Genomic DNA, 56595 nt, shown 5'->3' on the forward strand with positions numbered 1-56595 from the left:
CAGTTCATCAATTATCCGGCGATGACGGTCTACGAGAATATCGCATCGCCGCTGCGCGTCGCCGGCGCCAGCCAGGCGACGATCGACAGCGAGGTGAAGCGCGCGGCCTCTCTTCTGAAGCTCACACCCTATCTCGACCGCACTCCGCTCAGCCTGTCCGGCGGACAGCAGCAGCGCACCGCGCTCGCCCGCGCCATCGTCAAGAACGCCGGCCTGGTGCTGCTCGACGAGCCGCTCGCCAATCTCGACTACAAGCTGCGCGAGGAATTGCGCGCCGAGCTGCCAAAGATTTTTGCCGAAACCGGCGCGATCTTCGTCTACGCCACCACCGAGCCGCACGAAGCGCTGCTGCTCGGCGGCAATACGGCGACGCTGTCTGAAGGCCGCATCACGCAGTTCGGGCCGACGATCGATGTGTTCCGCAAGCCCGACGATCTCCTGACCGCGAAGACCTTCGCCGACCCGCCGCTGAACACGATCGTGCTCAGGAAAAGCGGGTCGCATTTCCTGCTAGACGGCGGCATCAATCTTCCGGTTCCGGCCGAGATGGCGCAGGCTGAAGACGGCGCATACACGATCGGCTTCCACCCCCATCACCTTGCGCCACATGCCAAAACGATGTCGGCGGTGCCGATAACGGCAAAAGTCTCGATCACCGAAATCACCGGCTCGGAGAGCTTTGTGCATCTCGATTTCGCGGATGCGCGCTGGGTAATGCTGGCGCACGGCATCCGCGTGTTCGAGCCCGATGAAACCATCGAGGTGTTCATCGACCCGCGTCACATCATGGTCTTCGACGCGAGCGGCCGCGCTGTCGCGGCGCCTCAGAAAATGGCGGCGTAAGAACATGGCGCGCATCGACCTGAACCACATCCGCCACGCATACATGCCCGATCCGAAGTCGGACGCGGATTATGCTCTCAAGGAAGTGCACCACACATTCGAGGATGGCGGCGCCTATGCGCTGCTCGGCCCGTCGGGTTGCGGCAAGACCACGCTGTTGAACATCATTTCGGGCCTGCTGCATGCCTCGCACGGCGAACTGCTGTTCGACGGCAAGGATATCACGCGGCTGTCGACGCAGGAGCGCAACATCGCCCAGGTCTTCCAGTTCCCGGTGATCTACGACACCATGACCGTCTACGACAATCTGGCCTTCCCGCTGCGCAACCGCGGCGTGGCGGAGGCCGATGTCGACCGCAAGGTGCGCGAGACGCTGGAGATGATCGGCCTCGCCGACTGGGCGAAGCGGCGGGCGAGGGGGCTGACGGCCGACCAGAAGCAGAAGATATCGCTGGGCCGCGGCCTGGTGCGCTCCGACGTCAACGCCATCCTGTTCGACGAGCCGCTGACCGTTATCGACCCGCATATGAAATGGGTGCTGCGCTCGCAGTTGAAGCAGCTTCACCGGCGCTTCGGCTACACCATGGTTTACGTCACGCACGACCAGACCGAGGCGCTGACCTTCGCCGAGAAAGTCGTCGTCATGTATGACGGGGAGATCGTGCAGATCGGCACGCCGGCGGAACTGTTCGAGCGGCCGAAGCACACATTCGTCGGCTATTTCATCGGCTCGCCGGGCATGAACGTCATGCCCGTCGAGATCGACGGCCGCAACGCCCGGCTCGGCGGCCAGGTGATTGCGCTGCCCGGTGCACTGAAGGCGAAGGCCGGCGGCTCGACCGAACTCGGCATAAGGCCCGAATATGTCCGGCTCGGCAGCGAAGGCATGCCGGTCTCGGTCAGCAAGGTCGAGGACATCGGCCGCCACAAGGTCGTGCGCGCCAGCCTGGAGGGTCGCGAAATCGCGGCCATTCTCGGCGAGGACGAAAGCATCCCGGCCGACCCGAAGATCACCTTCGACCCGGCCGGCATCAACATCTACGCCGATTCCTGGCGCGTCGAGACGGGAGGCTGATGATGGACAAGACCTGGAACAACAAGGCCTGGTTCATGGTGCTGCCGGTGCTGCTGCTGGTGGCGTTTTCGGCCCTGATCCCATTGATGACCGTCGTCAACTATTCGGTGCAGGACACGTTCGGCAATAACGAGTTCTTCTGGGCCGGCACCGCCTGGTATGAGGAAGTGCTGGAATCCGACCGCTTCTGGAATTCGATGGGACGCAATCTGCTGTTTTCGGCCATCATCCTCGGTATCGAGATCCCGCTCGGCATCTTCATCGCGCTCAACATGCCGCGCAAGGGTTGGGGCGTTCCCGTCTGCCTCGTGCTGATGGCGCTGCCGCTGCTCATCCCATGGAACGTCGTCGGCACGATCTGGCAGGTGTTCGGCCGCATCGATATCGGGCTTCTCGGCTACACGCTTTCGGCGCTGGGTCTCGACTACAATTACGTCAGCGATCCGTTCGACGCCTGGGTCACGGTCATCGTCATGGATGTCTGGCACTGGACCAGCCTCGTCGTGCTGCTCTGCTATGCCGGGCTGGTCTCGATCCCCGACGCCTATTACCAGGCGGCCAAGATAGACGGCGCCTCGCGCTGGGCGATCTTCCGCTACATCCAGTTGCCGAAGATGAACCGCGTGCTGCTGATCGCCGTGCTGTTGCGCTTCATGGACAGCTTCATGATCTACACCGAGCCCTTCGTGGTGACCGGCGGCGGGCCGGGCAACACCACGACCTTTCTGTCGATCGATCTGGTCAAGCTGGCTATCGGCGAGTTCAACCTCGGCGAGGCGGCGGCGATGTCGATCGTCTACTTCCTGATCGTGCTCCTGCTGTCATGGGTCTTCTATACGGTCATGACCAGCCACGATGCGGAGCGTTGAGATGACGGTGCGCGAACAGACGACAGCGAGCGCGGACGCACTGATGCGGCAAAGCCAGTCCGGAGCGGAGGCGCATTCGCTCAACGTGGCGCTGGCGCGCAAGATGCGCCGGCGCGGCGAGGAATCACGTTTCTGGTGGCTGGTGCCGACGATCTACATCATCTTCCTGATGCTGCCGATCTATTGGCTCATCAATATGAGCTTCAAGACCAATCAGGAGATTCTGGGCGCCTTCTCGCTTTGGCCGCAGAACCCGACGCTGCGCAACTACACGGTGATCTTCACCGACCCGTCCTGGTACAAGGGTTACATCAACTCAATCATCTATGTGGTCATGAACACGGTGATTTCGGTCACCGTCGCGCTGCCGGCGGCCTACGCTTTCTCGCGCTACCGCTTCCTCGGCGACAAGCATCTGTTCTTCTGGCTGCTCACCAACCGCATGGCTCCGCCCGCGGTGTTCGCGCTGCCCTTCTTCCAGCTCTATTCGGCCTTCGGCCTGATAGACACGCATATCGCCGTGGCGCTGGCGCACTGTCTGTTCAACGTGCCGCTGGCCGTGTGGATACTCGAAGGCTTCATGTCGGGCGTGCCGAAGGAGATCGACGAGACCGCCTATATTGACGGCTATTCGTTCCCGCGCTTCTTCGTGAAGATATTTACGCCGCTGATCGCGAGCGGCATCGGCGTCGCAGCCTTCTTCTGTTTCATGTTCTCCTGGGTCGAACTTCTGATTGCGCGTACCTTGACCACCACGGACGCCAAGCCGATCGCCGCGATCATGACCCGCACCGTCTCGGCCTCCGGCCTGGACTGGGGCGTGCTGGCGGCGGCCGGCGTGCTCACCATCATCCCGGGCGCGCTCGTCATCTGGTTCGTCCGCAACTACATCGCCAAGGGCTTTGCCCTGGGGAGGGTATGATGGAGAACCAAAATTCCATTCAGCTCGGTGAGATGAAGGGATTTACGGATCGACTGTTCGACACCCTTCGGCGTTCTGGCGTTGAAAGCCTTTCGGTTCCGCAGAATTTCTATTGGACAGTACATTCTTCCGACGCGTTCGCGTTAGCCGAAGCACCGGCTCCGACGATGGGAGATATTTGGGACGACCTGGCCGACCTCAGATGGGAACTCGTGGACACGCCGGACGAAGCGGTAACCCTCTGGCATGCGTGCGACCATCTTGCCGGCCTTTTCAAAGCTATCGCATCCGCCGACATCGATGGTCGGCTAAAGAACAGCAAGGCAGGGAGCCGTAAATGAACTTCTCCTGGATGGCCTGGACCTGGCCGACCGCCGCCTTCTTTGCCACCATCTTCCTGCTGCTTTGCGGCATGGCGGTCTGGGAATACGCTTCGCCCGGCGGCAATCCGCGCGTCGGCCTGTTGCGCTTCGAGACGACGCGCGGCGACCGTCTGTTTATCTCGCTGCTCGGCAGCGCCTACATCCATCTCGCTTGGCTGGGTCTCATCGGACCCAACCTGTGGTGGGCTCTCGCCCTTTCCGTGGTCTACGCGATCGGCGTATTCCGCTTTGTCTAGGGCGGGCATTGATCGGAGCGCCGCGTAACGCGAACGCTCCGGTGGAACTTGTAACTGTAACGGGAGGAAACCCATGCGAAGGCAATTTCTAACGTCAACGACCGCCCTGGTCCTGCTCCTCGGAGCCGGCCAGGCCTATGCCGGAATGGACGAAGCCAAGGCGTTTCTCGACGCCGAGATCAAGGACATGTCGACGCTCGACCGCGCCGCACAGGAAGCCGAGATGCAGTGGTTCATCGATGCCGCGAAGCCATTCGCCGGCATGGACATCAAGGTCGTCTCGGAAACTATCACCACCCACGAGTACGAATCCAAGACGCTGGCCAAGGCGTTTACGGACATCACCGGCATCAAGGTCACGCACGACCTGATCGGTGAAGGCGACGTGGTCGAGAAGCTGCAGACGCAGATGCAGTCGGGCGAGAACATCTACGACGCCTACATCAACGATTCGGATCTGATCGGCACCCACTGGCGCTACCAGCAGGCGCGCAATCTGACCGACTGGATGGCCAATGCCGGCAAGGACGTCACCAATCCGAATCTCGACGTCGACGACTTCATCGGCAAGTCGTTCACCACGGCGCCGGACGGCAATCTCTACCAACTGCCCGACCAGCAGTTCGCGAACCTCTACTGGTTCCGCTACGACTGGTTCAACGACGAGAAGAACAAGGCCGACTTCAAGGCGAAGTACGGCTATGACCTCGGCGTACCAGTCAACTGGTCGGCCTATGAGGACATTGCCGAGTTCTTCACCGGCCGCGAGATCGACGGCAAGAAGGTCTATGGCCACATGGACTACGGCAAGAAGGACCCGTCGCTGGGCTGGCGCTTTACCGACGCCTGGCTGTCGATGGCCGGCAATGGCGACAAGGGCATCCCGAACGGCCTTCCGGTCGACGAATGGGGCATCAAGGTCAACGAGAAGTCGCAGCCGGTCGGCTCCTGCGTGGCGCGCGGCGGCGACACCAACGGCCCGGCAGCGGTCTATGCCATCCAGAAATACCTCGACTGGATGAAGGCCTATGCGCCGGCCTCGGCCCAGGGCATGACCTTCGGCGAATCCGGTCCCATCCCGTCGCAGGGCGAGATCGCACAGCAGATGTTCACGTACACGGCGTTTACCGCCGACTTCGTGAAGGAAGGCCTGCCTGTCGTGAACGAGGACGGCACGCCGAAGTGGCGCTTCGCCCCGTCGCCGCACGGCGTCTATTGGAAGGACGGCATGAAGCTCGGCTACCAGGACGCGGGTTCCTGGACGCTGATGAAGTCGACGCCGGACGACCGCGCCAAGGCTGCCTGGCTCTATGCGCAGTTCGTTACCTCAAAGACCGTGGACGTGAAGAAGAGCCATGTCGGCTTGACCTTTATCCGCCAGTCCACGCTCGACCACCAGAGCTTCACCGACCGCGCGCCCAAGCTCGGCGGCCTGGTTGAGTTCTACCGCTCGCCGGCCCGCCTGCAGTGGTCGCCGACGGGCACGAATGTTCCCGACTATCCGAAGCTGGCTCAGCTCTGGTGGCAGGCGATCGGCGACGCATCGTCGGGCGCCAAGACCGCGCAGGAAGCGATGGACTCGCTCTGCGCCGAGCAGGAGAAGGTGCTGGAACGCCTCGAGCGCGCCGGCGTGCAGGGCGACATCGGCCCGAAGCTCGCCGAGGAGACTTCGCTTGAGGAGCAGAACGCAGCCGCGGTCGCGGCCGGCAATCTCGCTCCGCAGCTGAAGATCGAGAACGAGAAGGAACAGCCGCAGACCGTCAACTACGACGAGTTGGTCAAGAGCTGGAGCAAGTAGTAGCGGCGTCTGCTGCGATCGACATGAGGGGAGGCGGCGTGAATGCCGGCTCCCTTCTTCTATAGTGTAGAGGAGGGATCATGACCGGCTTCATTCTCGCCATAGACCAGGGAACGACGTCCAGCCGCGCCATCGTGTTCGACGGCTCGATGAAACCCGTAGGCTCCGGCCAGAAGGAATTCACGCAGCATTTTCCGGCCTCCGGATGGGTCGAGCACGACCCCGAGGAAATCTGGTCGACGGTTCTATGGTCGGTGAAAGAAGCCTTGACCAAGGCTGGCCTTTCGGCAAGCGACATTTCCGCTATCGGCATCACCAACCAGCGCGAGACCGTCGTGATCTGGGACAGAGCGACAGGCGAGCCGATCCACAATGCCATCGTCTGGCAGGATCGCCGCACGGCGAAGCTCTGCGAGAAACTCAAGGAGCAGGGGCTCGAGGAAAAGTTCTCGGAGAAGACCGGGCTGCTGCTCGATCCGTATTTCTCGGGCACCAAGATCGCCTGGCTGCTCGACGAGATGAAGGGAGCGCGCGAACGTGCCGAGAAGGGCGAACTGCTCGCCGGCACCATCGACAGCTTTTTGATCTGGCGGCTGACCGGCGGCAAGGTGCACGCGACCGACGCGACCAACGCCTCGCGCACGCTGGTCTACAACATAGCGAAGAACGAGTGGGACGCCGAGCTTCTCGACATTCTACGCATTCCGGCCTCACTCCTGCCCGAGGTGAAGGATTGCGCCGATGATTATGGATTCACGGAGAAATCCCTGTTCGGCGCCGAAATCCCGATCATGGGGGTGGCCGGCGATCAGCAGGCGGCGACGATCGGCCAGGCCTGCTTCGAGCCGGGCATGATGAAATCGACCTACGGCACCGGCTGCTTCGCGCTGCTCAACACCGGCGGCGACCTTTGCCGTTCGAAGAACCGGCTGCTGACCACGATCGCCTACCGGCTGAACGGCCGGACCACCTACGCTCTGGAAGGCTCCATCTTCGTCGCCGGGGCCGCGGTCCAGTGGCTGCGCGACGGCATCAAGGTGATCGGCAAGGCCGAGCACAGCGGCGAACTGGCGGCAAAAGCCGACGAGACGCAAAGCGTCTACCTGGTGCCGGCCTTTGTCGGGCTCGGCGCGCCGCACTGGGATGCCGATGCGCGCGGCGCGATCTTCGGGCTGACCCGCAACACCGGGCCGGCGGAATTTGCCCGCGCGGCACTGGAATCCGTGGCATTTCAGACCCGTGACCTGCTCGACGCGATGAAGAAGGACTGGACGGGCGGCGGCGGCAGGACCGTGCTGCGCGTCGACGGCGGCATGGTGGCGTCCGACTGGACGATGCAACGGCTGGCTGATCTGCTCGACGCGCCGGTTGACAGGCCGACCATACTGGAAACCACTGCGCTGGGCGCAGCCTGGCTCGCCGGCTCCGGCGCTGGCGTCTGGCCGAATGCAAAGAAGTTTGCCGAGACCTGGGCGCTCGACCGTCGCTTCGAGCCGCAAATGGATGAGGGTCTGCGTTCGACGAAGCTGAAGGGCTGGCGCGATGCGGTCAGGCGCACGCTGAGCCACTGACCGAGTGCAAGGCAGGAAAAAAACCCGCGCCGGGAAGGCACGGGTTTTCGGGTCAGCACGAGGCCAAACGATCAGCTATAGGGCGAGTTGCACTGCCGGCGCGGACCGTTGTAGGGCTGGAAGGTGTTGTCCGACGCGCGGTACGAGCGGTAGCGGTCGTAGCACCACTGGACATGTGCATTGCCGCCGCGCACGACCACTCTCGGGCGGTCGTTAATTGCGCTGCCGATGATCGCGCCGGTGATGAAGGCCGCTGCCGGGAACCAGAAGTCGCCGTGGCGGCGATAGCCCGGACGATAGGAGCGGTAGCCGCGGTGGCCTCTGTACCAGCCATACCTGTCACGATCCCGACGGACAGACCGCCGGAAGTCGCGGCGGTCACGGATGCCGCGGCGGAATTCGCGACGATCACCGCGGAACTGGCGGCGAAGCCATCTTTCTTCCATCACCTCGCGGCCGCGCGACTGAACCTTGATGATATCAGACTGAGCAACCGGAGCTTGGGGAGCAACCAGCGGAACTGCATTTACCGGCACGGCCGACGCAATCGCGAAGGACGCGGCCAGCGTGGTGGCGCAAAGGCCGGATAGGATTTTTCTCATGAGCTTTCTCCTCATAGGGCTGTGCCTGTCCCTTATGGCCGTTGAACGACCGAGCCATGCCATGGTTCCGGCAAAAATGCCAAGTTACTGATAAGTAATACTTCTTGCCGCCGCAGGGGAACAAGCGGCAAGGCCCCGCGCGAGCGTTCAAAGCCGGCGCTTTTTCCGGTTGACCGGCCCAAACACTCTCCCTATGTTCCGCCGCACTTTCAAAGGGCGTCTGAACGCCCCTGAAAAGCCGGCAGTTGCAGGGCGCCTGACCTCGGTGATTCGCCGATGAACCGGACGGCTCGGTCGAGCATATTTGCGCAACAGCTGCGGCGCGTTGGTGAGGGCGGGTAGCTCAGTGGTAGAGCATTCGACTTTTAATCGAATGGCCGTGGGTTCGATCCCCACCCCGCCTACCAGTCCACCAGATCACGACAAACCTGCGACACGGCGTCCAGCCACGCAATGGTGATTGGAGACGCGCCGGCCGAGCGTCTATAGGCGGACAAACAGTCACGCGGCAGGCAACATGGCGATCGACATAGGTTTTCTGAGCGCAATAGGGGCGGGCGCGATCTCGTTCCTTTCGCCCTGCGTCCTGCCGCTGGTGCCGCCCTATCTCTGCTATATGGCGGGCGTCTCGGTCGAGGATTTTCGCGCCGATGGGGGCGGCGCGGCGGTCAAGTCCGGCACGCGGAGCGCTCTGCTCGTGACATCCTTCGCCTTCGTGCTCGGCTTCACCACGGTTTTCGTGGCGCTGGGGGCCGGCGCTTCGACCATCGGCCGGCTGCTGCGTGTGTGGCAGGATCCGCTGGCTATGGCGGCGGGCGTCCTCATCATCCTGATGGGCCTCAATTTCCTCGGGGTCCTGCGCATTCCGTTCCTGTCGCGCGAGGCGCGTTTCCAGTCACAGGGCAAGCCGGCCAGTACGCTGGCTGCCTATGTTATGGGCCTCGCCTTCGCCTTTGGTTGGACTCCCTGCATCGGGCCGGTTCTCGGGCCAATCCTGACACTGGCGGGCGGACGCGAGACGGTCGGCGAGGGCGCTGCCCTGCTTGCCGCCTATTCGCTCGGCCTCGGCATTCCCTTCCTCGTCGCCGCGCTGTTTTCCGGCGCCTTCATGCGCTTTCTCGGGCGTTTTAAGGTACACCTCGGCCGTGTCGAAAAGGCGATTGGAGCAATGCTGGTCGTGGCCGGCGTGTTCTTCCTCACCGGCGGCATGCAGGCGGCTTCCTACTGGCTGCTGGAGACCTTTCCGGCGCTGGGGCGGCTTGGGTAGGGTTTGCTGATCAAGAGTCAGCTGCCGGGCATCGAAATTCAGCCGCATTTGGAAGGCGGTGCGAGGGGTGCTAGAAATATGCACGCGAATCCTGCACTTGCTCCGGATATTCCATGACAAAAAGAACCTGCCTGTCGATCATTCTCGCCGCCGGCGAAGGCACGAGGATGAAGAGCGCGCTGCCCAAGGTGCTGCACAAGATTGCGGGTCTGCCGATGGTGGCTCACGTCGCAAATGCAGCTGAATCGGCCGGCGGCGAGATCGCGCTGGTTATCGGCCATGGCGCCGAACAGTTGCGTGCGGCCGCGCGGTCGTTTGCGCCGGGCGCCGAAATCTTCGTCCAGGAAAAAAGGCTCGGCACGGCGCACGCAGTGCTGGCCGCTCGCGAGGCGATCGCGAAAGGCTATGACGACATTCTGGTGATGTTCGGAGATACTCCGCTGCTGGAGCCGGATGCGCTGCTGCAGGCCAGAGCCGAATTGGCCAAGGGCGCCGCAGTGGTCGTCGTTGGCTTCCGCACCATCGATCCGACCGGCTATGGCAGGCTGATCGAGGAGAATGGCGCGCTCGTCGCCATACGCGAGGAGAAGGATTGCACCGAAGCGGAGAAGAAGATCGGCTTTTGCAATGGCGGTCTGATGGCGATCGCCGGAGAGCATGCGCTGGCCCTGCTCGACACCGTCGGAAACGCCAATGCCAAGGGTGAGTATTATCTCACCGATATTGTCGAGATTGCCCGAAAACGCGGCCTGCAGGTCGTGGCCACCGAAGCGAGTTTCGAGAATGCGCTGGGCATCAACAACCGCGCCGAACTGGCCGAGGCCGAGGCGATCTGGCAGCGCCGCCGCCGCCGCGCAATGATGCTTTCGGGTGTGACGCTGATTGCGCCCGAGACTGTTTTCTTTTCACACGACACCGAGATCGGCGCGGAAACCATCGTCGAGCCCAACGTGTTCTTCGGCCCGGGCGTGAAGATAGCGGCGGGGGCGAATATCCACGCTTTCTGCCATATCGAAGGCGCGGAGATCGGGGCGGGCTGCGATGTCGGCCCGTTCGCCCGGCTGCGTCCGGGCGCGGATCTCCGAGAGAAGGCCAAGGTAGGCAATTTCTGCGAGGTCAAGAAGGCCACCATCGAGCCCGGCGCGAAGGTCAACCATCTGACCTATATCGGCGATGCGCGCGTCGGTGCGGGGGCCAATATCGGGGCCGGCACCATCACCTGCAATTACGACGGCTACTCCAAATTCTTCACCGACATCGGCGCCGGCGCGTTCGTCGGTTCGAACTCCTCGCTGGTCGCGCCGATTTCCATCGGGGCCAGGGCCTATGTGGCGTCCGGCAGCGTGATCACCGAAAGCGTGCCGGACGACGCGCTGGCTTTCGGTCGCGCGCGGCAGAAGAACTTGCCGGAAAAGGCTCGCGAATTGCGCGAACGGCGCGCCGGCGCAGCGAAGAAGTAGGCGTGAAAGGCGGTTCGGGTACTGTTTTCGTCATTATTGGCTGACATGAAAAGTCACCGAAAGTGACTTTCGCCGGATCGCCGGACTTTCTAAACAGCGACCTGGGTTTAGGCGTAAATGGGGATTGGGCATGTGCGGTATCGTCGGAATTGTAGGCCGCGCTCAGGTGGCGCCGCTGATCGTCGACGCGCTGAAGCGGCTGGAATATCGCGGCTATGACTCGGCGGGCGTGGCTACGGTCGCTGCCGGCGAACTCGGGCGCAGGCGCGCGGAAGGCAAGCTGGTCAATCTCGAACGCCGCCTGAAGGACGAGCCGCTCGACGGCACAATCGGCATCGGCCACACGCGCTGGGCCACGCACGGCGTTCCCAACGAAACCAACGCGCACCCGCATTTTTCTCACGGCGTGGCGATCGTCCATAATGGCATCATCGAGAATTTCGCGGAGTTGCGCGCCCAACTGAAAGCGGACGGTTTCGAGTTCGCCTCGCAGACCGACACCGAGGTTGTAGCCCATCTCGTGGCGCGCGAACTCGCCCGCGGGGTAGAGCCGGTCAAGGCCGCGCACCTGGCGCTGAAGCATCTGGAAGGCGCGTTCGCGCTGGCGATCATGTTTCAGGGCGACGACAATTTGATCATCGGCGCCCGCAATGGGCCGCCGCTGGCCATCGGCTATGGCGAGGGTGAGATGTTCCTCGGCTCCGACGCGATCGCGCTGGCGCCCTTCACCGATTCCATCACCTATCTCGAGGATGGCGACTGGACGGTGATCCGGCGCGACGAGGTCGGCATCTTCGACATGGACGGCAATCCCGTCGACCGCAAGCGCCAGCAATCGCTGGGTACCGCCTACATGGTCGACAAGGGCAACCACCGCCATTTCATGGAAAAGGAGATCCATGAGCAGCCGGAGGTGATCTCGCACACTCTGGCGCACTATCTGGATTTTGCCGGCGGCGTCTCGCGAAAGCTCGACCTGCCGTTCGATTTCGCAAAGCTCGACCGGCTCGCCATCTCGGCTTGCGGCACGGCTTTCCTGAGCGGTCTCATCGGCAAATACTGGTTCGAGCGCTTGGCGCGCCTGCCGGTCGACATCGATATCGCCTCCGAATTCCGTTACCGCGAAATGCCGATTTCGCCTGACAGCGCCGCGCTCTTCGTCTCGCAATCGGGCGAGACCGCCGACACGCTGGCCTCGCTTCGTTATTGCCGCAAGGCCGACATCCCCATCGGCGCGATCGTCAATGTCCGCGAATCGACCATCGCGCGCGAATCCGATGTCACTTTGCCGACGCTGGCCGGCCCGGAGATCGGCGTCGCCTCCACCAAGGCGTTCACCTGCCAGCTTTCGGTATTGGCCTCGCTCGCCATCCGCGCCGGTGTCGCCCGCGGCACGATCTCGCCGGAAAAGGAAAGAAAGCTGGTGCGCGAGCTTTCCGAAGCTCCGCGCTATGCCGGCCAAGTGCTGCGGCTCGACAGGCAAATCGAGAAGGTTGCGCGCGAACTCGCGCATTACAAGCACGTGCTCTATCTCGGGCGAGATACCAACTACCCGCTCGCCATGGAAGGTGCGCTGAAGCTCAAGGAAATCTCCTATATCCACGCCGAAGGCTACGCCGCGGGCGAGTTGAAGCACGGGCCGATCGCGCTGATCGACGAACACATGCCGGTCATCGTGATCGCGCCGCATGACCGCATCTTTGAAAAGACAGTGTCGAACATGCAGGAAGTGGCGGCGCGGGGCGGCAAGATCATCCTGATCACCGACAAGAAGGGCGCATCGCTTTCCTCCGTTGAAACGATGGAGACGATCGTGCTGCCCGATGTGCCCGAGATCATCGCGCCGATCATCTACGCCTTGCCGGTGCAGATGCTCGCCTATTTCACAGCCGTGTTCATGGGCACCGATGTCGACCAGCCGCGCAATCTGGCCAAGTCGGTGACAGTCGAATAGGAGGCGCTGCCCCGCTCCTTGCAATTCGGTTGTCCTTCGCTGGCAATCCCGTCTAGATAGGTGCGGTGCACAAATCTTGCGGCGGGGCAGATGTCGGATCACACAGGCTCACATCCAGGGATAACCAGGCTCAGGAATTATTTCCTGACCGGCTTCGTCGTCTGCGCGCCCCTGGCGATCACGATCTACATTGCCTGGTCCCTGGTCGGCTGGGTGGATTCGTGGGTAAAGCCCTATGTGCCGGCAAGGTACAATCCGGACAATTATCTGCCCTTTGTCATCCCGGGCTTCGGGCTGATCGTGGCCCTGGTGCTGATCACGCTGATCGGCTTTCTGACTGCCAACATCATCGGCCGCACCATCGTGAACTACGGCGAGTATTTTCTTGACCGAATGCCGCTGGTGCGCTCGATCTATCGCGGGCTGAAGCAGATTTTCGAGACGGTGCTTTCCAACAAGGCCGACAGCTTCCAGAAAGTCGGCCTGATCGAGTATCCGCGTCGCGGAACCTGGGCCGTCGTTTTCATTTCGAGCGAAAAGGAAAACGAGGTCAACGACAAGCTCGCGGGACACGACGACAACCTGATCGCCGTCTTCCTGCCCTCGACGCCGAACCCGACCACCGGGTTCCTGTTGTATGTGCCGCGCTCGGACGTAGTCGAACTCTCGATGTCGGTTGAGGAGGCCGCCAAGCTGGTCATCTCGGCGGGCCTGGTGGCGCCGGAATACCGCAAGAAGACCAAGGCGCTGGTTGAAGATGCTCATGCGGTCCGGCCTGCGGCGAATTCTTCCATGCCGGAGGCAGATCAGCCGGCGCGCAAGAGCCGCACCGCCTCGTCGCGCCCGAAAAGATAAAGCAGCATCCTGATCGCCTCGCCACGCTCCGATTGCAGGTCCGGATCGCGCGACAGGATGAGCCGGGCATCGTCGCGGGCGATCTCCAGCAAATCGGCATGGGTGTCGATGCGCGCCACCTGGAAGCCCGGCGTGCCGGACTGGCGGGTGCCGAGCAGTTCGCCTTCGCCGCGCAGCTTCAGATCCTCCTCCGAGATCAGGAAGCCGTCCTCGGTTTCGCGCATCACCGACAGCCGCCGCGCGGCGGTTTCACCGAGCGGCGCCTGGTAGAGCAGCACGCAGGTCGACGCCTTCGAACCCCGGCCGACGCGGCCGCGCAATTGATGGAGTTGCGCGAGGCCGAAACGCTCGGCATGCTCGATGACGATGATCGTCGCGTCCGGCACATCGACGCCGACCTCGATGACGGTGGTGGCGATCAGTATACGCGTCTCCCCATCCTTGAAGGCGCGCATCGCCGCATCCTTGTCTGCGCCCTTCATGCGGCCATGCACCAGCCCGACGGCGTCGCCGAACATGGGCTGCAGCGAAGCGAAGCGCTCCTCCGCCGCCATCAGTTCGACCTCTTCGGACTCCTCGACCAGCGGGCAGATCCAGTAAACCTTCTGGCCGTCTGCGACCGCATCGCTGATGCGGCCGACAAGTTCGTCGAGACGTTCCAACGGCAGCGTGACGGTGCGGATCGGCTGGCGGCCGGCCGGCTTCTCCGTGAGCTTCGACACTTCCATGTCGCCGAAGGCGGTCAGCACCAGCGTACGCGGGATCGGCGTCGCGGTCATGACCAGCATGTCGGGCGCGTCGCCCTTGGCAGTGATGGCGAGGCGCTGATGCACGCCGAAGCGGTGCTGCTCGTCGACGATGGCGAGCCCCAGGTCGCGGAACCGCACGCTTTCCTGGAACAGCGCATGCGTGCCGAGGACAAGGTCGATCTCGCCGCTTTCGAGTCCGGCGAGGATATCGGCGCGCTCGCGCCCCTTTTCGCGACCGGTCAGCACCGCGCTCTTCAGGCCTGCCGCTTCCGCCAGTGGCGCTATGGTCGCAAAATGCTGGCGCGCCAGGATTTCGGTCGGCGCCATCAGCGCCGCCTGCCGGCCTGCCTCGGCGGCGCGGCCCATCGCCATCAGCGCCACCACCGTCTTGCCTGAGCCGACATCGCCCTGCAAAAGCCGCAGCATGCGCTCCGGCTCGGCCAGATCGGCGTTGATCTCGGCCAGCGCCTGTTCCTGCGAATTGGTGAGCTTGTAGGGCAGGGCGTTGCGCAGCGCCGCCACGATGCGCCCGTCGCCGGTGAGCGGCCTGCCCGAAAGCCTGCGAACCTTTGCCCGCACCAGCGCCAGCGAAACTTGCCCCGCCAGGAACTCGTCATAGGCAAGGCGCCGCCATGATGCGCTGTCGGGCGAGATATCGATCGGGTCGGAAGGGTTGTGCAGCCGGTTAAGCGCCTCGGCGAAACTCGGAAAGCTCTGGCGGCGCGCCACATCCGCGTCCAGCCATTCGGGCATTTCGGGCACGCGCGCGAGCGCCTGGCCGATGGCGCGGCGCAGTACTTTTGCCGAAAGCCCGGCGGTCATCGGATAGACCGGCTCGACCACCGGCAGGTTTTCAGCCTCGTCGGCACGAGCGATATGGTCCGGATGCACCATCGACGGGCGGCCGTTGAACCATTCCATCTTGCCGCTGACGACCATCCTTTCGCCGACCGGCATGGATTTTTCCAACCAGGCATTGTTGGCGTGGAAGAAGGTCAACGCGATCTCGCCTGTGTCGTCATGCGCGAAGACCCGGTACGGGACCGACTTGTTGCCGCGCGGCGGGGGCTGGTGGCGGTCGATGCGCACGTCCAGCGTCACGATCGCGCCTTCCGCGCCATAGGCGATGCCCGGCCGATTGCGCCGGTCGATGACCGAATGCGGCAGCGTGAACAGAAGGTCGCCGGCGCGCGCCTCCCGGTCGGAGACGTCCGCCGGAACGATCTTGGCGATCAGCTCGCCGACTTTCGGGCCGACGCCGGCAAGCGAGGTGACCGGCGCGAACAGGGGATCGAGAAGCGAAGGGCGCATGATGTCAGCTTATGCGGCAGTGAGGCATGCGCAAGGCTGACAGGGCGGTCCATCCACGCTATATGCGCGCCAGACCAAATGGATACGAGAATTATGAGCGGCACGACGCGGTCAGGCGCGGAACTCGATGCGCGGCGGCGCAAGCTTCTGTTCCGCTCGTGGCATCGCGGCATCCGCGAGATGGACCTGATTCTGGGCGGGTTCGCGGACCGCGCTATCTCTGATCTCTCCGACCATGAACTCGACGAATACGAAACCCTCCTCGAATTGCAGGACGCCGATATTCTTTCATGGATCACCGGCGAGCATCCTGTCCCGACCACCCACGACACCCCACTTTTCCGGAAAATCGCGGCATCGCGCCCGGCAATGAGCATCTGAGCATCTGAAATGAGCCTTATCGATCCCATTGGCCTGCCGAAAGGCCGGCCCGGCCTGTTCGTGGTCGACGGCGTTGCCGATGGCTACGAAGCCTTCGCAATTGCCGCCGCGGCCGGCGAAATAGCCGGCGACCGGCCGATCCTTTTCGTCGCGCGCGACGGTCAGCGCCTGCCGGCAATCGTCGAGGCGCTGGCCTTTGCCGCGCCGGACCTGCCGGTGCTCGAATTCCCGGCCTGGGACTGCCTGCCCTACGACCGCGTCTCGCCCGGTTCGGACGCCGCGGCGCGGCGTCTCGATGCGCTTGCCGCGATGATCTCGCTGGCAAAAAACCCGCATCGCGCCGTAGTGCTCACCACGGCGAATGCGCTGCTGCAGCGCATTCCGCCTTCCGATGTGATCGAGGCGCAAACCTTTTATGCCCGGCCGGGCAACCAGATCGAAATGAAGGAACTGATCGCGCGGCTGGAAAATTCCGGCTTCGACCGCGTTCCAACCGTGCGCGAAGTCGGCGAGTTTGCCGTGCGCGGCGGCATTCTCGACCTTTACGCGCCGGGTTCGCCGGAAGCGCTGCGGCTCGATTTCTTCGGCGACACGCTGGAATCGATCCGGTCCTTCGACGTCGCCACGCAGCGTACTACCGGCCAGCGCAAGTCGATGACGCTCCAGGCGATGAGCGAAGTGGCGCTGACGCCGGACACGATCAGTCGCTTCCGCCGTTCTTATATCGACGCGTTCGGCGCGCCGTCTCCCGACGACGGGCTCTACGCCGCCCTCAGCGAAGGCCGCCGCTTCGCCGGGATGGAGCACTGGCTGCCGCTGTTCTACGAGCGGCTGGATACGGTGTTCGACTATCTGCCGGATGCGCCGGTTGTGTTCGACCATCTGGCGCGCGAGGCGCTGGGCGAACGCCATGCGCTGATCGAGGATTATTACGAGGCGCGCAAGAGCCAGGCCGAGGGCGCGCTGAGGGACGCGGTGCCGTACAAGCCCGTACCGCCGTCGGAGATGTACCTGTCCCCGGACGAGGTGAACGCCATGCTATCCGATCGCGCGGCGATCGAGTTCACGCCGTTTGCCGCGCCGGATGCAGGCACTGCGAAAATCTATCATGCCGGGGCCAAGGACGGCCGCGGCTTCGGGCTCGAACGCGCCGATCCCTCGGCGAATGTGTTCGAGGAGGTTGTGAAATATATCGGCGACATTCGCACGGCGCGCCGCCGGGTGGTCGTTGCCGGTTGGACGGAAGGTTCGCTCGACAGGCTGAGCCAGATACTTGCCGAGCATCACCTCGGCAACATGAAGGCTGTCGCGACACTCGCGGACGTGGAAAAGCTCGGGCTGGGCAAGGCAGGCCTCGCGGTGCTGCCGCTGGAAACCGGCTTCGAAACGGAAAAGCTCGTCGTCGTCGCCGAGCAGGACATTCTGGGCGACCGGCTGGTGCGCCGCTCCAAGAAGCGCAAGCGCGCCTCCGATTTCATCGCCGAAGCCTCAGCACTGTCGGCTGGCGACATCGTCGTCCATGCCGACCACGGCATCGGCCGCTTCATCGGCCTGCGCACCATCGAAGCGCTGGGCGCGCCGCATGACTGCGTCGAAATCCATTATGCCGGCGACGACCGGCTGTTCCTGCCGGTCGAAAACATCGAGCTCCTGTCACGCTACGGCTCGGATTCGGCTGAAGCCACGCTCGACAAGCTCGGCGGCGGCGCATGGCAGTCGCGCAAGGCAAAACTGAAGCGCCGGCTGCTCGAAATGGCGGGGCAACTGATAAGGCTCGCCGCCGAGCGCCAGATGCGCGCCGCGCCCGCTTTCAACCCTCCCGAAGGCCTCTACGGCGAGTTCTCGGCGCGTTTCCCCTACGAGGAAACCGACGACCAGCAGCGCGCCATCGATTCGGTGATGGACGACCTTTCCGCCGGCAAGCCGATGGACCGGCTGATCTGCGGCGACGTTGGCTTCGGCAAGACCGAGGTGGCGCTGCGCGCGGCCTTCATCGCCGCCATGGAAGGTTTCCAGGTCGCGGTGGTGGTGCCGACCACGCTGCTTTCGCGCCAGCACTTCAAGACGTTCACGCAACGTTTCGCCGGCCTGCCTCTGGTCGTGCGCCAAGCCTCGCGGCTGGTCGGCTCCAAGGAGCTGGCCGAGACCAAGAAAGGCATTGCCGAGGGCACTGTCGACATCGTCATCGGCACCCATGCGCTGCTTGGCAGCTCGATTTCGTTCAAGAATCTCGGCCTCCTGATCATTGACGAGGAGCAGCATTTCGGCGTCAAGCACAAGGAGCGGCTGAAGGATCTGAAGACCGACGTGCACGTGCTGACGCTGTCGGCGACGCCGATCCCGCGGACGCTGCAGCTGGCGCTGACCGGCGTGCGCGAACTCTCGCTGATCGCCACGCCGCCGGTCGACCGCATGGCGGTGCGCACCTTTATCTCGCCCTTCGATCCGCTGGTCATCCGCGAAACGCTGCTGCGCGAGCGCTATCGCGGCGGCCACAGCTTTTACGTGGTGCCGCGCATTGCGGACCTGTCAGAAATCCATCAGTTCCTCAGCGAGCAAGTGCCCGAACTTAAAGTCGCCGTCGCGCACGGCCAGATGCCCGCTGGCGAACTCGACGACATCATGAACGCCTTCTATGACGGCCAGTACGATGTGCTGCTCTCGACCACGATCGTCGAATCCGGCCTCGACATCCCGACCGCCAACACTCTGATCGTGCACCGTGCCGACATGTTCGGCCTGGCGCAGCTCTACCAGCTTCGCGGCCGCGTCGGCCGTTCCAAACTCCGCGCCTATGCGCTGTTTACGCTGCCGGCCAACAAGAAGCTGACCGATACCGCCGACCGCCGCCTGAGGGTGCTGCAGTCGCTCGATACGCTCGGCGCCGGCTTCCAGCTTGCCAGCCACGACCTCGACATTCGCGGCGCCGGCAACCTGCTGGGCGAGGAGCAGTCCGGGCACATCAAGGAGGTCGGCTTCGAGCTCTACCAGCAGATGCTTGAGGAGGCGGTCGCCGAGATCCGCGGCACCGGCGAGGTCGTCGATGGCGGCTGGTCGCCGCAGATCGCGGTCGGCACGGCGGTGATGATCCCGGAAAGCTATGTGCCCGACCTGCAGCTCAGACTGGCGCTCTACCGGCGGCTCGGCGACCTGCAATCGACGGAAGAGATCGATGGCTTCGCCGCCGAGCTGATCGACCGTTTCGGCCCGCTGCCGGAGGAGGTGCAACACTTGCTGAAGATCGTTTTCATCAAGGCGTTGTGCCGCCAGGCCAATGTGGAAAAGCTCGACGCCGGGCCAAAGGGCGTCGTCATCCATTTCCGCAAGCGCGAATTCCCCGATCCGACGGCTCTTGTTCGCTATATCGGCGAGCAGGGCTCGCTGGCGAAGATCAGGCCGGACCAGAGCGTTGTGTTCATCCGCGACTGGCCGAACGCCGACAAGAGGCTGGCCGGCGCGGCGGTTGTGATGACGCAACTGGCGCGGCTGGCCACGAAAGCCGCGGCCTAGCGAGAATCTCTAGGCGCGCTTGGGGTCTGGAAAGAACAGCCCCCGCGCTCCGTTGCGGTCGAAAGGCTTCCACTGGCCTTCGGGCTGGGCCAGTCGATCGGCAACCGCGAACACCGCGGCCGGATGATGGCCAAGCCCGCAATGGCTGGCCTTGACCTCTATGTTCTCGGCGATTGGACCATCCTTTTCCACGCAGTTCTGCCAGGCGCAGATCCCGTCGCTGCGGCTGAAGATCGCCGTGGTCGGCACCGGTGGCGGGATGTCGATCGGGCCGCCGATATGGCGTTGGCGATCGTCGATCCTATGGCCCGATTTGCGTTCGTAGAGCCTCCAGGCATTGGTGTGGCGCGGGTCGCCGTTGAACGGGCTGCCGAGCGTGATCACGCAGCGCACCTCGTCCGGCAGCACCTTCGCCAGCTGCCGCGCATAGATGCCGCCGAGGCTCCAGCCGACGAGACTGACCTTGCGGCCGTGCACATCGGCAAGCTGCTTTACCCGGTCGAGCATCTTTTCCTCGACGCCCGGCCGCGGGCCGAAATTGCGGCCTTGCTCCCAGCCAAATGTGGAATACCCCTTGGACCTCAGGAACATGCGAAGCGGCAGGGTTACGCTGTCTCCTGTGATGAGGCCCGGCAGCACCATCACCGGGTGGCCGTCGCCGCTCGGCGCAAGCGCCGTCAGGAGCGGCAGCGCGGCAATAAAGCCGCCAAGCTCGGGCAGTGTGCGAAGTTCGAGCGCGAAGAGCAGCCTGGAAGGCGCCTTCAGCGTCTGTGCGGTTATCGTCATTCCAGTTCCGGTCGAATGTCCTTGGGTCGAAAATGGCGTTCTTCAACTCACAATTTACGAGATTGTTTCGTCAATTGCGCGGTTTGATGCAGGGCTGCCTGGGTCGAAATGGTGCTGCATCGTGCTCCTTGCAATAGTTTGCCGGGAAATCGAAACAAGTGCGAGACTGTTGTTGGATGCCGGCGTCGGATGAGGCACTTCCGTCCGCCCAGCCACTTCGTCAAGCCGCCGGACCGCTGCGGACCCTGCAGATCGCCCTCGAAGACATGAAAAACGCGCCGGGGCTCTCGCGCCGCTTGCGGATCTGCAATGGCGCTGGGGCATCGCCCTGACCGACAATCGCTGCCGGTGCGGGGAAGGCGGATTGGTCTGCGGTGTCGAAGGGAGGCGCGGCGGCCCAAACTATCACATCGGCGCAATGTGAGGATTCTCACAGACGATCCGGCGCCGGGATGAGAAACCCTAGACCGCGAGCAGGCTTTTCGGGCGGGGAGCTGTCAACTGCAAGTAACCCCACACGGTGCCGCTCCATCCGCCAGGAGCAGGATCCGGCATGGGCCAAGTTCTCTTATTCGAGCCGCAGCGTTTTGGGCGCCGACATGTGTCGACCCAAGAGCGAGATGCGCTGTCGACTGCGGTAATCGTCATCTTTCCCGGTGTTCGTTACGAGCGTCTGGACGACGCTGCCTCGCGCCCTTGCGCCAGGGTTGAAGCGCGAATGCCGAAGAGACCTAAACCGCGCCCCTCCCGCTCTTGAACTCGATCGGCGGCGTTTTTCCGGGGACCGTGGCTCGGGTATCCTGTTGCGAGGCCCTCCGGGCGGCGGCGCATACTGCGCTTCCCTGGCCTTTTCGACACGCGCGTCCATGCAGATGGAGCTTTTCTTATTGTTCAGCTGCATCTAATGTCTTGAACGAGGAGTAGGGAAGGGGCGAGAGCGTCATCCAGGCGCGGGCCCTCCTATTTGCAAACGGGAATTAAGCTTGAAGCCGGGGGCGACGCTCGGCCTTGAAGATCCCGGAAGGGGTGAACCGATGGCTGATTGGCACTATACCCGTCAGCTGGCTACTATCATTTCGATCGACGCGGTTGGATTTTCGCGCCTGATGGGCCTTGATGACGTGTCCGCCGTGGCCGCGTTCGAGGAGCGACGGAACATCATAATCGAAAGCTGCGGCGTGTTTGGCGGCCGGACGTTCGGCGCGGCCGGCGACAGCATCATGGCGGAATTCGGCAACCCGATCGAAGCGTTGCGCGCCGCGTTCGATTTCCAGGACAGGATCGCCACCCTCAACGCCTCGGCGGATGAAAATAAGCGGATGCCGTTCAGGGCCGGCATCAACACCGGCGACGTTATCGTCCGGTATGACTGCCTCTACGGCGACGACGTGAACATCGCGGCCAGGATCCAGGAATTCGCACCTCACAACGGTATCGCAATATCGGAAACCGCCTGGCGGCATGTGAAGGACAAATCCACCGCCGAGTTTACCGATCTCGGCGAATTCCTGCTCAAGAACATCGCCCTGCCGGTTCGCGTCCTGATAGCCGCCCGTGGTGGAAACGGCGGAGCGCCGGCAAGACCGCAGGCGCTCGCCCGTCTTGATCCGGCCTATCAGCAGAAGCATCTTTCAAGCGGACCTCCAGCGATCGCGGTGCTGCCGTTCCGCAACGACAGCAACGAGCGCGATATCGATTACATTGCCGACGGCATCGCCGAAGACATCATCTACGGCCTGTCCAACACGAGATGGATCTCGGTGATAGCCAAGAGCTCCAGTTTCCAGTTCCGCGATGACGCGCTTGGCGCAACGGCAATCGGCAACGTACTCGGCGCCCGTTACGTGGTCGGCGGCGCGTTGAGCCGCAGCGGCGGGAGAATCCGGCTGAATGCCAGCCTTGTGGATGCGTCGAACGGCCGGCTGGTGTGGTCGCGGCGTTTCGAACGCGAACTGGTCGACATTTTCAGGCTGCAGGACGAGATCGGCAGCGAGATCGTATCCATGCTCGAAAAGGAGGTCGACCGGGTCGAGCAGACGCGCACCTTCCAGGTGCCCTGGGAAAGCCTGGAAACCTGGCAACTGGTCCGACGGGGGCGTTGGCACATGAACCGGCGCACCCGCAAGGATACGGAGCTCGCCCGTGAATTCTTCGAAAAGGCCTATGTCGAGGATCCCAATTCGAGTGCGGTTCTCAACGAACTGGCATGGTGGCATTTCTGGAACGCCTGGCTTCGCTTCGGCGACAGCGACGAACTCGAGAAGGTCACCAGCTACGCGCGCAAGGCGCTGCTTGTGGACAGCCAGGATGCGCGCCCACATGCATATCTCGGCGTCACCGACATCATGCGTGGGCGACCGAAATCAGCGCTCGATCATCTGGAGGACGCGCTTCACATCAATCCCAGTTTCGCTTTTGCGCGCTCGGCCAAGGGCAGCGCTCATCTTCTTCTGGGGGAAGCCGGGAAAGCGATCCCGCTTTTTCAGGACGTGGAGCGGTTGAGTCCGTTCGATCTCTACGCCTTTCACAATCTGGGAGAACTGGCCGCCGCCTACTGCTTCACCCATGACTGGACTTCGGCAATAGAGACAGCCGACCGTTCCCTCAGCCTTTCGCCCGGCTATTTCTACGCGCGGTATGTCAAGATTGGCGCTTTGATGCGAAGCGGCCAGTGTGACGCGGCCAAGCGGGAACTGGCGGTATTCCAGGCCAGGCATCCGGACTTTTCCAGCGAGCGGGTGGGCTGGATACCGTTTGTCGACAAGGCGGCGAATGCGTTTCTTATCGAGAATTTCGAAATGGCCAGATCGCACGAGCCGGCAGGTGGGAAGTGCTTGCAGACCGAGGATGGCCGCCATCTGTGAAACTGTTCACATACGCGGGGGGCCAGCGTTCCTATGTCAACTATAGCGGGCACTGGATGACGAGCGCTGGGGGTGGCGGATGGCTGGAATCAAATATTTCGAGGGCGTCCGCGAGGCGCAGAGCGCCCAGAAGCCGGCTTCGGAACTGCCGCGTTTCGATCTCGGGCGACTTCGTACCAGTAGTCTTGCCAGCCGCATCCTAGGCAGGCTTTTCGAGGACCCGCGCTGGGCCCTTTCGCTGCTTCGGCGCTTCTGGCCCATACTCCGCTTCGGCAAATTCATTCTGGTGACGAGGAACGACGACGTCCGCGACATTCTCGAACGCCAGGACGAATTCGAAACGCCGTACGGTCCGGAGATGACCGAGATCGCCCGCGGCTCGAATTTCATTCTCGGCATGCAGGACGGTCCGGACTACCGGCGGATGAAGTCGTCGGTACTGACCGCGTTTCCGCCGGATGAGGTGGAGGCCGCCGTCAGGCCCATAGCCGCCCGCCATTCGCGCGAAATCATGACCCGCGCCGCCCCGGGTTTCGACGCTGTCCGCGACCTTCTGAAGATCGTCCCCGTGCATATTTGCCGGGAATATTTCGGCATGTTGATAGACGATGAGAACGAGTTCGCCGACTGGTCCATCGCGCTCAGCGCTCTGTTCTTCTCCGATCCGGGCGGCAGCCCCGCGACCCGCGAAACCGCGGTCGTGGCCGCCGACCGGATGATCAAGGCCATCGACCGGTCGATCGAAGCCGTCAGGGACGGCAGGACGGGAAGCAAGACGCCGCTGGCCCGGCTGGTCGCCATGCTCGACCGCGGGAAGCTTACTCTCGGAGACATCCACTCCGTAATGTTGGGCATGATCGCCGGGTTCGGTCCCACCAACCTGCTTGCCGGCGGCAATTGCCTCGACGTCATACTGTCCCGGGCCGATGCTCGGGCGGCAGTGGAGCAGGCGCTTGCCGCCGGTGACGACGAACTTCTCGACCGGACAATCCTGGAGGCGATGCGTTTCAAGCCGATCTGGATCGGCCCGTTCCGCTACACGCCTCGGGATACGGTCATCGCCAAGGGGACTCGCCGCGAACGTGTGGTCAAGGCGGGAACGGTTGTGATGCCGGCGACGCTGTCGGCGATGTTCGATCCCGCAGCCGTGCAGCGGCCGAATGAATTCGATGCGACCCGCCCCTATCGGGACTACCTCGTGTTTGGGCACGGCATCCACCTTTGCATCGGTTCGGCGATCGCGAGGATCCAGATCGGCGAGAGCCTGCGCGCCCTTTTCGCGAAGAAGAACCTTCGCCGCGCCAAGGGCAAGGCCGGCAGGCTGACGCGCATTGCCGCCTATCCGGACAGCCTGAAGGTCGATTTCGACCCGCCACCTCTTTGTCGCTCGGTCAAGCATTCGATGGTCACGGTCGTCTGCCCGATAGAGCCGGCAGCGTCTCTCGACAGAATCCGCGAACAGATCGCGGCGCTAGGCAATCCGGCCGGTCCGAAGATGCGAGCCGCGCTCGACGCGAGCGGCGTCATCCATTTCGCCAGCCTCGCCGTTGCCGCGAAAGAGGACAGCCAGGGCAAAGCGGATCGCGACGGCAGGCATCTCGTGCTTGAATTGTCGGGCGACGGCAGCAATGACGAAGTCATCGACGCCTTTGCCGATCATGCCGGGCATCTTGTCCGGGATATCTTTGAGCAGGCCTGCAATTTCCCGGGCGATCAGACGCTGCAGCATTTCATGCGCAAGCACGCGGTGGAGATATCTCCATCGTTCGGCAGCAATGCAGGCCTGGTTTTCTCCGGCACGCCCGGCTTGTCGGTCGGGCGTATCCGCGCCGAGGCCGATCTGGCCGAGATGGCGCGGGCCGTTGTCGAACAGCCCCGTTGCAAGGCGGGAGCCGTCGCGACGCTGCGTGAAGTCAGGCAGCACATCAAGAAGAGCGAGGATCTCTCCTGGGCGTTCGAGCCGGCGGAAAACCCGCTCGAAGGACCGAAAGGGAACCTCCGGCGAGCGGCGATCACCACGTTGAAGGCGCCGGCTGTGCTTGCAACGGTTTTGGCCATCCTGGCGGCCTGCTGGTGGATAACCTACACATTCGTTTTCGGCTATGCGCCCGGGTTTTTCCGCAATCTGCTCGTGGCCGGCACGTCTCTCGTCCTGACGGTCATCGGCGTGACGTCGCTGATCTTGCTCTTCATCGGCGCCTGCTTCCTTGCGCTGCGCCGGCTTGAGAAGCGCGATGTGCCGAGCGACGAGATGATTGATCTTGCCTCGCTGGAGGCCATCCTCGAGCGAGAGGATCGGACCGCCCAGAACCATCTGACGGCGATTTCGACGATGAAGCACGGCACGTTGCGAAGGCTCGCCTTGCGCCTGACCTTCTACCTGATTTCGATTTCCGCCCAGAAGGTCTTCCGGCCGGGGTTTCTCGCCGACATCAACACCATCCATTTCGCACGCTGGGTGCTCGTGCCGGGCACCAACAAGCTGATGTTCTTCAGCAATTACGGCGGCAGCTGGGAGAGTTATCTCGAGGATTTCGTCGCCAAGGCGGCTTCCGGCCTCACCGGCGTTTGGAGCAACACCGAAGGCTTTCCCAAAACGCGCTGGCTGTTCCTGGACGGCGCTCGCGACGGCGATCGTTTCAAGCGATGGGCGCGCCGGCAGCAGATACCGACACTGTTCTGGTACTCCGCCTATCCCGAACTCAACACGTCGCGCATACGCATCAACTCGAAAGTCAGACAGGGCATAGCCCAGGCGACGGACAGCGAGGCCAATGACTGGCTCCACCTCTTCGGCTCCATGCCGCGGCCCGAGCCGGCAAAGGAGAGCGGCAAGATACTTAGTCTCTTCGCGCCCGTTCCGCCGCCGGTGGAAACACTCGAGGGCGGCGAGATCCAGTCGGTCTTCTTCAGCGCCCTCGGCTCGCTGGAACATGCCCGCATGCTGGCTGTCCGGATTCCGGAAGCCTTGGGACGCGCCAAGCGGAAGGCATGGCTCGAATTCGTTGCCGCCAGGGTGAGTTTCGGCGAAAGCGTCCCGGCGGAGCGGGCAATGATGATTGCTTTCGGACCGGACGGCCTGCGCCGCCTTGGGCTGGAGAGCGATCCCGACCATGATCCGCTGGAGAAATTTCCGCTGGCGTTCCGTCAGGGCATGGGCAGCGCTGCGCGAAGCCGCATCCTCGACGATGTCGGGGAAAGCACGCCGGAGAACTGGCAGTGGGGTTCCCCGGCCAAACCGGTGGATGCGGTGGTCATCTGCTATGCGGCAAGTCTCGAAGCGCTGGAGGCGGATATCGCTGAACTTGCCCGGCGAACGAAAACCGCCGGGATGGTTCTTGTGGCGCAACTGCCTCTGGCGATCCGCCGCAACGGCAAGAAGGCGGTGGAACAGTTCGGCTTTGTCGATGGCGTATCGCAACCGATCGTGCGAGGGACGCCCCGCGCCAACTCGTCGGTCTCCGCCCAGCATATCATCTCGGCCGGGGAATTCCTGTTCGGCTACCGCGACGAGCATGGCTTCTACCCGCCCACGCCGACGGTGCGTCCGTCGCACGACCGATGCGGCGTCCTGCCGGCGCTCCGCGCGGACAACATCACGTCCGATGGCGCTGGTCTGCGTGATTTCGGCAGGAACGGATCGTTTCTCGTCGTGCGGCAATTCGAACAGCACGTCGACAGGTTCAAGGAATACTGCGTCGCGGAGGCGGAAGAGAAAAACGATCCGGAAATCACGCCGCGCTGGATTGCCGCCAAGATGGTCGGCCGCTGGCCTGACGGCACCTCGCTCGTCCGCAATCCGGACGGGCGTCCGGGACGGACGCCCGACAACGATTTCACCTTCGGCGCCGAAGATCCCCAGGGACTGCGATGCCCGCTCGGCGCCCACGTGCGTCGGTCGAATCCGCGCGATTCGCTTGGAGAGGACCACGAAACGCAAATCAGGATCGGCAAGCGCCACCGGATCCTCCGCATCGGCCGCACCTATGAAAAGGAAAGCGGTGAGGGGACCGAAAAAGGCCTGCTCTTCATGTGCCTGAATGCCGACATCGAGCGCCAGTATGAGTTCATGCAGCAGACCTGGGTGGCGTCAGCCTCGTTTCACGGCTTGCTTGCGGAGAAAGACCCGACGATCGGAGCGCAAGTCGGCGAGGGCCGGTTCTCTATCCCGCGCTGGGAGGGAGCCGTTGTGCTCAAGGGAATTCCGAGCTTCGTCACAACGCGCGGGGGCGGTTATTTCTTTCTGCCGAGCCGCGCGGCGCTGCGCTATCTTATGTCTCGGATGTGAACGTCGCGCATGACGCGGCGCCCGTTAGTCAGTCGTCTTCAGCTTCGGCCACGTGGCGAAGCGCGCCCGGATTGTCGATGTGCAATCCGCCCCGCCTGATGGCGATGATGCCCCGGCTGCGCCAGTCATTGAGCGTCTTGTTCACCGATTCGCGCGTGGCTCCCAGAAATTCGGCGAGTTCCGATTGCGAGATCGGTATCCAGCCTGACGAATCCGACATCGTGCCGGACAGGAAAAGCAGCCGCTTGGCCAGCCGCGCTTCGATTCCGAGAAATGCCTGATCGCCGAGTTCGCCGCTTACCCAGCGCAAGCGCGCGCACAACAGTTCGATCATGGCGCGTGCGAGCGGCGGGTGCTTTTCTATCCGGTCGAACAGCTGCGCTCTGCTCAGAGAGACAAGCTCGCAGTCGCTGAGGCATCTCGCCGTCGCCGTGCGGGGGCCGCCGTCCAGCACGGCGATTTCACCGATCAGGCTTTGCGCCAGTTCGATGTTTGCGACGAGCTTTTGCCCGCCGGGCGAGTAGATCGAGATCTCCACCGTTCCGGCGATGACGCCATATATGCGATCGGCGACGTCTTCCTGAACGAAAAGATGCTGGCCGGCTGCATAGCGCTCGGCTTTGCATCCACCGAACAGGAGTTCGAATAATTGCGGACTGATCCTCGCGAGCCGCGGCAACTCGCGCAGATGATCGATTTTTGCTGCCGAAGAGACGGCCATGGAGGTTCCCGGTTGCCCTGCTCGCAACATTTGTATGGCAAGAAGCGACGCGATCAAAGCCATTGTCTCGCGGAAAGCGACGATCGAGGTTCTTGAGAGGACCGGAAAGATCAGGGGCAGGGGCCAGTGTCGTGGACGCGCAGGCCCTGCATCAGACATCGAAGAAAAAATCCGGCGCGCGGCAATTTCACCGACGTGTGCGCAGGGGCGGGCAGCCGGTCAGGTTTAGAGCGCCCCACGCGCATTGGCAGAGCGAGGTATGGCCACTCCATGACGACGCTGTACCCGCCGCGACTGATCGTTGTTGACGACGAGGAAGGTGTGCGAGAAACGCTTGCCGACTATCTCGGCCAGCAGGGCTTTGACGTCAGGACCGCGGAGGGCGGTCTTGCGCTCGATGCTCATCTGGCAGCCGGCCCTGCGGATCTCATCATGCTTGACGTCAACATGCCTGGCGAAGATGGTTTTGCCATTGCGCGCCGCTTGCGCGCCTCCAATTCGGTTCCGATCATCATGGTCACGGCTGCCGGTGACGTGATCGACCGTGTCGTTGGCCTTGAGATCGGCGCCGACGACTACGTGGCAAAGCCGTTCGACCTACGGGAACTGCATTCGCGGCTCAGGGCTGTTTTGCGGAGGCTCAAGAGAGACAGCCAAAGTGACTTGCCCAATGCGGGATCGGTGGCTGTGGCCAATCGAGTGCCACAGCAGGGGGAAGAACGGCTGATCCCATTCGGAAAAGTGATGCTCGATCTTGCTGGCCATTGCCTGGTGGCTTCCGACGGCGATACGCAGGGACTGACCTCAATGGAAATGGACCTCTTGAGGGTATTCGTCGAAAACCCGCATCGCGTACTCAGCCGCGAACGCCTTTTCGAGCTCGCTCACGACCGCGCAACCGAGCCATTCAATCGAAGCATCGATATCCGCATTACGCGGTTGCGGCGCAAGATCGAGATCGACCCGGCCAAGCCCGAAGTCATTCGGACGATCCGCGGTGTCGGTTATCTATTTGCCCCACCCAAGACACGCGCATGAAAGATAAGCCCCTGGACACGATTGAACAGGCGGTCGCTGGCGCTGGAACTGGCGATACGAGCAATTTCGACGCGCCAGATATCGGCGTTCTGCGCGCGCTCCTCGACGCCATGCCGGCCCGGGCCGTGTTCCTCGATCGCGATCGCCGTTATCGCTATGTAAACCGTGAATTTCTCGAGTTCGTGAGGCTGCCGGTTGATCGGGTCATCGGGCAGCACATGGCCGCTGTCCTCGGGCAGCAGGTTTATGATTCTTACTCGGGAGTGACTACGAGGGTCTACTCTGGAGAGACCGTTCGCTGGGAAGGCTGGGCGAACAATGGCGGGCAGGGCAGGCGCTATATCCAGGAGAACCTCGTTGCGTTCATGTCCGCCGGTGGACAGATCCAGGGCATCATCGCTATTGGGCTAGACCTCACAGAACACAAATTGCGCGAGCGCGAACTCGCCGAGCGGCTCGAAGCGCAGACGGCGGTGGAAACCATGTCGTCCGCGATCATTGCATCCGCGCTCGACTGCGTCATCGTTATCGACGAGGACGGCCGCGTTATCGAATTCAATCCAGCCGCCGAGGAGACCTTTGGCTACAGGCGCGACGAGGTTGTCGGCAAGTCGATTGCGGAGTTGATCGTTCCCGAGCACCTTCGTACTCGACACTATGCCGGCATGGAGCGTTACCTGGCCACCGGAGAGGCCTCGGTCTTGGGCCGCCGGGTTGAGATCGAAGCGATGCGCTCCGACGGTTCGCTGCTACCGGTAGAGCTGGCGATAACGGACGTGCGGCTCCCGGACCGCAGGTTCTTCACGGCACATATTCGAAATTTGACCGATGTCCGCCGCGCCCAGGAGGAGATCGAACGCCAGCGCGACGCGCTGCATCAGAGCGAGAAGCTTGCCGCCCTGGGCTCGTTGCTTGCCGGTGTCGCGCACGAACTCAACAACCCGCTTTCGATTGTCACCGGTCAGGCGCTGATGCTGCGCGAAGCTGCCAACTCTCCCCTGCTACGGGATGCCGACCTTCACAAGATCGCCGAGCGCAGCGTAAAAATCGAAGCTGCGGCGGAGCGTTGCGCCCGAATAGTGCGCACGTTCCTCGCCATGGCGCGCCAGCGCGCAGGCGAACGGCGTGAGGTGGACGTGTCCGCGTTGCTCGATGGGGCAATCGACCTGCTTGCCTATGGTCTCAAAACGGGCGGTATCGAACTTGCGAAAGACGTGCAGCCTGGCCTGCCGCGCATCTGGGCGGATGGCGACCAGCTTCATCAAGTCCTGGTCAATCTCCTCGTCAACGCTCAACAGGCGCTTGAGGAAATCTCTGACCCACGGCGGGTCACCGTGGCCGTTCGGCACGATCCTGCCAAATCCAACGTCACCCTGACCGTCAGCGACAACGGCCCGGGCATTCCGGAGCAGATACGCAATCGCATTTTCGATCCTTTCTTCACCACCAAACCGCAAGGTATTGGCACGGGCATCGGCCTTGCCGTTTCCCGGGGCATGATCGAGGCCCAAGGAGGAAGCCTCGTTCTGCAACCCTCACCACCAGGCCGGGGCGCGTCTTTCGTCGTCCAAATCCCGGTAGGTGTAGCCGCGACGGGTGCATCCGCAAGAGTTCCTGAATCGCTCGACAAGAAGATGGCCGAACCCAATGCCCGGAGGGCTCTTGTCGTTGACGACGAAGAGGAAATCGCCGGCATTCTTGCTGAACTCCTCGACCGGCAGGGTTTTATCTGCGACTTGTCGCCAAGCGGCGAGGACGCAAAGGGGCTGGTGCGCACCAGCGACTATGACATCATCCTTTGCGACATCCGAATGGCTGGTGGCGACGGGCCGTCGTTTTTTTACTGGCTTCAGGAGGCGAAGCCTCACCTTGCAGGTCGCATCGGCTTCGTCACCGGCGACACACTTGGCCCGGCGGCGGGCCGGTTCCTCGAGCGGACCGGGCGTCCCGTTATCGAGAAGCCGTTCCGTCCGGACGACGTGTCCCGCCTGGTTCGGCTGCTTGCAGATGACAGGTAGCTGCATGCGCAGCAAGCGTCCGTCACCCGCCGACGACACGAAGTGGCCGCTTCCATCGCTGACAGTGGGCGGACGGACGGCTACATCCGGGCCAGATATTCGACCCGACTTTGTTCGTTACGGGATCGATCCAGCCGACAATGACGAGGCAAGCAAGTTGAGCCGCCAGGTCAGTTACGCTGCGTAGCAGGAAGAGCCCGATTCCATGGCGAAGCGGGCTCTCTCGCAAGGCTGACCTCAGAGGATGAAATCTGTCCCGGTCATGAAAGTCGTGCCGGCGACCAGGATCTGCATGTCGGCGGTCGAATCGCCGTTCACATCGGCGGCGATGATCACGTTGCCGCTGTAGTTGGTATAGCGAAGCTGGCCGGCGACGCCGGAGAATGCTGCTGAGCCGATGAAGGAGAAGGCCTGGTTGCCGGCGACGAGGGTGTTGGCATCGATTGTCGCAAGGTCGATCCTGTCGAAGCCGTGGGCGAAACCGCCAAGGATGGAATCGCGAAGCGCTGGTCCAGCCGGGCTGTCGGAAACAAGATCGAAATCGAACCGATCATTTCCTGTGCCGCCGTTGAGGATGTCGCTGCCGGCGCCGCCGATCAGTGTGTCGTTGCCGACACCTCCGGTAAGCGTGTCGTTGCCGGCCCCGCCGACGATGTAGTCGTTGCCGTCACCGCCATTCAGGCTGTTATTCCCGGAATTGCCGACCAGCGTGTTGTTGAGTGTATTGCCTGTACCGTTCAGATTGCCCGAGCCCTGCAACTCCAGCCGCTCGACATTCGCCCCGAGCGTCCAGTTGATGTAGGAACGCACCGTGTCAGTGCCGCCGGCTGCCGCCTCGATGGTGCTGTCTCCGGCTGCGGCGACGATGAAAGTGTCATTCCCAGAACCACCGACCATGTAGTCGTTGCCGGCCCCGCCATTGAGCAGGTTGTTGCCGGCATTGCCCACCAGCGTGTTGGCGAGCGCATTGCCGGTGCCGTTGAGGTTGCCTGCGCCCTGCAGTTCCAGCCGCTCGACATGGTTGGCCAGCACCCAGTCGATATAGGAACGCACCGTGTCGGTGCCTTCGCCAGCATTCTCTGTGGTGACGTCGCCTGCCGCAGCTACGATGTAGATGTCGTCACCCGCGCCGCCGAACATGGTGTCGGCGCCCGCTCCGCCGTCGAGCGTGTCGTTGCCGCCGAAGCCGTTGATCGTGTCGTTGCCGCCGTTGCCGTGGATGATGTCGCGAAGCGCGTCGCCGTTCAGTGTCTCGTTGGCGCCATCCCCGGTTGTCGTACGCACGATCTCGCTAACCAGGGCCGTGATCCGGCCGCCGTCGCCGTCGCTCTCGCTGTCCTGCCAGGCGGTGATGAATTGTCCGGCGAGAATGGCCGAGACCGCCGACTTAATGTCGTCGGAACCCGCCGAGTCGGACAGCGGCAGGGGAGATCCGATCGGGTTGCCGTCTTGGTCGAAGATGCGGCCCATGATCTCGTTGTTTCCGGCGGGGTCGGTCCAGGTGACGACGATGAAGCCGTTTTCGAGGACGGTGATGTCGGGATCGGATTCGTTCGATGCGCCCGCCGTGTTGACATGGACGAAGGGCTTCACGATATTCCCACCCGGGCCGACGACGGTGAGCGTGATGCCTGCGCTGCCGGCTTCGGGGCCTCCCCAGCCGGTATCGGAATAGGCGACGGCGAAGTTGCCGTTCGGCAGCGCGGCGACCGCTGGCTGGAGGTTGTTGCCACCGGCTCCCACGGTAAAGGGATCTGTCGAGCCGTTGACCGGGCGTGGCGATCCGTCCGCCTCGAAGATGCGCGCCACGATATTGTTAGCCGCCGTCCACGCCACCACGAATCCGCCGTCCTCCAGCGCAGTGATGACCGGATTAGCGACCGACAAGGAGCCGCTGATGTCGGTAAGGCCGCTCTGATACGCGCCGTCGTTGTCGAATACCTTGAAATTGAGGTTGCCGGCGGTGTCCATGTACGAGACGACGAAACCGCCCGCGAGCGTCGTGACCTGCGGCCTGAAGTCGTTGACCGAGGTCGTGATGTCGAACTGGGAAACAACGACTTGGCCGGTCGACGAAAAAATGGTGGCCTGTTGGCCAAGGTTCCCAACGCTGTTGTCGTCCCAGATGATGAGGACGTTGCCATTATCGAGTTCGGTCAGGCTGGGCTCGCCGCCGGCAGAGGTGCTTCCCATGTTGGGCGTCACGGCGCCGGCGAGCAGATGCCCGTCCGCGCCGTAGAAGTCGACCTTCATGGCCCAGCCAAAATCCGGGCCGTTGTTGTAGGCGACGACGTGGCCGCCATTGGACAGGCCCAGCACGTCAGGCGTCCACTGGTTCCAGGTCACGAACGTGTTCGCCTGGAACTGGGATCGCAATGTTACGAGATCGTAGTCGATGGTTGCGGCCATGATTTTTTCTCCGTGAAAGACATCAACCGAATTCGGTCCACTGCCCGTTGCCGGCCGATCGGGCGGCCGGTATGTGGCGGCGGAAAATAAGGGGGCGCTGAGGGCCGGTCTTGGTCTAAAGCGAATGAAATACGGACTGGAACGTTGATTCTTTCGGAAAATTGTGAAATTCTCCGCAAAATTTCCGGAATCATGGCGGGGCAGCCAGATGATCGAGTCCACGATAGCGCCGACCGCGCCGGCTTCCGCGCGGGATTTCGCACCATTCCTCAAGCTCGACGCGCCGCCCGCTTTTTCTAGGGGCGATGCCGCGCGGGCCGGCGCGGCGAAAGCCGAGGCGTCCGATGGCCAGTTCCGGCTGGCGCGCCGGGTTTTCCGCGTATCGGAAAGGGTCGAGTTCGACCTGGTGAACGTGATGCGGGACTGCACGGGACTGCGGCAGAGCGACGGCGGCTGCGCGATGATCATCTGCCTGGACGGCCGCTTCGACGCCGAAATCGGCGCCACCCGGATCGCAATGGCTCCGGGAAGGATGCTTCTCGTTGCCTGTCACAGGCCGGAGGAGGCGCCGTCGGCCGGGGCCGCAAGAACGATCGGGCTGTGGTTCGATTGCGAAGCGGCGCGCGGCTTTTCGCCGCCTGCCGGCGAAATCGCGCTGAGGGAGCGCCCGCCCTCCGACCCCGCTATTGCCGTGCTGGCCGCCTATTGCGCGCAGCTCATGGCGTTGCCGGCCGGCATGCCTGCCTCGCTCGCCCGCCTGGCGAGCCGCCAACTGGGCGACCTCGTGGCGCATATGCTCGACCCGGCCGCCGGCCTTGCCCGCGCGGCTCCGTTCGGCGGGCCGAAGGCGGCGCGATTGCGCGCCGTGCTCGATCACATCTCGGCCAATCTCAGCGATCCCGTGCTCAGCGCCGCCAGGGTCGGCGCCCGCCTCGGCCTGACGGCGCGCTGCGTGCAGCAACTGCTCGAGGCAGTCGGCCTCTCATTCTCGCAGCATGTCCGCCAAATGCGTCTCGACGAGGCGCGGCGCCTGCTTGGCGATCCGCGCCACGACCATATGCGGATCACCGACATCGCCTACGCGGCAGGCTTCCAGGACCTGTCCTATTTCAACCGCGAATTCCGCCGCCGGTTCGGCGAAAAGCCGTCCGCGGCGCGAGGCGGCGCATGAGCATCGCGGCCTCCGGACACAGGAACCATTGGATGAGCGATCTCGACGATATCGACCGCAAGCTGCTTGCGCTGCTGCAGGAGAACGGGCGCACCTCCTATGCCGAACTCGGCAAGGCCGTCGGCCTGGCGGTCTCCTCGGTCAATGACCGGGTCAGGAAGCTCCAGGACCGGGGCGTGATCGAAGGCGTGTATGCCGCCTTGTCGGCTGAAGCGCTGCGGCTCGACCTTTTGGCCATCATTTTCGTGGGCTGGACCGATCCCGCGACCGAAGCGCCTTTCCTTGCGCGCGTCGCAGACGAGCCGTCGATCCTCGAATGCCATCATGTCACCGGCGCATGGAATTATCTCCTGAAAGTCCGCACGCATACGACACGCGACCTGGAGGCGTTTCTCGCCGCGATCGTGAAAGGCGTGCCCGGTGTGCAGCGGACGGAAACGCTCATCGTACTGTCGTCAGCGAAAGAAACCTTCCATCTGCCGCTGGAGCTTCCGGCCTGGCGCAACCCAAGAGCGTGACGAACAGATCGGGTCTAGGCCCGCAATATCGGTGTAGCCGTCGCTTCGAGCGACGAAGCGGCCGTCCGCCAGCTCCGACGCTTTTCGACCTTACGCCCGCGGAGGCGCGTCCTGCTGCGGGTCGGCGGCGGAATGACCGCGTCGAAGAGCGCCGTATCGCTAGGCATCAGCGAAAACACCTTGAAGACCCACCTTGGCCGGATTTTTGCAAAAACCGGCCCGGCGCGCCAAGCCGATCTCATCAAACTCATATTGGAGATGGGCATACCGCTTGCCCCGGCCGGGACAGGTTCGGCTGCAGCGCTGGCGGAGGGAGTGGGATTCGAACCCACGGTGGGCTTGCACCCACGCCGGTTTTCAAGACCGGTGCCTTAAACCGCTCGGCCATCCCTCCGGCAGCCGCTCTATGCGCGAAGACGTCCGTTTTTTCAAGGCACGGTTTCGCGGGCGCAGGTCAGGCAAGGTTTGCGGATCTGCCGATCGGGCAGGGGAACCGAGTGCGTCGGCGACGCAGTGCATAACGCTCCCCACGCCGGCTGCGCCACAATCCCGCCCGTTTCCCGACATATTCGATTAATAGCGTGTCAAACTATTCCGGCATACAGTGAGAGGCCGGGGCAGGGGTGCCGGAAGAGTTCGCATGCGCCAAACGCCGCCGATCCACTCGGCGCGGGCGGTAAGTCTGAGATAAGTCGGGGATAAATCGCACATGCTCAATCTGGCGCTGACGCGTCCTGGTCGCGCTTCCGCTGTCGCCGCGTTGGCCATCGCCGCGGTGTTTCTGGCCGCCTGCGGCGCCCCGCAATCCAAGGGCATGGTCAACACCAAGAACAAGCGCTCCAAGGAATATTTCGCCGAATCCGAATATGGCGTGAAGGCGAGCCCGCGCGTCACCACCAAGAAATCGAATTTGAAGCGCGGCGGCGGCCGCGACCAGGTCGGCCGGCCCTACAAGGTGCGCGGCAAGATGTATTATCCGAAGGAAGACAAGAACTACAAAAAGGTCGGCGCCGCCTCCTGGTATGGCGACGCCTTTCACGGCCGGCTCACCGCCAATGGCGAAGTCTACGACATGACGCATCTGACGGCGGCGCATCCGACCATGCCGCTGCCGAGCTACGCCCGTGTCACCAATCTGAAGAACGGCAGCTCGGTCATCGTCCGCGTCAACGATCGCGGTCCCTATTCGCATGGCCGGCTGATCGATTTGTCGAAGCGCGCCGCCGAACTGCTCGACTACACGCATGTCGGCACCGCCAAGGTGCAGGTGGAATATGTCGGCCGCGCGCCTCTGGACGGCCGCGACGACCAGTTCCTGATGGCCTCTTACCGGCCCGGCAATCGTGCTCCCGACCCGTCCGACGGCCTCGCCACCGGCGTCATGATCGCGATGAACGGGCCGACGCCCAGCGCCAATGTGGCTGGATCGGCAGCCTTTCCCGGCGTGATGTCCGACAGCGCGCCCGCGCAGCCGCAGGTCCAGCCGGTCATGGCGGCCGACGCCGGGGCGTTCGGCGATCTCGCTCTGCCCGCCTTCGGCCCGATCGCGCCGGACCGACCGGGCGTCGACATGATCTTCGAAACCCAGGTCGCGCTGGCGACCATGTCCTACGCCCCCGACCACCGGCCGCAGAAGGCAGCAACTGCCTTCGCCGCCCTCGAACGCGGGGCCATGTCGCCCGACGATGTCGCGCAGTCCTGGAAGCGGCTCAACCCGGCAGGGGCGGGCGCCGCGGCGCAGCCCTATGTGGCCGCCGGCTCGTTTGCAACGCTGGCCGAGGCCGAGAAAGTCGCCCGTGCACTGTCTGGCTTCGGCCGGGCCACGCTGGAGACTGCGGAGATCGACGGAGCACAACTCCATTCGGTCAACCTCTATTCCGATGGCCGCAACGGGCTCGACGCCATGCTGGAAGCAGCGTGGGCGAACGGCGCTCCCGACGCCATGACAATCCGCGATTGAGGCTGCCATCTCCGGTCGCGCGTATGGCGCGACCTTGTCGATATTGATCCGGCGTCTAAATCCCTGCTAGCCTTGCCGTCGTGCATGGCATGCACAAGGGCAGGGCAGCGATGTTGATGGAATTCCGCCGGGCGGCGTTGGCTTGGATCTTGGGCTTCGTGGTGGCGCTCGCCACCATAGCGCCGGCGCAGGCTCAGCTGTTCGAGACCAGGGCGGCGCAGGCCTTCATGATCGACGCCGAAACCGGCACGATCCTGTTTTCAAAAAATCCGGACCAGCCGATCCCGCCCGCCTCGCTGGCCAAGCTGATGACGATGGAGTTGGTGTTCAAGGCCATCGAGGCCGGGCGCTACTCGATTGACGACAAATTCGTGGTCAGCGAAAACGCCTGGCGCACCGGCGGGGCGGGTTCCGGCGGCTCCACGATGTTCGCCGACCTCAATTCCGAGATCCGCCTGGAAGACCTGATCCAGGGCGTGGTCGTGCAGTCGGCCAATGACGGCTGCATCATAATCGCGGAGGGCATGGCAGGCAGCGAAGAGAATTTCGCTGCGATGATGACTGAACGCGCCCGCGAACTCGGCCTCACCCAATCGGTATTCAAGAATTCCACCGGCCTGCCTGCCGAGGGTCAGGTCGTGACGGTGCGCGAACTGGTGAAGCTGGCGCTGCACATCTTCAACGAATATCCGGACTTCTACAGATATTATTCCCAGCCGGATTTCACCTGGAACAAGATCACCCAGCGCAATCGCAACCCGCTGCTCACCATGAACATCGGGGCGGACGGCATGAAGACCGGCTACACCGAGGAATCCGGCTATGCGATCGTCGGCTCCGTCGCGCGAGACGACAGGCGCCTCTTCGTCGCCCTGAGCGGCATGGCCTCCGAGCGCGAGCGCGCGGAGGAAGCGCGCAAGATCCTCGACTGGGGCATGCGGTCCTTCCAGAAGAGCGAACTTTTCGCCGAAGGCGAGACGGTCGGCGAGGCGCAGGTCTATGGCGGCGCCAAATCGGGCGTGGCGCTGAAGGCGAACGGGCCGATTTCGATCTTCGTTCCGATCACCAACCGCGACCGGCTGACCGCCCGCATCGTCTATGAAGGCCCGGTCATCGCGCCGGTGGAGGAAGGCACGCAGATCGGGGCGCTGCGCGTCTTCATCGGCGATACGCTGAGCCAGGAAACGCCGCTCTACGCCGCCGAAAATGTCGAGACCGGCGCGCTGCATCAGCGCGCGCTCGATGCGGTTGGCGAATTGCTGGTCGGCTGGCTGCGCTGAAGCGTTCGGTGGACTTTTTCCTCTTGGGGGCTATTACCGGTGTTCTCAAAACATACGCAGAGGATCGGGCCAGTTGGCGCGCGGATTTTTCATAAGCTTCGAGGGCGGGGAAGGGGCCGGCAAGTCGACGCAGATTGCCCGGCTTGCCGCGAAGCTGCGCGCCAAAGGCTATGATCTCGTCGTCACCCGCGAACCCGGCGGCTCGCCGGGCGCCGAGGCCGTGCGCCACGTCATCCTGTCGGGCGCCGCCGAGCCGTTCGGGCCGGAAATGGAGGCGGTGCTTTTCGCCGCCGCCCGCTCCGACCATGTCGAACAGCTCATCGCGCCGGCGATCGCGCGCGGCAGCATTGTGCTCTGCGACCGCTTTCTCGATTCGTCGCGTGTCTATCAGGGCGGGGCAGGCGATCTCGATCCGGGCTTCATGACGGCGCTGGAGCGCGTCGCGGTCAACGGCACGATCCCGGACATGACACTGATCTTCGACATCGACCCTGCCGAGGGGCTGAAGCGCGCAAACGCACGGCGCGGCGACGAGACGCCCGACCGCTTCGAGAAGGAGACGCTGGCGGTCCATCAGCGCCGCCGCGAAGCCTTTCTTGCCATCGCTCGCAGCGAGCCGGAGCGTTGCGTCGTCATTGACGCCTCTGCAAGCCCTGATGACGTCGAAGATGCGGTGACCGCCGCGGTCTTCGCCGCACTCGAAGCGCGCGCCGCGCGCGAAATAGTGGAGGGGTGATGTTCGAACGTATCGCGCCGGAACAGCACGACACGCTCGAGGGCGTGCCCGAGCCTTCGGAAAACCCGCATCTGCATGGCCATCAGGCGACATCGAACATGCTGGCCGCAGCCTATCGCTCGGGCAAGCTGCCGCACGCGCTGCTGTTTGCCGGGCCTCGGGGCGTCGGCAAGGCGACGCTTGCCTTTCATCTTGCCAACCACCTTCTGCGCCATCCTTCGTATGGCAACGCGCCGGCTGAACTCGCGGCACCCGATCCGGCGTCGCCGCTGTTCCGCCAGGTGGCGACGGGCGCGCACCCCTCAGTCCTGCATCTGACGCGGCCATTCAACGACAAGACCAAAACCTTCAAGACGGTGGTGACGGTCGACGAGATCCGCCGCGTCAGCCGCTTCCTGTCGATGACCTCGCATGACGGCAGCTACCGCATCGTCATAGTCGATCCCGCCGACGACATGAACGTCAATGCGGCCAACGCTTTGCTGAAGAATCTTGAGGAGCCGCCGGCGCGCACGATCTTCGTACTGATCGCGCATGCGCTGGGCAGCCTGTTGCCGACCATCCGCTCGCGCTGCCAGATCGTCCGGCTGGGACCGCTAGAGCCGGATGAGCTGATGGCTGCGCTGGAAGATGCCGGCCAGGAGCCGCCGCAGGATGCGCGCGCTCGCGCCGCGCTCGCCGAACGGGCGGCGGGCAGCGTTCGCGAGGCGATCCTGCTGACGCAGTATGGCGGGTTGGAGATCGCCGAAGCGATGGACCGGATAGTGGTCGCGCCAAAACTCGACATCGCCGCCGCCCACAAGCTCGCCGAAGTCGCCGGCGGCCGCGGACAGAACATCCCGTTCGACATCTTCAACCGCCACGCGCTCGATCTTCTCGCGGATGCGGCGAGCCGCGCCGCACTCGAAGGCCAGGGGCCGCGCGCCAACCGGCTGACCGAAAGCTGGCAAGAGGCGCTGACGTCGGTCACCGAAACCGAGACCTACAATCTTGACAAGAAGCAGCACGCGCTCGGCATGATCATCCGCCTCAACGAGGCGCTTCGAATGTGACGCTGCCGCTTGCCGTATGGCAATCGCCAGCCCGATGCGTTATCTCACCGCGACGCCTCCCAAGTCGCCAGTTCGAACGGCCTTTCATGTCACGCGAAAAATTCTACATCACGACCCCGATCTTCTATCCGAACGGCAAGCCGCATATCGGCCATGCCTATAATGTGATTGCCACCGACGCGATGGCGCGATTTCAGCGGCTCGACGGCAAGGACGTCTTCTTTCTATCGGGAACCGACGAGCACGGGCTGAAGATGCAGCAGACAGCCGATCAGGAGGGTGTGGCGCCGAAAACGTTGGCCGACCGCAATTCGGCGATCTTCCGCGAGATGGAAGAAGCCGTCGGCGCCTCCAATGACGAGTTCATCCGCACCACCGAGCCGCGCCACTACAAGGCCTGCCAGGCGATCTGGGAGCGCATGGCGGCGAATGGCGACATCTATCTCGACCGCTACAGCGGCTGGTATTCGGTGCGGCAGGAAGCCTATTTCGACGAGAAGGAAACCACCGTCGGCGAGGACGGCGTGCGCCGCGAGCCGCTCGGATCGCCGGTCGAATGGAACGAGGAAGAAACCTATTTCTTCCGTCTCTCTGCCTACCAGGACAAGCTTCTCGCGCTTTATGAGCAGCGCCCGGACTTCATCGCGCCGGCCGAGCGCCGCAACGAGGTGATGAGCTTCGTCAAATCCGGGCTGAAGGATCTCTCGATCTCGCGCACCACCTTCAATTGGGGCGTGCCGGTACCGGGCGATCCGAAGCACGTCATGTATGTCTGGGTCGACGCGCTGACCAACTACATCACCGCAGCCGGCTTTCCCGATACGACCGGCGAGAAGTGGGATTTCTGGCCGGCCACGCACATCATCGGCAAAGATATAGTCCGCTTCCACGCCGTCTACTGGCCGGCCTTCCTGATGTCGGCCGGGATAGAACTGCCGAAGCGGGTGTTCGCGCACGGCTTCCTGTTCAACCGCGGCGAGAAGATGTCGAAGTCGGTCGGCAACGTCGTCGATCCGTTCGCCATGATCGAGCATTACGGCCTTGACCAGGTGCGCTATTTCTTCCTGCGCGAGGTGCCTTTCGGCCAGGACGGCAGCTACAGCCACGACGCCATCGTCAACCGCACCAATGCCGACCTCGCCAATGATCTCGGCAATCTGGCGCAGCGCTCGCTGTCGATGATCGCCAAGAACTGCGGCGCCGTCGTGCCCGCGCGGGGCGCGCTTGCCGATGCCGATAAGGCGATCCTGGCCATGGCCGACGATGCGCTCGTCACCGCGCGCAAGACCATGGCCGAGCAGTCGGTCCATCAGGCGCTCGCGGCGATCTTCGGCGTGGTTGCCGAGGCCAACCGCTACTTCGCCGGCCAGGAACCGTGGGCGCTGAAGAAGACCGATCCGGCGCGCATGGAGACGGTGCTGCACACCACCGCCGAGACCATCCGGCGGGTCGCGCTGATGTGCCAGCCCTTCATGCCGACATCGGCGGCAAAGCTGCTCGACCTTCTGGCCGTGCCGGCCGGCGAGCGCACATTCGGGCATGCCGGCGAGGCGTATGCGCTGAAGCCGGGCACCCCGCTGCCCGCGCCGGCGGCGGTATTTCCCCGCTATGTCGAACCGGCGGCGGCGGAACAGTAGGGCTTTCGAGAGTATGCTTGTCGACAGCCACTGCCACCTCGATTTCCCGGATTTCGCCGACGAGCGCGCGGCGATCGTCGGGCGCGCTGCCAGGGCGGGCGTGGCGCGCATGGTCACCATCTCGACCCGGGTCAGGCGGTTTCCCGACGTGCTGGCGATCGCCGAGGCATTCGACCCGGTTTATTGCTCGGTCGGCACGCATCCGCACAATGCCGCCGAGGAACTCGACGTAACGACCGACGATCTGGTCCAGCTTTCGGCGCATCCGAAAGTGGTGGCGATCGGCGAAGCTGGCCTCGACTACCATTACGACAAATCCCCACGCGAGGCGCAGGCGCAAGGCTTCCGCACCCACATCGCGGCGGCGCGGCAGACGGACCTGCCGTTGGTCATCCATGCACGCAGCGCCGATTCCGACATGGCCGCGATACTCGTGGAGGAGACGCAGAAGGGCGCTTTCCCCTTCATCCTGCACTGCTTTTCGTCGGGGCGAGACCTTGCGGAAACAGGCGTCAAGCTCGGCGGCTATGTCTCTTTCTCGGGCATACTGACCTTCAAGAATTCGGGCGAACTGCGCGAAATCGCTGCCTCGGTTCCGCACGACCGACTGCTGGTAGAGACCGACGCGCCCTATCTCGCGCCAATGCCTTATCGCGGCAAGCGCAACGAGCCCGCCTATGTCGCCAACACCGCGGCGGTGCTAGCCGAAACCGTCGGTGTCGGCGCCGACGAAATCGCGAAGATCACCACCGATAATTTCTTCCGGCTGTTCACCAAGATGCCGCGCCCGGCCGGGAACGCCTGAGCGTGGCCGGCCTGCTGCGCTTCACGATTCTGGGCTGCGGCTCGTCGCCGGGCACGCCGCGCATCACCGGCGACTGGGGCGATTGCGATCCGCTGGAACCGAAAAACCGCCGTTTGCGCGCTGCGGCGCTGGTCGAGCGCATTGCTCCCAACGGTGCGAAAACCACTGTCGTGATCGACACCGGGCCCGATTTCCGCGAGCAGATGCTGATGGCGAAGGTGCGCCGCGTTGACGCCGTCGTCTATACCCACGCCCATGCCGACCACATTCACGGCATCGACGACCTGCGCAGCTATTGGCTCGAGCAGCGGCGGCTGATCCCCGTCTATGGCGACGGTCCGACCCTGACGCGGTTGCGCGAAGCCTTCGACTACTGCTTCGCCACGCCGCCTGGCAGTTCCTATCCGCCGATCGTCAGCGCCAATCTCATCGAGCACACGGTGCCGTTCACCATTGAAGGCGAGGGCGGGCCGCTGACCTTCCAGCCGCTGCCGCAGATACATGGGGATGCGGTGTCGCTCGGCTTCCGCATCGGCTCGGTCGCCTATTGCCCCGATGTCAGCGGATTTTCCGAGGCGACCGCTGCGCGGCTGACCGGCCTAGACGCATTGGTCATCGACGCGCTGCAATACCGCCCGCATCCGAGCCATCTGTCGCTTTCGGAAGCGCTGGAATGGATCGAGCGCCTGGCGCCGAAGCGCGCGGTCCTGACCCACATGCACGTGCCGCTCGACTATGCGACGGTGATGCGCGAAACGCCGGACAATGTCGAACCGGCTTATGACGGTATGGTGGTTGAAATACCACTGGAATCAGAATGATGGATGACAAACCTAACGCAAGTGGCAGCATTGCGCGGGTCACCGGGGCCGCGCGCGCTGCCGGTCTCGACATCGAGATCCGTCGCATGGGCGCCTCGACCCGTACCGCCGCCGAGGCTGCGGCGCAATGCGGCTGCGCGGTAGCGCAGATCGTCAAATCGCTGATCTTCCAGGGCGAGCGGACCGGCCGGCTCTTTCTGTTCATGCTCTCGGGCGAACACCAACTGGACCTCGCCAAGGCGGCGACACTTGCGGCCGAGCCGCTGAAGCGCGCCGACCCGCGCCATATACGTGAGGTAACAGGCTTTGCCATCGGCGGCGTCTCGCCGATCGGCCATCTGGCCGCCATTCCAGCTTTCGCCGACGAGGCGCTGCTGCGCTTCGACCGCGTCTGGGCCGCCGCCGGTGCGCATGACGCGGTATTCGCGGCCGAACCCGGCGCATTGATCGCCGCGGCGGGCGCAACCGCCGCCCGCCTTGCCAATCAGGAAAGTTCTACATGACCTCGCCGATCATCGACTTCATGCTGAAGCGCAATTCAGCGCCCATCCCCGAATTGCGCGAACCGGCGCCCGGCGACGATGAAATCGCAACGATGATCAGGATAGCCACGCGCGTGCCCGACCATGGCAGGCTCGCCCCGTGGCGCTTCATCCTCTATCGCGGCAGGGCGCGCAAGGAGATCGGCGAAAAACTCGCCGAACTCGCAGAGAAGCGCGAAGGCCCGCTGGCGGAAGCGCGCCGCAACCAGGAACTGACGCGTTTCTCGCGCGCGCCGCTGGTCATCGGCGTGATTTCGAGCCCGAAGGAGAATCCGAAGATTCCGCAATGGGAGATGTTTCTGTCGGGCGGCATGGCGGCAATGAACCTGGTGATCGCCGCCAATGCGCTGGGCTACGGAACGAATATGATCACCAATTGGTATTCCGACGTCGAGGAGGGCCGGCGCATACTCGGCCTCGCGCCGCATGAGCGCGTGGTCGGCTTCGTACATATCGGCTCCTATGAAGGCCCGGCGCCGGAGCGTCCGCGCCCCGATCCGGCGGCGCTTTACGCCGATTATGCCGGTCCGTGGGAGGCATAGGAGCGTGTTCTACGAACCGGCCAAGGGCCACGGCCTGCCGCACGATCCTTCCAAGGCGATCGTCGCGCCGCGCCCGATCGGATGGATTTCGACGATCGCGCTGAACGGCGACGTGAACCTCGCGCCCTATTCCTTCTTCAACGCCTTCTCGACGAACCCCTTCCTGGTCTGGTTCTCGTCCGAAGGCGAGAAGGACAGCGCCAGCTTCGCGCGCGAAACCGGCGAGTTCGTCGTCAACCTTGTTGGGCGCGCGGTCGTTGAGCAGATGAACCGCAGCGCCGTCGATGCGCCGCGCGGCGTGAACGAGTTCGCCTATGCCGGCTTGACGCCTGCGCCTTCACGGCTGGTCGCGCCACCGCGCGTGGCCGAAGCCCCCGCAGCGCTCGAATGCAAGGTGACGGAAATCCTGCGTCCCAAGGCACTCGACGGCAGCGATGCAGGCGTGTTCGTCGTCACCGGCGAGGTGGTCGGCGTGCATATCGACGACGCGATGCTCACCGACGGCCTGTTCGATGCGGTAAAGGCCGGCAACGTCGCCCGCCTCGGCTACATGGATTATTCCATGGTCAACGAGACTTTCGCCATGCGCCGCCCGCGCTGGGACAAGGATTAGAGACCCGCAGCCCGAGCCCTTGCCAGCAGTCGCTCGGCGCGGCGCAGATGCGGCCGGTCGTACATCTGGCCGTCGATCCCGACCACACCCGGATCGCCCGCCGCCCTGAACGCCTGGACCACGGCCTGCGCATGCGCCACCGCTTCCGGAGAGGGCGTGAATGCCTCGTTGATGACCGGCACCTGGTCCGGATGGATGGCCATCTTGGCGGTGAAACCGTCGCGCTCGGCTTCGAGGCATTCAGCGCGCAGGCTGTTGGCGTCGCGGAAATTCACGAAAACCGTGTCGATAGCCGCGGTTTCGGCTGCAGAGGCGGCAAGCACCGTCATCGCCCGCGCCAATCGGAACACGTCGGTGTAGCGCCCGTTCTGGTCTCGGGTAGCCCGCGCGCCGATCGCGGCGGACAGGTCTTCCGCGCCCCAGGTCAGGCCGGAGAGGCGGGGGCTGGGGCTGTAGCTTCCCGCCGCCAGCAGGCCGGCCGCCGTTTCGGTGATGATAGGGATTATCTTCGTGGCGCCGTCAGGAAGCCCGTTTTCAGCCTCCCGGACGCGCAGCTTCGCCGAAAGCTGCTGCACATCGGCGAAGCCGTTGGATTTCGGCAGCATGATGCCGTCCGGCTTCGCCGGCACGAGCGCGGCGAGGTCGTCATCGGTCAGCCCGGACGAAAGATCGTTTATTCTCACATAGATCGCGGCAGATGTTCGCGTATGATTGTCACGGATGAAATCCGCCGCGATCCGCCGCGCCACGTCCTTGTTGCCGGCCGCGACGGAATCCTCCAGATCGACGATCACCACGTCCGCCCCGGCCGAGAATCCCTTCTCCAGCTTCCTCTCCGAATCGCCCGGAACGAACAGCAGCGAGCGCATCAGGCCGGCCTTTTCAACATCATCGCCTGGCGGATGCATTTCGCCACGAGAACTCCATGCTGGTTGAAGGCGCGGTGCTCGAACTCGACGATGCCGCGGTCGGGCTTGGACTTCGATTCGCGCACCGACAGCACCTCGGTCTCGACGCTTATCGTATCGCCATGAAACACCGGATGCGGAAACACGGTTTCCCGCATCCCCAAATTAGCGACAGTCGTACCGACGGTTATGTCGTTCACCGAAATCCCGATCATCAGGCCGAGCGTGAAGAGCGAATTGACCAGCGGCTTGCCCCATTCGCTCTTGGCGGCGAAATCGAAATCGATATGCAGCGGCTGCGGATTCAGCGTCATCACCGAAAACAGCATGTTGTCGCTTTCGGTGACGGTCTTGCGAAGCGTGTGCTTGAACGTCCGGCCGGGCTCGAACTCCTCAAGATACAGTCCAGCCATGCGGTGTTCCTCCGTTGCACGCCCGTTTGATAGGCGCTGCCGTCCCGGTGGGCAAGCCGGTTAAGGAGTATGGTGAACGCTTCGTAAACCATTTCTGCCTAGCGTCCTTCTTGGGGGTCGGAGTCGCATCCGGCAGGGCAGCGAGTGACATTCATGGTAGTGGGGCATTTCCTGAAATGGATCGGCACGGCCCGCGTCTCCGAAAGGGCCGCCGCGGCGAATGCGCTCGCCCGCGCCTATGTCGAGCGCGATCTGCCCTTCGAGGACCGCTGCGCCGCGGAAGCCGCACTCACGCTGCTGCTTGACGATCCGTCATCCAAGGTCCGCCTGGCGATGGCCGAAGCGCTGTCGATGAGCCATCATGCGCCGATCCAGATCATCGCGGCGCTCGCTTCAGACCAGCCGGAGGTCGCCGCCTTCGTTCTGGCGCGCTCGCCGCTTCTGACCGATGCTGACCTGATCGACCGCGTCGCGGCCGGTCCGAAGGCAACACAGAAGCTCGTCGCCGGGCGTCCGGTCGTGTCGATGGCGCTTGCCGCGGCGATCGCCGAGGTCGGCGAACCGGAAGCCTGCATAGAACTCATCGCCAATTCCGGCGCGGTCATCGCGGCGCTCAGTTTCCGCCGCATAGCCGAGCGCCATGGGCATCTGCCTTCCGTGCGCGAAGCGATGATCGCCGATCCACGCCTGCCGGCCGATTGCCGGCACATGCTGCTGGTCAAGCTCGGCGACGCGCTGAAGCAGGCGCCGCTGGTCGCGGCGCTGATGGGCGGCCGCGCGGACCGCGTCATGCGCGACGCCTGTGTCAAAGCCTCACTCACCGTCATCGAAAACACCCGCGCCGAGGAGCACGGCGCGTTAATCGAGCATCTGCGCCTGCGCGGCGACCTGACGTCGAGCTTCATCATCCGCGCCATCGCCCACGGCAAGGTCGACTTCTTCGGCTCGGCCATGGTGGCGCTGACCGGACAGGCCGAGCACCGGGTGAGGGCGCTGCTCTCCGGCGGCCATGATGGGGCGCTGTCGGCGCTGTTCCGCAGCGCTGGGCTTGCCGCGAGCACCCATGCCGTCATCCTGCGCGCGCTGAAAATCTGGCGCGAGGTCGCCAATGGCAAGCGCGTCGCCGGCGCGCAGGAGGTCACCTGGCTGATGCTGAAGGAATTGGGCGGGCAGGGAGCGACCGGCGATCTTGCCGGCCTGCTGAAATCCATTCACCTTGACGCGCTGCGCGAAAACGCCCGCGGCCATGCGCTGGCGATTGCTGCCGCGTGAGCCGAAGCGGCTCTATGAACGACGGAGACTGAATTGGCGTTCAAATGCGAAATACCCGCTATGCCCACGGTCCAGCTGGATGACAATGCCGTAAGAATCACGCGTTGGGACTTCGAGCCGGGCGCGGCTACCGGATGGCATGAGCATGGGTGGCCTTACTTCATCGTCATGCTGACGGCCGGAACTCTTCGGGTTCACGACGGGGTCAATGTCGCCGACGTTCCTCTCGCGGCAGGCCAGGCCTACCGAAGGCCATCCGGCATCAAGCACGACGTGATGAACGGCTCGGAACATCCGATTGCGTTCGTCGAGATCGAGGTCAAGCAACCCGACGCCCTTGGAATGGTCTAGCCGTCATCCCTGCTCAGCGCCTCCACAAACCGGATGATCTCGCCGGTCATGCCTTCGTTCCAAAGGTCGTTGTGGCTGTAAGCGTCATGTACCAGCATCTGCTTGGGCTCAGGCGCGATGGCGTAGAGCGCCTCGCCGGAGGACAGCGGGATGATGTCGTCGCGCCGGCCATGGATGAACAGTTTTGGCTGCGTGACCTTCGCAATCCTGAGATCGGAACGGAACGGATCCTTGATCAAGGGCGCGACCGGCAGGAATGGATAGTGCGTCTGGGCGAGCGACAGAACGGACAAATATGCCGACACCAGGATGACGCCGGCCGCCGGCCTGTGCGCCGCCGTGTTGACGGCGACACCGCTCCCCAGCGACTGCCCGAGCAGGACGATCCCGCCGTCGCTTTGCGCCGAAAGCCAGTCATACGCCGCCAGTCCGTCCGTCAGCAGCCCGTCTTCGGTCGGCGAACCTGTCGAACCCGCATAGCCGCGATAAGATATCGCCAGCAGGCCGATGCCGCGCGCTGCCAGCGCCTGCGCCAGAAACCTGTAATTGCCTACCCGGTCGGCGTTGCCGAGGAAGAACAGCACCGACGGCTTGCCGGCTTCGCCTTTGCTGTAAAGCGCATGCAGCGTCTCGCCATCCGGTGTTGCGATCGAGACCTTCTCGCCCCATTCGGCGCTTGACGCCGGCGCGAAGGCCGCGACGGCCCCGGGATAGAGCAGGGCGCGCTGTGAGAAATACATCAGGCCGACCAGCGCCAGGTAGCCTAGAGCCGCGACGAGCGGCAGGACCAGAAGGAGTTTGGTGGCGCTCACGGGATGCCCACCCAAAAACCTCAGATATCCAGTTCTTCCGTTGCCGCGAACTCGGCCCGTTCCTGGATGAAGCGGAAGCGCGCCTCGGGTTTCGTACCCATCAGCGCGTCGACGGCGGATTTGGTCGCCGCCTCGTCGTCGATCACGTCGACACGAAGCAGCGTGCGCTTTCTCGGATCCATCGTGGTTTCCTTGAGCTGCGACGCCATCATTTCGCCTAAGCCCTTGAAGCGGCCGATCTCGATCTTGCCGCGGCCGGTGAATTCGGTGCGCAGCAATTCGTCCTTGTGAGCGTCGTCGCGCGCATAGGCGATCTTGCCACCTTGCCGGATGCTGTAGAGCGGCGGCACGGCCATGTAGAGATGGCCGCCGCGAATGAGATCGGGCATCTCCTGATAGAAAAAGGTGATCAGCAGCGAGGCAATATGCGCGCCGTCGACATCGGCGTCAGTCATGATGATCACGCGGTCGTAGCGCAGATCCTCATCGCGATATTTCGACCGCGTGCCGCAGCCCAGCGCCTGGATCAGGTCGGAAATCTGCTGGTTGGCGGCGAGCTTGTCGTTGCCGGCGCTGGCGACATTGAGGATCTTGCCGCGCAGCGGCAGGATAGCCTGCATGGCGCGGTCGCGCGCCTGCTTGGCCGAGCCGCCGGCCGAATCGCCCTCGACAATGAACAGTTCGGCGCCGGCCGCCGCATTCTGCGTGCAGTCGGCGAGCTTTCCCGGCAGCCGCAGCTTGCGCACGGCGCTCTTGCGCGACACTTCCTTTTCCTGCCGCCGCCGCACCCGCTCGTCGGCGCGGGCAATCACCCATTCGAGAAGCTTCGAGGCCTCCTGCGGATTGTCGGCGAGCCAGTGGTCGAACGGGTCGCGGATCGCCGTCTCGACCAGCCTAATCGCTTCGACGGTCGCGAGCTTGTCCTTGGTCTGGCCGACGAATTCCGGCTCGCGAATGAACACCGACAGCATGCCCGCCGCCGAGATCATCACGTCCTCGCTGGTTACCACCGAAGCGCGCTTGTTGCCGGTGAGGTCGGCGTAGGCGCGCAGGCCCCGCGTCAGCACGTTGCGGAAGCCGGTCTCGTGCGTGCCGCCTTCGCCGGTCGGGATGGTGTTGCAGTAGGAATTGACAAAGCCGTCGCCGCCGAACCAGGTGACGGCCCATTCGATCGAGCCGTGTCCGCCCTGCTTTTCGCTTTTGCCGGCAAAGATTTCGCGTGTGACCTGGAATTCATCGCCGAGCGAGGCTTTCAGATAGTCTTTCAGCCCGCCGGGAAAATGCAGTACCGCCTTGGCCGGCGTCGGGTCCTTTTCCTTGATCAGCAGCGGGTCGCAGGACCAGCGGATCTCGACGCCGCCGAACAGATAGGCCTTCGATCGCGCCATGCGGTAGAGCCGCGCCGGTTCGAAATGCGCGCCCTTGCCGAAGATGTCGGGGTCGGGATGGAAGCGGATTTTCGTGCCGCGCCGGTTGTGCACGTCGCCGAGTGATTCTAGCCCGCCCTGCGGAATGCCGCGCGAGAAGCGCTGGCGATAGAGCTGGCGGCCGCGCGCCACCTCGACCTCGAGCAGGTCCGACAGCGCATTGACCACGGAAACACCGACGCCATGCAGGCCGCCCGACGTCTCATAGACCTTGGAATCGAATTTGCCGCCGGCGTGCAGAGTGCACATGATGACTTCGAGCGCGGATTTCTTCGGAAACTTCGGGTGCGGATCGACTGGAATGCCGCGGCCATTGTCGGTGACCGTCAGGAAACCGTCGGCCGAAAGCTCCACGTCGATGAAGGTGGCGTGACCGGCCACCGCCTCGTCCATCGAATTGTCGATGACTTCGGCGAAGAGGTGGTGCAGCGCCTTCTCGTCGGTGCCGCCAATATACATGCCCGGCCGCCGGCGCACCGGCTCCAGCCCCTCCAGCACTTCGATGTCGGCGGCGCTGTAACCCTCGCTGCCGTCCTTGGCCTGTGGCGCCGCTCCGCGCTTGGCGGCAACGGCAGCCTGCACGAGCGGATCGGCCGGGCGAGTTGGCGTACGCTGGCTTGGCTTTTCCAGCCTGGCGAAGAGGTCGTTGCTGTCGTCCATGAACTGGCAGGTGTTCCGGTGATTCGAATATGCTGGGATACTGCCCGTTTTTTCCGGCGCGCGACAGAGGTTCGCGTTCCGTTCGGCGGCCGATCAGGAGGCAGTGGCAGGCGCCGTATAGCGCCGGCGAACCGCGTCGACAATGCGCTTGCGGCTTTCTTCGGCGGAAAGCGTCTGATCTGCCTCGACTTCGGCGGTCTCATCCGCCAGCGCGTCGTCCCTGATCTGCCTGCGGAACCAGTCGGAATAATCCCCGTTGCGCAGATGGTGCTGCCAGGTTTTGTCGTCAATGCCCTCGGCGATCTGGACGAACATCATCAGATTATGCGCCCTGAGTTTCATCGCGTCGTCGGGACCGCGAAAATAGAAGCTGCCCGCTTCGTCGAGCTGACCTTCGGCATATTTGCGCGTATGCCGCTTGCGCGACTGCCTTGGCTTTTCGGCCTTGATCAACTTGGCCGCCTCTCCCGATTTTGGCCGCCAGAACAGCACGCGATCATCGTCCGGGGCGACCAATCCTTCGGGCTGCTGCAGACCTGTCTCACGGCAGAACACCCTGATCACCTCATCCGCCTGAGGTCCGAGCGCGATCACGGCGGAGACAAGACCGAGCGCGTCGGTCGCCACGGCGTCGGGGTGAACGGTGATGAGGATCGTGCCTGGCAGTTCCATCGAAAGCACGAGCGGCGTGTCGTTCCGCTGTTTCGGCAACAGATGGTGGGTTTCGTCGACGATCAGCCAGTGCGGCCTTGCAGTGCGGGAGCGGAAGCGGGCGAGTTCCGGCAGGAAATCGGCAAAGAAATCGGGTCGTTCATTGACGTCGAGCGTGAGCGTGCTGAGCACGACGTTGTCGTCCGGCTTCTCCAGCAGTTTCATCGCCTGATCCAGAGTCGGCGGGACCGAGCCGTCGCCAACGGTCACCGCGTCTTTCAGGTCGTGATAGTCGCCTTCGGGATCGAAAACGCAGAACTGAAAGTCTCGTTCGACGAAGCGTTCGGTCAGCGCGGTTGCAAGCGTCGACTTGCCTATGCCGGAACTGCCGGCGATGAGCACGGTGTCCGTCGGCCACAGGCGAACCTCGCTTCCGTCCTCCTCCGTGCCGACAGGAATGCCGTTTCGGCGGCTGAAGCCGAGGTCCCAATCGCGCGCGATCAACTGATCGGCCAGTTCTTCCAACCCTTCTCCCCGGGCGCCCTGCGTTACGATGTCGGCCGTGTCCTTGACGGAGGCAAGCGCGTTGGCGACCGCCACGCTGCAGCCGCAGGTGCGCAGGAAGGCATGGTCGTTCTCTGCGTCGCCGATGCCGACGACATTGTGGGCCGACAGTCGGAGCTCCTCCAGTGCAACGGTCAGGCCGGCGGCCTTGTTGATGCCGCTTGGCAAGATCATGACCGCGCCCTTGTTGAAGATGATCTCGAGTTCGAGGCCGAAATCCTTGATTACTTCGAGCGCCGTGGTCTGGTGCGGCTCCCACGTCGCCACGATCGAGCGTCCCACCGACAATGGTGCAACCCCGCGCCGCGCCAGCGCCTCGACGAAATTGGGCGGCGGCGGGGGCGAGATCGCGCGCTCCTCCTCGCTTGCCGGCGTGTAGATCAGCGCGCCGTTTTCAGCCACGACCTTGTCGAACACGGCCAGATCCGGAAACACATGCTTGAGATCCGGCAATTCGCGCCCTGTGACGAGAATGAGCTTCCGGCCGCTTTCCTTCAGGCGTCTCAGCGCATCGAGCGAGGCGGCAGTAACCAACCCGTCATGAGCCAGCGTGCCGTCGTAATCCGTGGCGAGCGCGATGAAATACATTCGGCCTTCGGTCTGCGGTCGGATCCTTGGGGCGGATTCCGGTTGAAATCGACAGCATAACGAACAACACGGATCGACCGTTCCGCGCGACGCGCGCAAAGCGTTCTCGCCTGGGGGTAGCGCGTTTCCACACGGACCGGAGAGTACGAGGTTCCATCCAGCCGGTTGTCAACGCGATCATCTGCCAAGCGCGGGTTCCGATTGTGGAAGTTTTGGGCTTTTCTCACGGAACAAGATCGCGAAAAACACGCGGTCTGGCACCAAGCCTATCGTGCGCCCAATCAATGCTGTCGCAACGACAGCGAAAACCAAACGGCCGAAGAACACACTGGTAAAGTCTGCGCCCAGAGCAATGACAACCAAAGTGTCCTCTATGATGCTGTGGGCAAAACCCATGAAGACGCAGGCAAGAAAGATCTGACGTGGTTCAATGGAGGTTACACGGGCCTCACGGATAAGCAGCCCTCCGCCGTACGAGATTCCAAGAAACAGGCCGACGGCAGCGAACGGCACGGTTTGCGACTGAATGCCGGCCAGGCGAAAGAGCGGCGTAAGCCCCTTGTTCAGCCAGCCCAGGATGCCGGAAATCTTGAGAAGCTCCATCGACCAGCTCAGGCCCAGCAGAACGATCAGCATGATTGCCAGGGTCTTTACCGTGCTCAGAGTAAAATCGCTCCAGTCGGTACTTTCGCTCATGGGTACCCATGCCGGTTCCAACGGCGCGGATAGCCAGCCTGTTGCCGAAAATATCTGGTGCAGCAGCACGGCAAAGATCAGCCCGCCGGCTATGCGAAGCACGACGGTGACCACGATGCCCGGTCCAGCCTTCTGAATGATGCGTTGTTCGATGGGGAGGGCATGCGCGAACAACAAAAGCGCTGAAAAGACGGTCATGTCTCCAGAGCTCAGTGCGGAAATCGGCGCCAGCGTGAATACAATCACCACCGCTCCCCAGATTCCCACAAGCAATCCCGTCAACCAGGCAAGGGCGAGTTCGGGCGGCAGGCCAACCAGCTTCATGAGCGGCGCGAAGTACGGTGAAACCGCTCGAATAAATCCAAATTCCACCAGGACCTGCGTGACGAGCGTGATCGGTACGATGATGCGCACGAGTTCCCAATAGATTTCAAGAGTTTCCCCGGTCCTTCGATAAAGGGCGGATCGCACTGTCATGGCGGTGTCTCCGTAATTGCCGCCAAATCGATTAGCGCGGTGCCATTCGCATTTGTGGTCAAAATTTGCGGTTTCGTGCAATAATATTGCACGAAGGGACTTCGCATCTGTGGGGGACGAAATGGACCAGATCGACAGGAAACTCCTCGACCTTTTGCAACAGGACGCTTCCCGTACCAACGCCGATTTGGCGGAGGAGGTCGGACTTTCACCGTCGAGTTGTCTGCGCCGTATCCGGCGGCTCAAATCGACCGGCGTCATCGAGCGCGTTGTTGCCATCCTCAATCCGGCCAAGGCCGGCAAGGGATTGAGGGCGATTGTCACAGTCGAGCTCGAGCGCCATGGCGAGCAGCACACGCGCCGCTTTCTCGATCTTGCCACCAGGGAGCGGGCCGTGATCCAAGCCTGCAGCGTGAGCGGCGAGACCGACGCTGTCCTGATGCTGCGCCTGGCCGACATGGACGAGTTCGATGCACTGTGCGAGCGGCTTTTCCGGGACCGCACCAATGTCGCGCGCTACTACACGATGTTCGTGATCCGCACTGCCAAGGAGACAACCGCGATCCCGTTCTAGATTTTCTAGCGGTTGCCTAAGGATGGCCGCCGTTCACCACATCCCGGCGATCGAAACGAAAAAAGGCCGGCGTGGCGCCGGCCTTTCCTCCGAAATGCCCGTCCTCAGCTCGCCAGAGCCTCGATCGGTGGGCACGAGCACACCAGATTGCGGTCGCCGGCGACATTGTCGATGCGCGAGACCGGCGGCCAGTATTTGGCCGCACTATCCGGATCGCCATCCGGAAAGGCGGCTTCGAGCCGCGTATAGGGATGCGTCCAGTCGGCGGCGAGCGCTTCAGCGGCGGTATGCGGCGCGTTGACCAGCGGGTTGTCGCCGGCCGGCCACTCGCCCTTGGCGACGCGCTCGGCTTCCCTGGCGATCGCGATCATCGCCTCGCAGAACCGGTCGAGTTCCCGCTTCGGCTCGGATTCGGTCGGCTCGACCATCAGTGTCCCCGCCACCGGCCACGACATGGTCGGCGCGTGGAAACCGTAATCGATCAGGCGCTTGGCGACGTCTTCTACACCGATGCCGGCGCTTTCCTTCAGCACGCGCGTATCGAGGATGCACTCATGCGCGACACGGCCATTGCGGCCCTTGAACAGCACGGGGTAGTGCCCTTTCAGCCGCTCGGCGATGTAGTTGGCGCTGAGGATCGCCAGTTCCGTCGCCTGCTTCAGGCCGGCGGCTCCCATCATGCGGATATACATCCAGGTGATCGGCAGGATCGACGCGCTGCCATAGGGAGCGGCCGACACCGCGTGCCCGCTTTCCGTCTCGACATGGCCGGGCAGGAATGCCGCCAGATGCGACTTGACGCCGATCGGCCCGACGCCCGGCCCGCCGCCGCCATGCGGGATGCAGAAGGTCTTGTGCAGGTTCATGTGGCAGACGTCGCCGCCAATGTCGCCCGGCCGCGCCAGGCCGACCAGCGCGTTCAGATTGGCGCCGTCGAGATAGACCTGTCCGCCGTGCTCGTGCACCAGCGCGCAGATGTCCTTCACGCCTTCCTCGAACACGCCATGGGTCGAGGGATAGGTGATCATCAGCGCCGCAACGTTCTGCGAATGCTGCTCCACCTTCGCCTTCAGGTCGGCAATATCGATGTCGCCTTCATCCGTACAGCGCACGACGACGACATCCATGCCGGCCATATGCGCGCTCGCCGGATTGGTTCCGTGCGCGGAGGAGGGGATCAGGCAGACCTTGCGATGCGCTTCTCCACGCGACTGGTGATAGCGGCGGATGGCGAGCAGCCCGGCATATTCGCCCTGGCTGCCGGCGTTGGGCTGCAGCGAGACGCTGTCAAAGCCGGTGATTTCGGCGAGCCATCTCTCCAGTTCGTCGGTCATGGCGCGATAACCCTCGGCATGCTCCGCCGGCGCGAACGGGTGCATGTTGGCCACTTCCGGCCAACTCACCGGCATCATCTCGGCCGCCGCGTTGAGCTTCATCGTGCAGGAGCCGAGCGGGATCATGGTGCGGTCAAGCGCCAGATCCTTGTCGGCCAGCCGCCTGAGATAGCGCATCATCTCCGTTTCGGAGCGGATTTCGTGGAACACCGGCTGCGTCATGAAGTTCTCGCCGCGCCGCCGTTCCGGCAGCATCAGCTCGGCTTTCGAAGGCGGCGTGG

At 63.4% G+C, this 56595-nt stretch carries 45 protein-coding genes and 2 tRNA genes; 34 read left to right on the top strand and 13 right to left on the bottom strand.

The genetic code is table 11. From position 1 onward, the window contains the following. The 8 genes from MAXJ12_RS20040 to glpK all read left to right on the top strand — a co-directional run. A partial coding sequence (locus tag MAXJ12_RS20040) for an ABC transporter ATP-binding protein (protein WP_008837799.1) occupies positions 1-843 on the top strand: 843 nt, incomplete at its 5' end. 4 nt (positions 844-847) lie between these two features. Then, a complete protein-coding gene (locus tag MAXJ12_RS20045; RefSeq protein WP_008837800.1) occupies positions 848-1918 on the top strand; it encodes an ABC transporter ATP-binding protein in 1071 nt (356 codons plus the stop codon). A 2-nt stretch (positions 1919-1920) separates the two neighbouring features. Then, the gene (locus MAXJ12_RS20050) at positions 1921-2787 is read left to right on the top strand and encodes a carbohydrate ABC transporter permease (protein WP_008837801.1); all 867 of its coding nucleotides are present in this window, start codon (positions 1921-1923) and stop codon (positions 2785-2787) included. Positions 2788-2890: 103 nt separating this feature from the next. Then, complete coding sequence (locus MAXJ12_RS20055; RefSeq protein WP_008837802.1) at positions 2891-3709, top strand: carbohydrate ABC transporter permease; 819 nt, start codon at positions 2891-2893, stop codon at positions 3707-3709. Then, positions 3709-4050: a hypothetical protein gene (locus MAXJ12_RS20060; protein WP_008837803.1), complete on the top strand. Its 342-nt coding sequence runs from the start codon at positions 3709-3711 to the stop codon at positions 4048-4050. Before MAXJ12_RS20055 ends, MAXJ12_RS20060 begins: the two co-directional genes overlap by 1 nt. Continuing rightward, the gene (locus tag MAXJ12_RS20065) at positions 4047-4328 is read left to right on the top strand and encodes a DUF2160 domain-containing protein (protein WP_008837804.1); all 282 of its coding nucleotides are present in this window, start codon (positions 4047-4049) and stop codon (positions 4326-4328) included. Before MAXJ12_RS20060 ends, MAXJ12_RS20065 begins: the two co-directional genes overlap by 4 nt. 73 nt (positions 4329-4401) lie before the next feature. Beyond that, positions 4402-6126: an ABC transporter substrate-binding protein gene (locus MAXJ12_RS20070; protein WP_008837805.1), complete on the top strand. Its 1725-nt coding sequence runs from the start codon at positions 4402-4404 to the stop codon at positions 6124-6126. An 80-nt stretch (positions 6127-6206) separates the two neighbouring features. Then, the gene (glpK, locus tag MAXJ12_RS20075; RefSeq protein ID WP_008837806.1) at positions 6207-7697 is read left to right on the top strand and encodes a glycerol kinase GlpK; all 1491 of its coding nucleotides are present in this window, start codon (positions 6207-6209) and stop codon (positions 7695-7697) included. A gap of 71 nt (positions 7698-7768) precedes the next feature. Here glpK and MAXJ12_RS20080 read toward each other — a convergent pair whose 3' ends face one another. Next, a complete protein-coding gene (locus MAXJ12_RS20080) occupies positions 7769-8299 on the bottom strand; it encodes a BA14K family protein (protein ID WP_008837807.1) in 531 nt (176 codons plus the stop codon). A 332-nt stretch (positions 8300-8631) separates the two neighbouring features. Between MAXJ12_RS20080 and MAXJ12_RS20085 the strand changes: the two genes are divergently transcribed. From MAXJ12_RS20085 to MAXJ12_RS20105, 5 genes are all read left to right on the top strand, one after another. Next, positions 8632-8706 (top strand) — tRNA-Lys (locus MAXJ12_RS20085). Between the two features lie 110 nt (positions 8707-8816). Next, the gene (locus MAXJ12_RS20090; protein WP_008837808.1) at positions 8817-9566 is read left to right on the top strand and encodes a cytochrome c biogenesis CcdA family protein; all 750 of its coding nucleotides are present in this window, start codon (positions 8817-8819) and stop codon (positions 9564-9566) included. A gap of 113 nt (positions 9567-9679) precedes the next feature. After that, positions 9680-11026: a bifunctional UDP-N-acetylglucosamine diphosphorylase/glucosamine-1-phosphate N-acetyltransferase GlmU gene (glmU, locus tag MAXJ12_RS20095; RefSeq protein WP_008837809.1), complete on the top strand. Its 1347-nt coding sequence runs from the start codon at positions 9680-9682 to the stop codon at positions 11024-11026. 130 nt (positions 11027-11156) lie between these two features. Beyond that, a complete protein-coding gene (gene glmS / locus MAXJ12_RS20100) occupies positions 11157-12980 on the top strand; it encodes a glutamine--fructose-6-phosphate transaminase (isomerizing) (RefSeq protein WP_008837810.1) in 1824 nt (607 codons plus the stop codon). 90 nt (positions 12981-13070) lie between these two features. Next, positions 13071-13835 (top strand): DUF502 domain-containing protein, encoded by a 765-nt coding sequence (locus tag MAXJ12_RS20105; protein WP_008837811.1) that lies wholly within the window; start codon positions 13071-13073, stop codon positions 13833-13835. On the opposite strand, the gene recG is transcribed toward MAXJ12_RS20105, so the two are convergent. Continuing rightward, complete coding sequence (gene recG / locus MAXJ12_RS20110) at positions 13787-15895, bottom strand: ATP-dependent DNA helicase RecG (RefSeq protein WP_008837812.1); 2109 nt, start codon at positions 15893-15895, stop codon at positions 13787-13789. The two genes, MAXJ12_RS20105 and recG, sit on opposite strands and share 49 nt — an antisense overlap. Positions 15896-15988: 93 nt before the next feature. Between recG and MAXJ12_RS20115 the strand changes: the two genes are divergently transcribed. Beyond that, the gene (locus MAXJ12_RS20115; protein ID WP_008837813.1) at positions 15989-16276 is read left to right on the top strand and encodes an FAD assembly factor SdhE; all 288 of its coding nucleotides are present in this window, start codon (positions 15989-15991) and stop codon (positions 16274-16276) included. 9 nt (positions 16277-16285) lie between these two features. Next, a complete protein-coding gene (gene mfd, locus MAXJ12_RS20120; RefSeq protein ID WP_008837814.1) occupies positions 16286-19786 on the top strand; it encodes a transcription-repair coupling factor in 3501 nt (1166 codons plus the stop codon). Positions 19787-19795: 9 nt separating this feature from the next. On the opposite strand, the gene MAXJ12_RS20125 is transcribed toward mfd, so the two are convergent. Next, positions 19796-20572 (bottom strand): esterase/lipase family protein, encoded by a 777-nt coding sequence (locus tag MAXJ12_RS20125; protein WP_008837815.1) that lies wholly within the window; start codon positions 20570-20572, stop codon positions 19796-19798. Between the two features lie 1034 nt (positions 20573-21606). Between MAXJ12_RS20125 and MAXJ12_RS20130 the strand changes: the two genes are divergently transcribed. Both MAXJ12_RS20130 and MAXJ12_RS20135 read left to right on the top strand, forming a co-directional pair. Next, the gene (locus MAXJ12_RS20130) at positions 21607-23436 is read left to right on the top strand and encodes an adenylate/guanylate cyclase domain-containing protein (protein ID WP_008837816.1); all 1830 of its coding nucleotides are present in this window, start codon (positions 21607-21609) and stop codon (positions 23434-23436) included. Between the two features lie 79 nt (positions 23437-23515). Then, positions 23516-27724 (top strand): cytochrome P450, encoded by a 4209-nt coding sequence (locus MAXJ12_RS20135; RefSeq protein WP_008837817.1) that lies wholly within the window; start codon positions 23516-23518, stop codon positions 27722-27724. Positions 27725-27752: 28 nt separating this feature from the next. Here MAXJ12_RS20135 and MAXJ12_RS20140 read toward each other — a convergent pair whose 3' ends face one another. Next, positions 27753-28445 carry a Crp/Fnr family transcriptional regulator gene (locus MAXJ12_RS20140; RefSeq protein WP_008837818.1) on the bottom strand — a complete coding sequence of 231 codons (693 nt, stop codon included), beginning with the start codon at positions 28443-28445 and terminating at the stop codon, positions 27753-27755. 270 nt (positions 28446-28715) lie between these two features. Between MAXJ12_RS20140 and MAXJ12_RS20145 the strand changes: the two genes are divergently transcribed. Both MAXJ12_RS20145 and MAXJ12_RS20150 read left to right on the top strand, forming a co-directional pair. Further along, a complete protein-coding gene (locus MAXJ12_RS20145) occupies positions 28716-29483 on the top strand; it encodes a response regulator (RefSeq protein ID WP_008837819.1) in 768 nt (255 codons plus the stop codon). Continuing rightward, positions 29480-31501 (top strand): hybrid sensor histidine kinase/response regulator, encoded by a 2022-nt coding sequence (locus tag MAXJ12_RS20150; protein ID WP_008837820.1) that lies wholly within the window; start codon positions 29480-29482, stop codon positions 31499-31501. The genes MAXJ12_RS20145 and MAXJ12_RS20150 overlap by 4 nt, the downstream gene beginning before the upstream one ends. Before the next feature lie 237 nt (positions 31502-31738). Here MAXJ12_RS20150 and MAXJ12_RS34510 read toward each other — a convergent pair whose 3' ends face one another. After that, a complete protein-coding gene (locus MAXJ12_RS34510; protein ID WP_008837821.1) occupies positions 31739-33910 on the bottom strand; it encodes a calcium-binding protein in 2172 nt (723 codons plus the stop codon). 208 nt (positions 33911-34118) lie between these two features. Between MAXJ12_RS34510 and MAXJ12_RS34515 the strand changes: the two genes are divergently transcribed. Beyond that, positions 34119-35081 carry a helix-turn-helix transcriptional regulator gene (locus tag MAXJ12_RS34515; protein WP_139043961.1) on the top strand — a complete coding sequence of 321 codons (963 nt, stop codon included), beginning with the start codon at positions 34119-34121 and terminating at the stop codon, positions 35079-35081. Between the two features lie 32 nt (positions 35082-35113). After that, positions 35114-35599 carry an Lrp/AsnC family transcriptional regulator gene (locus MAXJ12_RS20165; protein WP_040587050.1) on the top strand — a complete coding sequence of 162 codons (486 nt, stop codon included), beginning with the start codon at positions 35114-35116 and terminating at the stop codon, positions 35597-35599. Positions 35600-35903: 304 nt separating this feature from the next. Here the strand turns inward: MAXJ12_RS20165 and MAXJ12_RS20175 are convergent. Continuing rightward, a tRNA-Ser gene (locus tag MAXJ12_RS20175) sits at positions 35904-35993 on the bottom strand. Positions 35994-36308: 315 nt separating this feature from the next. Here MAXJ12_RS20175 and MAXJ12_RS20180 point away from each other — a divergent pair. The 10 genes from MAXJ12_RS20180 (at position 36309) to MAXJ12_RS20225 (ending at position 45587) form a co-directional block, all read left to right on the top strand. Continuing rightward, a complete protein-coding gene (locus MAXJ12_RS20180) occupies positions 36309-37559 on the top strand; it encodes a septal ring lytic transglycosylase RlpA family protein (RefSeq protein ID WP_008837825.1) in 1251 nt (416 codons plus the stop codon). Positions 37560-37675: 116 nt separating this feature from the next. Beyond that, positions 37676-38839: a D-alanyl-D-alanine carboxypeptidase family protein gene (locus MAXJ12_RS20185; RefSeq protein ID WP_040587053.1), complete on the top strand. Its 1164-nt coding sequence runs from the start codon at positions 37676-37678 to the stop codon at positions 38837-38839. Between the two features lie 73 nt (positions 38840-38912). After that, complete coding sequence (tmk, locus tag MAXJ12_RS20190) at positions 38913-39575, top strand: dTMP kinase (RefSeq protein WP_008837827.1); 663 nt, start codon at positions 38913-38915, stop codon at positions 39573-39575. Continuing rightward, a complete protein-coding gene (locus MAXJ12_RS20195) occupies positions 39572-40627 on the top strand; it encodes a DNA polymerase III subunit delta' (RefSeq protein ID WP_040587032.1) in 1056 nt (351 codons plus the stop codon). The genes tmk and MAXJ12_RS20195 overlap by 4 nt, the downstream gene beginning before the upstream one ends. An 86-nt stretch (positions 40628-40713) precedes the next feature. Beyond that, a complete protein-coding gene (gene metG, locus MAXJ12_RS20200; protein ID WP_008837829.1) occupies positions 40714-42264 on the top strand; it encodes a methionine--tRNA ligase in 1551 nt (516 codons plus the stop codon). Between the two features lie 13 nt (positions 42265-42277). Continuing rightward, on the top strand, positions 42278-43069 hold the full coding sequence (locus MAXJ12_RS20205; protein ID WP_008837830.1) for a TatD family hydrolase: 792 nt from the start codon (positions 42278-42280) through the stop codon (positions 43067-43069). Positions 43070-43071: 2 nt separating this feature from the next. Next, complete coding sequence (locus MAXJ12_RS20210) at positions 43072-43890, top strand: MBL fold metallo-hydrolase (RefSeq protein ID WP_008837831.1); 819 nt, start codon at positions 43072-43074, stop codon at positions 43888-43890. Beyond that, a complete protein-coding gene (locus MAXJ12_RS20215; RefSeq protein WP_008837832.1) occupies positions 43890-44393 on the top strand; it encodes a YbaK/EbsC family protein in 504 nt (167 codons plus the stop codon). Before MAXJ12_RS20210 ends, MAXJ12_RS20215 begins: the two co-directional genes overlap by 1 nt. Continuing rightward, positions 44390-44974, top strand: a complete 585-nt coding sequence (locus tag MAXJ12_RS20220) for a nitroreductase family protein (protein WP_008837833.1) — start codon at positions 44390-44392, stop codon at positions 44972-44974. The genes MAXJ12_RS20215 and MAXJ12_RS20220 overlap by 4 nt, the downstream gene beginning before the upstream one ends. Before the next feature lie 4 nt (positions 44975-44978). Further along, a complete protein-coding gene (locus tag MAXJ12_RS20225; RefSeq protein WP_008837834.1) occupies positions 44979-45587 on the top strand; it encodes a flavin reductase family protein in 609 nt (202 codons plus the stop codon). Here the strand turns inward: MAXJ12_RS20225 and MAXJ12_RS20230 are convergent. After that, positions 45584-46456, bottom strand: coding sequence for an HpcH/HpaI aldolase/citrate lyase family protein (locus MAXJ12_RS20230; RefSeq protein ID WP_040587056.1), 873 nt, complete (start codon positions 46454-46456; stop codon positions 45584-45586). The genes MAXJ12_RS20225 and MAXJ12_RS20230 overlap by 4 nt on opposite strands. Further along, the gene (locus MAXJ12_RS20235) at positions 46456-46908 is read right to left on the bottom strand and encodes a MaoC family dehydratase (protein WP_008837836.1); all 453 of its coding nucleotides are present in this window, start codon (positions 46906-46908) and stop codon (positions 46456-46458) included. Before MAXJ12_RS20235 ends, MAXJ12_RS20230 begins: the two co-directional genes overlap by 1 nt. A 153-nt stretch (positions 46909-47061) precedes the next feature. Between MAXJ12_RS20235 and MAXJ12_RS20240 the strand changes: the two genes are divergently transcribed. Next, positions 47062-48180, top strand: coding sequence for a DUF2336 domain-containing protein (locus tag MAXJ12_RS20240; protein ID WP_008837837.1), 1119 nt, complete (start codon positions 47062-47064; stop codon positions 48178-48180). 33 nt (positions 48181-48213) lie between these two features. Next, entirely contained in the window at positions 48214-48531 is a 318-nt protein-coding gene (locus MAXJ12_RS20245; RefSeq protein WP_040587035.1) for a cupin domain-containing protein, read from the top strand. Here MAXJ12_RS20245 and MAXJ12_RS20250 read toward each other — a convergent pair. The 4 genes from MAXJ12_RS20250 to MAXJ12_RS20265 form a co-directional block, all read right to left on the bottom strand. After that, positions 48528-49343: an alpha/beta hydrolase gene (locus MAXJ12_RS20250; protein ID WP_040587038.1), complete on the bottom strand. Its 816-nt coding sequence runs from the start codon at positions 49341-49343 to the stop codon at positions 48528-48530. The genes MAXJ12_RS20245 and MAXJ12_RS20250 overlap by 4 nt on opposite strands. Before the next feature lie 20 nt (positions 49344-49363). Next, positions 49364-51430, bottom strand: a complete 2067-nt coding sequence (gene parE / locus MAXJ12_RS20255) for a DNA topoisomerase IV subunit B (protein ID WP_008837840.1) — start codon at positions 51428-51430, stop codon at positions 49364-49366. A gap of 93 nt (positions 51431-51523) precedes the next feature. Then, entirely contained in the window at positions 51524-53233 is a 1710-nt protein-coding gene (locus MAXJ12_RS20260; RefSeq protein WP_008837841.1) for an HAD family hydrolase, read from the bottom strand. A 177-nt stretch (positions 53234-53410) separates the two neighbouring features. Further along, a complete protein-coding gene (locus tag MAXJ12_RS20265; RefSeq protein WP_008837842.1) occupies positions 53411-54406 on the bottom strand; it encodes a nucleoside recognition domain-containing protein in 996 nt (331 codons plus the stop codon). Between the two features lie 121 nt (positions 54407-54527). Here MAXJ12_RS20265 and MAXJ12_RS20270 point away from each other — a divergent pair, with 121 nt between their 5' ends. After that, positions 54528-54980, top strand: a complete 453-nt coding sequence (locus tag MAXJ12_RS20270) for an Lrp/AsnC family transcriptional regulator (RefSeq protein WP_008837843.1) — start codon at positions 54528-54530, stop codon at positions 54978-54980. A gap of 104 nt (positions 54981-55084) precedes the next feature. Here MAXJ12_RS20270 and gcvPB read toward each other — a convergent pair. Next, positions 55085-56595 (bottom strand): aminomethyl-transferring glycine dehydrogenase subunit GcvPB (gcvPB, locus tag MAXJ12_RS20275; RefSeq protein WP_008837844.1); only part of this gene is annotated, 1511 nt, incomplete at its 5' end.

It is taken from the genome of Mesorhizobium alhagi CCNWXJ12-2 (assembly GCF_000236565.1).
In the GTDB taxonomy this organism is placed as follows: Bacteria; Pseudomonadota; Alphaproteobacteria; order Rhizobiales; family Rhizobiaceae; genus Allomesorhizobium; species Allomesorhizobium alhagi.

What these genes read in the sequence shown, in the direction of transcription:
- MAXJ12_RS20065 (WP_008837804.1), top strand. Translation starts at nt 4,047, where the DNA reads ATGAACTTCTCCTGGATGGCCTGGACCTGGCCGACCGCCGCCTTCTTT.
- mfd (WP_008837814.1), top strand. Translation starts at nt 16,286, where the DNA reads ATGAGCCTTATCGATCCCATTGGCCTGCCGAAAGGCCGGCCCGGCCTG.
- MAXJ12_RS20230 (WP_040587056.1), bottom strand. Translation starts at nt 46,456, where the DNA reads ATGCGCTCGCTGCTGTTCGTTCCGGGCGATTCGGAGAGGAAGCTGGAG.
- MAXJ12_RS20215 (WP_008837832.1), top strand. Translation starts at nt 43,890, where the DNA reads ATGGATGACAAACCTAACGCAAGTGGCAGCATTGCGCGGGTCACCGGG.
- MAXJ12_RS20240 (WP_008837837.1), top strand. Translation starts at nt 47,062, where the DNA reads ATGGTAGTGGGGCATTTCCTGAAATGGATCGGCACGGCCCGCGTCTCC.
- MAXJ12_RS20125 (WP_008837815.1), bottom strand. Translation starts at nt 20,572, where the DNA reads ATGACGATAACCGCACAGACGCTGAAGGCGCCTTCCAGGCTGCTCTTC.
- MAXJ12_RS20070 (WP_008837805.1), top strand. Translation starts at nt 4,402, where the DNA reads ATGCGAAGGCAATTTCTAACGTCAACGACCGCCCTGGTCCTGCTCCTC.
- MAXJ12_RS20220 (WP_008837833.1), top strand. Translation starts at nt 44,390, where the DNA reads ATGACCTCGCCGATCATCGACTTCATGCTGAAGCGCAATTCAGCGCCC.
- MAXJ12_RS20185 (WP_040587053.1), top strand. Translation starts at nt 37,676, where the DNA reads ATGGAATTCCGCCGGGCGGCGTTGGCTTGGATCTTGGGCTTCGTGGTG.
- metG (WP_008837829.1), top strand. Translation starts at nt 40,714, where the DNA reads ATGTCACGCGAAAAATTCTACATCACGACCCCGATCTTCTATCCGAAC.
- MAXJ12_RS20115 (WP_008837813.1), top strand. Translation starts at nt 15,989, where the DNA reads ATGAGCGGCACGACGCGGTCAGGCGCGGAACTCGATGCGCGGCGGCGC.
- MAXJ12_RS20050 (WP_008837801.1), top strand. Translation starts at nt 1,921, where the DNA reads ATGGACAAGACCTGGAACAACAAGGCCTGGTTCATGGTGCTGCCGGTG.
- MAXJ12_RS20165 (WP_040587050.1), top strand. Translation starts at nt 35,114, where the DNA reads ATGAGCGATCTCGACGATATCGACCGCAAGCTGCTTGCGCTGCTGCAG.
- MAXJ12_RS20045 (WP_008837800.1), top strand. Translation starts at nt 848, where the DNA reads ATGGCGCGCATCGACCTGAACCACATCCGCCACGCATACATGCCCGAT.
- MAXJ12_RS20265 (WP_008837842.1), bottom strand. Translation starts at nt 54,406, where the DNA reads ATGACAGTGCGATCCGCCCTTTATCGAAGGACCGGGGAAACTCTTGAA.
- MAXJ12_RS20150 (WP_008837820.1), top strand. Translation starts at nt 29,480, where the DNA reads ATGAAAGATAAGCCCCTGGACACGATTGAACAGGCGGTCGCTGGCGCT.
- MAXJ12_RS20180 (WP_008837825.1), top strand. Translation starts at nt 36,309, where the DNA reads ATGCTCAATCTGGCGCTGACGCGTCCTGGTCGCGCTTCCGCTGTCGCC.
- MAXJ12_RS20105 (WP_008837811.1), top strand. Translation starts at nt 13,071, where the DNA reads ATGTCGGATCACACAGGCTCACATCCAGGGATAACCAGGCTCAGGAAT.
- MAXJ12_RS20140 (WP_008837818.1), bottom strand. Translation starts at nt 28,445, where the DNA reads ATGGCCGTCTCTTCGGCAGCAAAAATCGATCATCTGCGCGAGTTGCCG.
- parE (WP_008837840.1), bottom strand. Translation starts at nt 51,430, where the DNA reads ATGGACGACAGCAACGACCTCTTCGCCAGGCTGGAAAAGCCAAGCCAG.
- MAXJ12_RS20270 (WP_008837843.1), top strand. Translation starts at nt 54,528, where the DNA reads ATGGACCAGATCGACAGGAAACTCCTCGACCTTTTGCAACAGGACGCT.
- glpK (WP_008837806.1), top strand. Translation starts at nt 6,207, where the DNA reads ATGACCGGCTTCATTCTCGCCATAGACCAGGGAACGACGTCCAGCCGC.
- MAXJ12_RS34515 (WP_139043961.1), top strand. Translation starts at nt 34,119, where the DNA reads ATGATCGAGTCCACGATAGCGCCGACCGCGCCGGCTTCCGCGCGGGAT.
- glmU (WP_008837809.1), top strand. Translation starts at nt 9,680, where the DNA reads ATGACAAAAAGAACCTGCCTGTCGATCATTCTCGCCGCCGGCGAAGGC.
- MAXJ12_RS20205 (WP_008837830.1), top strand. Translation starts at nt 42,278, where the DNA reads ATGCTTGTCGACAGCCACTGCCACCTCGATTTCCCGGATTTCGCCGAC.
- MAXJ12_RS20090 (WP_008837808.1), top strand. Translation starts at nt 8,817, where the DNA reads ATGGCGATCGACATAGGTTTTCTGAGCGCAATAGGGGCGGGCGCGATC.
- MAXJ12_RS20235 (WP_008837836.1), bottom strand. Translation starts at nt 46,908, where the DNA reads ATGGCTGGACTGTATCTTGAGGAGTTCGAGCCCGGCCGGACGTTCAAG.
- MAXJ12_RS34510 (WP_008837821.1), bottom strand. Translation starts at nt 33,910, where the DNA reads ATGGCCGCAACCATCGACTACGATCTCGTAACATTGCGATCCCAGTTC.
- MAXJ12_RS20135 (WP_008837817.1), top strand. Translation starts at nt 23,516, where the DNA reads ATGGCTGGAATCAAATATTTCGAGGGCGTCCGCGAGGCGCAGAGCGCC.
- MAXJ12_RS20060 (WP_008837803.1), top strand. Translation starts at nt 3,709, where the DNA reads ATGGAGAACCAAAATTCCATTCAGCTCGGTGAGATGAAGGGATTTACG.
- MAXJ12_RS20260 (WP_008837841.1), bottom strand. Translation starts at nt 53,233, where the DNA reads ATGTATTTCATCGCGCTCGCCACGGATTACGACGGCACGCTGGCTCAT.
- MAXJ12_RS20145 (WP_008837819.1), top strand. Translation starts at nt 28,716, where the DNA reads ATGACGACGCTGTACCCGCCGCGACTGATCGTTGTTGACGACGAGGAA.
- MAXJ12_RS20080 (WP_008837807.1), bottom strand. Translation starts at nt 8,299, where the DNA reads ATGAGAAAAATCCTATCCGGCCTTTGCGCCACCACGCTGGCCGCGTCC.
- recG (WP_008837812.1), bottom strand. Translation starts at nt 15,895, where the DNA reads ATGCGCCCTTCGCTTCTCGATCCCCTGTTCGCGCCGGTCACCTCGCTT.
- MAXJ12_RS20055 (WP_008837802.1), top strand. Translation starts at nt 2,891, where the DNA reads ATGCGCCGGCGCGGCGAGGAATCACGTTTCTGGTGGCTGGTGCCGACG.
- glmS (WP_008837810.1), top strand. Translation starts at nt 11,157, where the DNA reads ATGTGCGGTATCGTCGGAATTGTAGGCCGCGCTCAGGTGGCGCCGCTG.
- MAXJ12_RS20130 (WP_008837816.1), top strand. Translation starts at nt 21,607, where the DNA reads ATGGCTGATTGGCACTATACCCGTCAGCTGGCTACTATCATTTCGATC.